This is a genomic window from Cellulomonas cellasea (assembly GCF_006538745.1).
Classification (GTDB): Bacteria; Actinomycetota; Actinomycetes; order Actinomycetales; family Cellulomonadaceae; genus Cellulomonas_A; species Cellulomonas_A cellasea.
In genome coordinates, this window is sequence record NZ_BJLR01000028.1 from 57,467 (window position 1) to 114,317 (window position 56,851).

General features: G+C 72.0%; 50 protein-coding genes and 1 tRNA gene (2 of these 51 cut by a window edge). 27 read left to right on the top strand and 24 right to left on the bottom strand.

Annotation, left to right across the window (positions count from 1 at the left end; translation table 11 throughout):
* The 3 genes in view from CCE01nite_RS14810 to uvrC are tightly spaced (at most 18 nt apart) and all read right to left on the bottom strand, a layout consistent with a single transcriptional unit that may run on beyond the window.
* Window positions 1-132, bottom strand: partial view of a gluconeogenesis factor YvcK family protein gene (locus CCE01nite_RS14810; RefSeq protein WP_052103286.1) — the start only. Its footprint begins 858 nt before the window's first position; the window shows 132 of its 990 coding nt (coding positions 1-132); the start codon lies at window positions 130-132; its stop codon lies off the left edge, out of view.
* Window positions 129-1,073 (bottom strand): RNase adapter RapZ, encoded by a 945-nt coding sequence (rapZ, locus tag CCE01nite_RS14815; RefSeq protein ID WP_034624293.1) that lies wholly within the window; start codon window positions 1,071-1,073, stop codon window positions 129-131. The genes CCE01nite_RS14810 and rapZ overlap by 4 nt, the downstream gene beginning before the upstream one ends.
* Window positions 1,074-1,091: 18 nt before the next feature.
* Window positions 1,092-3,161 (bottom strand): excinuclease ABC subunit UvrC, encoded by a 2,070-nt coding sequence (gene uvrC, locus CCE01nite_RS14820; RefSeq protein ID WP_084142385.1) that lies wholly within the window; start codon window positions 3,159-3,161, stop codon window positions 1,092-1,094.
* Between the two features lie 159 nt (window positions 3,162-3,320).
* On the opposite strand from uvrC, the gene CCE01nite_RS14825 reads away from it, so the two are divergent.
* A complete protein-coding gene (locus CCE01nite_RS14825; RefSeq protein WP_052103284.1) occupies window positions 3,321-3,854 on the top strand; it encodes an OsmC family protein in 534 nt (177 codons plus the stop codon).
* Window positions 3,855-3,937: 83 nt separating this feature from the next.
* Here the strand turns inward: CCE01nite_RS14825 and uvrA are convergent, their stop codons facing one another.
* A complete protein-coding gene (uvrA, locus tag CCE01nite_RS14830; protein ID WP_034624290.1) occupies window positions 3,938-6,799 on the bottom strand; it encodes an excinuclease ABC subunit UvrA in 2,862 nt (953 codons plus the stop codon).
* Between the two features lie 119 nt (window positions 6,800-6,918).
* Here uvrA and CCE01nite_RS14835 point away from each other — a divergent pair, with 119 nt between their 5' ends.
* The 4 genes from CCE01nite_RS14835 (at window position 6,919) to CCE01nite_RS14850 (ending at window position 11,263) form a co-directional block, all read left to right on the top strand.
* Complete coding sequence (locus CCE01nite_RS14835; protein WP_034624287.1) at window positions 6,919-8,757, top strand: glycoside hydrolase family 15 protein; 1,839 nt, start codon at window positions 6,919-6,921, stop codon at window positions 8,755-8,757.
* Window positions 8,754-9,461 carry an MBL fold metallo-hydrolase gene (locus tag CCE01nite_RS14840; protein WP_034624284.1) on the top strand — a complete coding sequence of 236 codons (708 nt, stop codon included), beginning with the start codon at window positions 8,754-8,756 and terminating at the stop codon, window positions 9,459-9,461. The genes CCE01nite_RS14835 and CCE01nite_RS14840 overlap by 4 nt, the downstream gene beginning before the upstream one ends.
* A 48-nt stretch (window positions 9,462-9,509) precedes the next feature.
* Window positions 9,510-9,806, top strand: coding sequence for a YciI family protein (locus tag CCE01nite_RS14845; RefSeq protein ID WP_034624280.1), 297 nt, complete (start codon window positions 9,510-9,512; stop codon window positions 9,804-9,806).
* Window positions 9,807-10,030: 224 nt separating this feature from the next.
* Complete coding sequence (locus CCE01nite_RS14850; protein ID WP_034624276.1) at window positions 10,031-11,263, top strand: BaiN/RdsA family NAD(P)/FAD-dependent oxidoreductase; 1,233 nt, start codon at window positions 10,031-10,033, stop codon at window positions 11,261-11,263.
* Between the two features lie 73 nt (window positions 11,264-11,336).
* Here CCE01nite_RS14850 and CCE01nite_RS14855 read toward each other — a convergent pair whose 3' ends face one another.
* The 11 genes from CCE01nite_RS14855 to CCE01nite_RS14905 form a co-directional block, all read right to left on the bottom strand.
* Entirely contained in the window at window positions 11,337-12,074 is a 738-nt protein-coding gene (locus CCE01nite_RS14855) for a Type 1 glutamine amidotransferase-like domain-containing protein (RefSeq protein ID WP_034624273.1), read from the bottom strand.
* Window positions 12,075-12,263: 189 nt separating this feature from the next.
* On the bottom strand, window positions 12,264-13,322 hold the full coding sequence (locus CCE01nite_RS14860; protein WP_034624269.1) for a TerC family protein: 1,059 nt from the start codon (window positions 13,320-13,322) through the stop codon (window positions 12,264-12,266).
* 343 nt (window positions 13,323-13,665) lie between these two features.
* Window positions 13,666-15,771, bottom strand: a complete 2,106-nt coding sequence (uvrB, locus tag CCE01nite_RS14865; protein WP_034624266.1) for an excinuclease ABC subunit UvrB — start codon at window positions 15,769-15,771, stop codon at window positions 13,666-13,668.
* A gap of 90 nt (window positions 15,772-15,861) precedes the next feature.
* A complete protein-coding gene (pcp, locus tag CCE01nite_RS14870; protein ID WP_034624262.1) occupies window positions 15,862-16,500 on the bottom strand; it encodes a pyroglutamyl-peptidase I in 639 nt (212 codons plus the stop codon).
* Window positions 16,497-17,126, bottom strand: coding sequence for a dephospho-CoA kinase (gene coaE, locus CCE01nite_RS14875; RefSeq protein ID WP_034624260.1), 630 nt, complete (start codon window positions 17,124-17,126; stop codon window positions 16,497-16,499). The genes pcp and coaE overlap by 4 nt, the downstream gene beginning before the upstream one ends.
* Window positions 17,127-17,226: 100 nt before the next feature.
* Window positions 17,227-18,705, bottom strand: a complete 1,479-nt coding sequence (rpsA, locus tag CCE01nite_RS14880) for a 30S ribosomal protein S1 (protein ID WP_034624257.1) — start codon at window positions 18,703-18,705, stop codon at window positions 17,227-17,229.
* A gap of 198 nt (window positions 18,706-18,903) precedes the next feature.
* Window positions 18,904-19,929: a 6-phosphofructokinase gene (locus CCE01nite_RS14885; protein WP_034624253.1), complete on the bottom strand. Its 1,026-nt coding sequence runs from the start codon at window positions 19,927-19,929 to the stop codon at window positions 18,904-18,906.
* A gap of 130 nt (window positions 19,930-20,059) precedes the next feature.
* Complete coding sequence (locus CCE01nite_RS14890; protein WP_034624345.1) at window positions 20,060-21,814, bottom strand: ABC transporter ATP-binding protein; 1,755 nt, start codon at window positions 21,812-21,814, stop codon at window positions 20,060-20,062.
* Between the two features lie 5 nt (window positions 21,815-21,819).
* A complete protein-coding gene (locus tag CCE01nite_RS14895) occupies window positions 21,820-22,749 on the bottom strand; it encodes an ABC transporter permease (protein WP_034624250.1) in 930 nt (309 codons plus the stop codon).
* The gene (locus CCE01nite_RS14900) at window positions 22,746-23,750 is read right to left on the bottom strand and encodes an ABC transporter permease (protein ID WP_034624247.1); all 1,005 of its coding nucleotides are present in this window, start codon (window positions 23,748-23,750) and stop codon (window positions 22,746-22,748) included. The genes CCE01nite_RS14895 and CCE01nite_RS14900 overlap by 4 nt, the downstream gene beginning before the upstream one ends.
* Before the next feature lie 15 nt (window positions 23,751-23,765).
* Entirely contained in the window at window positions 23,766-25,532 is a 1,767-nt protein-coding gene (locus CCE01nite_RS14905; RefSeq protein WP_084142384.1) for an ABC transporter substrate-binding protein, read from the bottom strand.
* A 41-nt stretch (window positions 25,533-25,573) separates the two neighbouring features.
* Here CCE01nite_RS14905 and CCE01nite_RS14910 point away from each other — a divergent pair, with 41 nt between their 5' ends.
* Window positions 25,574-26,389: a class I SAM-dependent methyltransferase gene (locus tag CCE01nite_RS14910; protein WP_034624241.1), complete on the top strand. Its 816-nt coding sequence runs from the start codon at window positions 25,574-25,576 to the stop codon at window positions 26,387-26,389.
* Window positions 26,390-26,525: 136 nt separating this feature from the next.
* On the opposite strand, the gene CCE01nite_RS14915 is transcribed toward CCE01nite_RS14910, so the two are convergent.
* The 3 genes from CCE01nite_RS14915 to polA form a co-directional block, all read right to left on the bottom strand.
* Window positions 26,526-28,184: a monocarboxylic acid transporter gene (locus CCE01nite_RS14915; RefSeq protein WP_034624237.1), complete on the bottom strand. Its 1,659-nt coding sequence runs from the start codon at window positions 28,182-28,184 to the stop codon at window positions 26,526-26,528.
* Entirely contained in the window at window positions 28,181-28,516 is a 336-nt protein-coding gene (locus CCE01nite_RS14920) for a DUF485 domain-containing protein (protein ID WP_034624234.1), read from the bottom strand. Before CCE01nite_RS14920 ends, CCE01nite_RS14915 begins: the two co-directional genes overlap by 4 nt.
* A gap of 181 nt (window positions 28,517-28,697) precedes the next feature.
* A complete protein-coding gene (gene polA, locus CCE01nite_RS14925) occupies window positions 28,698-31,454 on the bottom strand; it encodes a DNA polymerase I (protein WP_084142383.1) in 2,757 nt (918 codons plus the stop codon).
* Between polA and CCE01nite_RS14930 the strand changes: the two genes are divergently transcribed.
* Window positions 31,453-31,869 (top strand): PaaI family thioesterase, encoded by a 417-nt coding sequence (locus tag CCE01nite_RS14930; protein WP_034624229.1) that lies wholly within the window; start codon window positions 31,453-31,455, stop codon window positions 31,867-31,869. The two genes, polA and CCE01nite_RS14930, sit on opposite strands and share 2 nt — an antisense overlap.
* Here the strand turns inward: CCE01nite_RS14930 and CCE01nite_RS14935 are convergent.
* Window positions 31,782-32,498: a GNAT family N-acetyltransferase gene (locus CCE01nite_RS14935; RefSeq protein ID WP_034624226.1), complete on the bottom strand. Its 717-nt coding sequence runs from the start codon at window positions 32,496-32,498 to the stop codon at window positions 31,782-31,784. The genes CCE01nite_RS14930 and CCE01nite_RS14935 overlap by 88 nt on opposite strands.
* 331 nt (window positions 32,499-32,829) lie before the next feature.
* Here CCE01nite_RS14935 and CCE01nite_RS14940 point away from each other — a divergent pair, with 331 nt between their 5' ends.
* Genes CCE01nite_RS14940 through CCE01nite_RS14955 form a run of 4 tightly spaced genes read left to right on the top strand, consistent with a single transcriptional unit; the run spans window position 32,830 to window position 37,039 of the window.
* Entirely contained in the window at window positions 32,830-34,233 is a 1,404-nt protein-coding gene (locus CCE01nite_RS14940) for a branched-chain amino acid ABC transporter permease (protein ID WP_052103282.1), read from the top strand.
* A gap of 13 nt (window positions 34,234-34,246) precedes the next feature.
* Window positions 34,247-35,233, top strand: coding sequence for a branched-chain amino acid ABC transporter permease (locus CCE01nite_RS14945; RefSeq protein WP_034624223.1), 987 nt, complete (start codon window positions 34,247-34,249; stop codon window positions 35,231-35,233).
* On the top strand, window positions 35,223-36,182 hold the full coding sequence (locus CCE01nite_RS14950) for an ABC transporter ATP-binding protein (protein ID WP_034624221.1): 960 nt from the start codon (window positions 35,223-35,225) through the stop codon (window positions 36,180-36,182). Before CCE01nite_RS14945 ends, CCE01nite_RS14950 begins: the two co-directional genes overlap by 11 nt.
* A complete protein-coding gene (locus CCE01nite_RS14955) occupies window positions 36,179-37,039 on the top strand; it encodes an ABC transporter ATP-binding protein (RefSeq protein ID WP_052103279.1) in 861 nt (286 codons plus the stop codon). The genes CCE01nite_RS14950 and CCE01nite_RS14955 overlap by 4 nt, the downstream gene beginning before the upstream one ends.
* Window positions 37,040-37,418: 379 nt before the next feature.
* On the opposite strand, the gene CCE01nite_RS14960 is transcribed toward CCE01nite_RS14955, so the two are convergent.
* On the bottom strand, window positions 37,419-38,681 hold the full coding sequence (locus CCE01nite_RS14960) for an ABC transporter substrate-binding protein (RefSeq protein WP_034624219.1): 1,263 nt from the start codon (window positions 38,679-38,681) through the stop codon (window positions 37,419-37,421).
* Between the two features lie 196 nt (window positions 38,682-38,877).
* Window positions 38,878-39,555 (bottom strand): ANTAR domain-containing response regulator, encoded by a 678-nt coding sequence (locus CCE01nite_RS14965; RefSeq protein WP_034624330.1) that lies wholly within the window; start codon window positions 39,553-39,555, stop codon window positions 38,878-38,880.
* 111 nt (window positions 39,556-39,666) lie between these two features.
* On the opposite strand from CCE01nite_RS14965, the gene CCE01nite_RS14970 reads away from it, so the two are divergent.
* A tRNA-Leu gene (locus tag CCE01nite_RS14970) sits at window positions 39,667-39,740 on the top strand.
* An 87-nt stretch (window positions 39,741-39,827) separates the two neighbouring features.
* Window positions 39,828-40,991: a tyrosine-type recombinase/integrase gene (locus CCE01nite_RS14975; RefSeq protein ID WP_052103277.1), complete on the top strand. Its 1,164-nt coding sequence runs from the start codon at window positions 39,828-39,830 to the stop codon at window positions 40,989-40,991.
* A gap of 433 nt (window positions 40,992-41,424) precedes the next feature.
* On the opposite strand, the gene CCE01nite_RS14980 is transcribed toward CCE01nite_RS14975, so the two are convergent.
* The 3 genes from CCE01nite_RS14980 to CCE01nite_RS14990 are packed head-to-tail and all read right to left on the bottom strand — an operon-like array spanning window position 41,425 to window position 45,646.
* Window positions 41,425-44,292 carry a CHAT domain-containing protein gene (locus tag CCE01nite_RS14980; protein ID WP_034624217.1) on the bottom strand — a complete coding sequence of 956 codons (2,868 nt, stop codon included), beginning with the start codon at window positions 44,290-44,292 and terminating at the stop codon, window positions 41,425-41,427.
* Window positions 44,289-45,137, bottom strand: a complete 849-nt coding sequence (locus CCE01nite_RS14985) for a hypothetical protein (protein WP_034624216.1) — start codon at window positions 45,135-45,137, stop codon at window positions 44,289-44,291. The genes CCE01nite_RS14980 and CCE01nite_RS14985 overlap by 4 nt, the downstream gene beginning before the upstream one ends.
* Entirely contained in the window at window positions 45,134-45,646 is a 513-nt protein-coding gene (locus CCE01nite_RS14990) for a hypothetical protein (RefSeq protein WP_034624214.1), read from the bottom strand. The genes CCE01nite_RS14985 and CCE01nite_RS14990 overlap by 4 nt, the downstream gene beginning before the upstream one ends.
* A 953-nt stretch (window positions 45,647-46,599) precedes the next feature.
* Here CCE01nite_RS14990 and CCE01nite_RS14995 point away from each other — a divergent pair.
* The 14 genes from CCE01nite_RS14995 to CCE01nite_RS15060 form a co-directional block, all read left to right on the top strand.
* Complete coding sequence (locus CCE01nite_RS14995) at window positions 46,600-46,998, top strand: hypothetical protein (RefSeq protein WP_034624212.1); 399 nt, start codon at window positions 46,600-46,602, stop codon at window positions 46,996-46,998.
* A gap of 26 nt (window positions 46,999-47,024) precedes the next feature.
* On the top strand, window positions 47,025-47,432 hold the full coding sequence (locus CCE01nite_RS15000) for a hypothetical protein (protein WP_034624209.1): 408 nt from the start codon (window positions 47,025-47,027) through the stop codon (window positions 47,430-47,432).
* Between the two features lie 238 nt (window positions 47,433-47,670).
* The gene (locus tag CCE01nite_RS15005) at window positions 47,671-48,258 is read left to right on the top strand and encodes a hypothetical protein (RefSeq protein ID WP_141372634.1); all 588 of its coding nucleotides are present in this window, start codon (window positions 47,671-47,673) and stop codon (window positions 48,256-48,258) included.
* On the top strand, window positions 48,252-49,172 hold the full coding sequence (locus CCE01nite_RS15010; RefSeq protein ID WP_034624207.1) for a hypothetical protein: 921 nt from the start codon (window positions 48,252-48,254) through the stop codon (window positions 49,170-49,172). The genes CCE01nite_RS15005 and CCE01nite_RS15010 overlap by 7 nt, the downstream gene beginning before the upstream one ends.
* Window positions 49,173-49,365: 193 nt before the next feature.
* The gene (locus CCE01nite_RS15015; protein ID WP_052103270.1) at window positions 49,366-49,893 is read left to right on the top strand and encodes an SAF domain-containing protein; all 528 of its coding nucleotides are present in this window, start codon (window positions 49,366-49,368) and stop codon (window positions 49,891-49,893) included.
* Window positions 49,890-50,663 carry a CpaE/TadZ family protein gene (locus tag CCE01nite_RS15020; RefSeq protein ID WP_052103267.1) on the top strand — a complete coding sequence of 258 codons (774 nt, stop codon included), beginning with the start codon at window positions 49,890-49,892 and terminating at the stop codon, window positions 50,661-50,663. The genes CCE01nite_RS15015 and CCE01nite_RS15020 overlap by 4 nt, the downstream gene beginning before the upstream one ends.
* A gap of 113 nt (window positions 50,664-50,776) precedes the next feature.
* A complete protein-coding gene (locus CCE01nite_RS15025; protein ID WP_218026482.1) occupies window positions 50,777-52,234 on the top strand; it encodes a TadA family conjugal transfer-associated ATPase in 1,458 nt (485 codons plus the stop codon).
* Entirely contained in the window at window positions 52,231-53,100 is an 870-nt protein-coding gene (locus tag CCE01nite_RS15030) for a type II secretion system F family protein (RefSeq protein WP_034624203.1), read from the top strand. The genes CCE01nite_RS15025 and CCE01nite_RS15030 overlap by 4 nt, the downstream gene beginning before the upstream one ends.
* Window positions 53,097-54,002, top strand: a complete 906-nt coding sequence (locus CCE01nite_RS15035; RefSeq protein WP_034624200.1) for a type II secretion system F family protein — start codon at window positions 53,097-53,099, stop codon at window positions 54,000-54,002. Before CCE01nite_RS15030 ends, CCE01nite_RS15035 begins: the two co-directional genes overlap by 4 nt.
* Window positions 54,003-54,023: 21 nt before the next feature.
* On the top strand, window positions 54,024-54,227 hold the full coding sequence (locus CCE01nite_RS15040; RefSeq protein ID WP_034624197.1) for a hypothetical protein: 204 nt from the start codon (window positions 54,024-54,026) through the stop codon (window positions 54,225-54,227).
* Window positions 54,228-54,335: 108 nt separating this feature from the next.
* Window positions 54,336-54,695 (top strand): TadE/TadG family type IV pilus assembly protein, encoded by a 360-nt coding sequence (locus tag CCE01nite_RS15045; RefSeq protein WP_034624194.1) that lies wholly within the window; start codon window positions 54,336-54,338, stop codon window positions 54,693-54,695.
* Complete coding sequence (locus CCE01nite_RS15050; protein ID WP_034624191.1) at window positions 54,692-55,123, top strand: TadE/TadG family type IV pilus assembly protein; 432 nt, start codon at window positions 54,692-54,694, stop codon at window positions 55,121-55,123. The genes CCE01nite_RS15045 and CCE01nite_RS15050 overlap by 4 nt, the downstream gene beginning before the upstream one ends.
* Window positions 55,120-55,566 carry a pilus assembly protein TadG-related protein gene (locus CCE01nite_RS15055; protein ID WP_034624187.1) on the top strand — a complete coding sequence of 149 codons (447 nt, stop codon included), beginning with the start codon at window positions 55,120-55,122 and terminating at the stop codon, window positions 55,564-55,566. Before CCE01nite_RS15050 ends, CCE01nite_RS15055 begins: the two co-directional genes overlap by 4 nt.
* On the top strand, window positions 55,563-56,851 hold the start of the coding sequence (locus tag CCE01nite_RS15060; protein ID WP_034624185.1) for an AfsR/SARP family transcriptional regulator. The gene runs 1,840 nt beyond the window's last position; the window shows 1,289 of its 3,129 coding nt (coding positions 1-1,289); the start codon lies at window positions 55,563-55,565; its stop codon lies off the right edge, out of view. The genes CCE01nite_RS15055 and CCE01nite_RS15060 overlap by 4 nt, the downstream gene beginning before the upstream one ends.

Below are 56,851 nucleotides of genomic sequence, written 5' to 3' on the forward strand. Positions count from 1 at the left end.
CGTGACGACCGCGGTGAGCCGGTCCGACATGAGCCGCAGCGCCGAGAGCGTCGCCGAGAGGCCGTGCCCTCCCCCGAGGGCCACGAACGCCGGGGCCAGGTAGGCCGGGTCCGACGCGCGCGCCGCGCTCATTCCTTGCCGAGGTCGCGCGCGGTCACGGTCACGCGCTGACCCTGCTCCCGCAGGCGGCGGGCGAGCGCGTCGCTGATCGCGACCGAGCGGTGCTTGCCGCCCGTGCAGCCGACCGCGATCGTGACGTAGCGCTTCTCCTCGTGCAGGTACCCGGCGAGCGCCGGCTCGAGCGCCGAGGCGTAGCGGTCGACGAAGTCCGTCGCGCCGGGCCGCCCGAGCACGTAGTCGCGCACCGGCTCGTCGCGGCCCGTCAGGTGACGGAGCTCGGTGATCCAGTACGGGTTGGCCAGGAAGCGGACGTCGACCACGTGGTCCGCGTCGAGCGGCAGCCCGTACTTGAAGCCGAACGAGACGATGTTGACGCGCAGCACGTCCTCGTTGTCGCCCGTGACCGCTGCCCTGACCTCGCGCGCGAGGTCGTGGACGCTCAGCCCGGAGGTGTCGATCAGCACGTCGGCACGCTCGCGGATGTCCGTCAGGAGCGCGCGCTCGGCCTCGATGCCGTCGAGGATCCGCCCGTCGCCCTGCAGCGGGTGCGGGCGGCGCACCTGCTCGAAGCGGCGCACCAGGACCTCGTCGGAGGAGTCGAGGAAGAGGATGCGGTAGTCCGTGCCCGTCGCCCGCAGGCCCGCGAGCACCTCGGCGAGGTCCGCGAAGAACTCGCGCGTCCGCACGTCGACGACCGCGGCGATCCGCTGCTGGCCGCCGCCCGGGCCACCCTTCGCCACGAGGCCGACGAGGTGCACGAGCATCTGGGCCGGCAGGTTGTCCACGACGTACCAGTCCAGGTCCTCCAGCACCGCCGCCGCGCGCGTGCGCCCGGCGCCGGACATGCCGGTGATGATCAGGACCTGGGGAGCGATCAGGCGCGGCGCCTCCGCGGCCGCCTCGAGGGCGGGGATCCCGGAGGGGACGGTGATCGGCGAAGGCTCGTCGCTCATGGGCTCAGCATGCCAGCCTCACGCGCGGACCGTCGGGGACGGGGACGCGGACGCGACGGCGCTCTCGGGGCCGGCAACCACGTCACCGGCACCGCCGCCCCCGCCGAGGGCGGCGACGACCGCGGCGGCGGTGCGCTCCCCCATGCCGGGCACCGACATGATCTCCTCGACCGACGCGGCCTTGAGCCGCTTGAGCGACCCGAACTGCTTGAGAAGGGCGGCTGAGCGCGCGGGACCGAGACCGGGGACGGAGTCGAGCGCCGAGACGGTCATGCCCTTGCTGCGGCGCTTGCGGTGCGCCGTGATGGCGAAGCGGTGCGCCTCGTCGCGCAGGCGTTGGAGCAGGTAGAGGCCCTCCGAGCTGCGCTGCAGGATCACCGGGTACTCGTCGCCGGGGACCCAGACCTCCTCGAGCCGCTTCGCGAGCCCGCACAGCGCGACGTCGTCGATCCCGAGCTCCGCGAGCGCGGCTGCGGCGGCAGCGACCTGCGGCGGGCCGCCGTCGACGACCACGAGGTTCGGCGGGTACGCGAAGCGCTGCGGTCGGCCGGTCGTGGCGTCCACGGGGCCCGAGCGGCGCAGCCCCTCGTCGTCGTCCTCGTCGGGCATGCCCTGGCCGAGGTCCATGTCACCCGACTCGGCACGCTCCGCGAGGTAGCGCCGGAACCGCCGGGTGATCACCTCGTGCATCGCGGCGGTGTCGTCACGCGCGCCCTCGCCCTCGGGCCCGCGGATCGAGAACTGGCGGTACTCGCTCTTGCGCGCCATGCCGTCCTCGAAGACGACCATCGACGCGACCTGGTAGGTCCCCTGGTTGTGCGAGACGTCGTAGCACTCGATGCGCAGCGGCGCCGTCGGCAGGTCGAGCGCCTCCTGGATCTCGCGGAGGGCCTGGCTGCGCGTCGTGAGGTCGCCCGCACGGCGGGTGCGGTGCAGCGCGAGCGCGTGCTCGGCGTTGCGCCGCACGGTCTCGGCCAGCTCGCGCTTGTCGCCGCGCTGCGGGACGCGGACCTCGACCCGGCTCCCCCGCAGCCCGGTGAGCCACGCCTGCACGCCCGGGACGTCGGGGGGCAGGACGGGGACGAGCACCTCGCGGGGCACCGCGCGCGACTCGCGGACCTCGGCCGCACCCGGTCCCGGGCCGGCGAGCACCTCGTCGCCGTAGACCTGCTGGAGCAGGTGCTCGACGAGCTCGGCGTCGGTGACGTCCTCGACCTTCTCGACGACCCAGCCGCGCTGACCGCGGATCCGGCCGTCCCGGACGTGGAACACCTGCACCGCGGCCTCGAGCTCGTCGCCGACCAGCGCGAAGATGTCCGCGTCCGTGCCGTCCGCGAGCACGACCGCGTTGCGCTCGGTCGCCCGCTCGAGCGCCGCGATGTCGTCGCGCAGCCGGGCGGCCTGCTCGTAGTCGAGCTCCGCCGCCGCCTCCCGCATGCGCGCGGTCAGCCGGCGCGTGAACTTGGCGGTGTCGCCCGCCATGAAGTCGCAGAAGTCGCGCGCGAGGTCCGCGTGGTCCTCTTGCGTGATGCGCCCGACGCACGGCGCCGAGCACTTGTCGATGTAGCCGAGCAGGCACGGGCGGCCCTGCTGGTTTGCGCGCTTGAAGACCCCCGCCGAGCACGTGCGCACCGGGAACACCCGCAGCAGCAGGTCGACCGTCTCGCGGATCGCCCACGCGTGCGCGTACGGCCCGAAGTACCGGGTGCCCGCCCGCTTGGCGCCGCGCATGACCTGCACGCGGGGGAACCTGTCGGCGAGCGTGACCGCCAGGTACGGGTAGCTCTTGTCGTCGCGGTACTTGACGTTGAACCGCGGGTCGAACTCCTTGATCCACGAGTACTCGAGCGCGAGCGCCTCGACCTCGGTGCCCACGACCGTCCACTGCACCGACGCCGCGGTCGTGACCATCTGCTGCGTGCGCTGGTGCAGGCCCGCGACATCCTGGAAGTAGCTGTTGAGGCGCGAGCGCAGGCTCTTCGCCTTGCCGACGTAGATGACCCGGCCGTGCTCGTCACGGAAGCGGTAGACGCCCGGGGAGTCGGGGATCTCGCCCGGGGCAGGACGGTAGGTCGCGGGATCGGCCATGCCCCGAGCCTAAGTCGGGGCGCCCACAGCGGACGTCATGCGTTCGCCGCCGGCGGACGGGCGGCGGACGACTCGCCGGTGGCCGACGACGCCGGGGCAGCGGACGGCGGGCGGCGTCCGTCCGTGCCTCGCTGCGGACGAGGGCGCTAGCGTGGCCGGATGGGTCCCCTGCACACGTTCGCCGCCGAGGTCGTCTGGACGGGCGCCGGCACGAGCGGCACCACGAGCTACACCGGGTACAGCCGCGATCACGAGGTGCTGATCGGCGACAAGCCCCCGCTCCCCGGCTCCTCCGACCCCGCGTTCCGGGGCGACCCGGCCCGGTACAGCCCCGAGGAGCTGCTGGTCGCGTCGCTCGCGCAGTGCCACATGCTGTGGTTCCTGCACCTGGCGTCCGCCGCCGGGGTCGTCGTGACGGGCTACCGCGACCGGGCGGGCGGCACGATGCGCGTCGAGGCGGCCGGGCACGGCCAGTTCACCGAGGTCGTCCTGCGGCCGCGCGTGACCGTCGCGGCGGGCACCGCGGACGCCGGCACCGATCTCGCCGACCTGCACGCCCGCGCGCACGAGCACTGCTTCATCGCGCGGTCCGTCAACTTCCCCGTGCGGCACGCGCCGTCCCCGGTGCACGTGGGACCGCCCGCGACGTCGGACGCGCTCCTCGCCGGGGCCCGCGAGGGCGCGCCCGGCTGACGTGCCGCGCCTGCGCGCCATCGCCGGTCGACGGCCCGCGCCTCGCGTCCGCGCACCCCGCGCCGCGGGGAGCGGACGTCACGTCACGCGGACGCGAGCCGCGCCTCCGGCTCGAGCACCTCGGCGAGGAAGCGGCCCGTGTGGCTCGCCGCGACCTGCGCGACGTGCTCGGGCGTCCCCTCGGCCACGACCTTGCCGCCGCCGCTGCCGCCCTCCGGGCCCATGTCGATGACCCAGTCGGCGTTCTTGATGACGTCGAGGTTGTGCTCGATGACGATGACGCTGTTGCCCTTGTCGACGAGCGACTGCAGCATCGCGAGCAGCTTGCGGATGTCCTCGAAGTGCAGGCCGGTCGTGGGCTCGTCGAGCACGTAGACCGTGCGCCCGGTCGAGCGCCGCTGCAGCTCGGTCGCGAGCTTGACGCGCTGCGCCTCGCCGCCCGAGAGCGTCGGGGCGGGCTGGCCGAGGCGCACGTAGCCGAGGCCGACGTCCACCAGCGTGCGCAGGTGCCGGGAGATCGACGGGACCGCCGCGAAGAAGTCCGCGGCCTCCTCGATCGGCATCGCGAGCACGTCGGCGACCGTCTTGCCCTTGAAGTGCACCTCGAGCGTCTCGCGGTTGTACCGCGCGCCGTGACACACCTCGCAGGGCACGTAGACGTCGGGCAGGAAGTTCATCTCGATCTTCAGGGTGCCGTCGCCCGAGCACGCCTCGCAGCGCCCGCCCTTGACGTTGAACGAGAACCGCCCGGGCGTGTACCCGCGGACCTTCGCCTCGGTGGTCTCGGCGAACAGCTTGCGGACGTGGTCCCAGACCCCCGTGTACGTCGCAGGGTTCGAGCGCGGCGTACGCCCGATGGGCCCCTGGTCGACGTGCACGACCTTGTCGAGGTGCTCGAGGCCGGTGACCCGCTTGTGCCGGCCCGCGACCTGGCGTGCGCCGTTGAGCTCGTTGGCCATCACGGTGTACAGGATCGAGTTCACGAGCGTCGACTTGCCCGAGCCCGAGACGCCGGTCACCGCGGTGAGCGTCCCGAGCGGGAAGGACACGTCGATGCCGGTCAGGTTGTGCTCGCGCGCGCCGACGACGGTGACCTTGCGCTTCGGGTCGACCTTGCGGCGCTTCGCGGGCATCGGGATCGAGCGCCGCCCCGACAGGTACGCACCGGTGACCGACTCCGGGGACGCCAGCAGGCCCGGCAGGTCGCCCGAGTGCACGACGCGGCCGCCGTGCTCGCCCGCGCCCGGGCCGATGTCGACGATCCAGTCGGCCGTGCGGATCGTGTCCTCGTCGTGCTCGACGACGATGAGCGTGTTGCCGAGGTCGCGCAGGCGCGTGAGCGTGTCGATGAGCCGGCGGTTGTCGCGCTGGTGCAGCCCGATGCTCGGCTCGTCGAGCACGTAGAGCACCCCCACGAGCCCGGAGCCGATCTGCGTCGCGAGCCGGATGCGCTGCGCCTCGCCGCCCGAGAGCGTCGCGGCGGGCCGCATGAGCGAGAGGTAGTCGAGGCCGACGTCGAGCAGGAAGCCGAGCCGGGCCTGGATCTCCTTGAGCACCTGCACCGCGATCGCCGCCTCGCGCTCGCTGAGCTCGAGCGCGTCGAGGAAGTCGCGCGCCTCGCGGATCGGCAGCGCGCAGACCTCGGCGATCGAGTGCCCGCCGACGCGCACCGCCAGCACCTCGGGCTTGAGGCGTGCACCGTCGCACACGGGGCACGGGACCTCGCGCATGTACGCCTCGTACTTCTCCTTGCTCCACTCCGACTCGGTCTCGGAGTAGCGCCGCTCGAGGAACGTCACGACGCCCTCGAACCCGGTCGAGTACTGGCGCTCACGGCCCCAGCGGTTGCGGTACTTGACCTGCACCTCGTGGTTCTCGCCGTACAGCACGGCCTTCCTGGCCCGCTCGGGCAGCGCGCGCCACGGGGCGTCCATCGAGAAGCCGAGGTCGCTCGCGAGCGCGGTCAGCACGCGCGTGAAGTACTCGCTCGAGACCTGCGACCAGGGCGCGACCGCGCCGTCGGCGAGCGAGAGGTCCTCGTCGGGGATGACGAGGTCGGGGTCGACCTCGAGCCGCGAGCCGATGCCCGTGCACTCGGGGCACGCACCGTACGGGGCGTTGAACGAGAAGGTGCGCGGCTCGATCTCCTCGAGCGTGAGCTGGTGGTCGTTCGGGCACGCCCGGTGCTCGGAGAACCGACGCTCGCGCTCGGGGTCGTCCGCGTCGGCGTCGACCATCTCGGCGACGAGCAGGCCGCCCGCGAGACCGAGCGCGGTCTCGACCGAGTCGGTGAGCCGGCGCTGCACGCCCTCGCGCGCGACGAGGCGGTCGACGACGACCTCGATGTCGTGCTTGAGCTTCTTCTCGAGCGTCGGGGGGCTCGTGAGCTGGACGACCTCGCCGTCGACGCGCGCCCGCGCGAAGCCCTTGGCCTGGAGCTCCTTGAACAGGTCCGCGTACTCGCCCTTGCGCCCGCGCACGACCGGTGCGAGCACCTGGTAGCGCGTGCCCTCGGGGAGCTCGAGGAGGCGGTCGACGATCTGCTGGGGCGTCTGGGCGGTGACCCGCTCGCCGCACACCGGGCAGTGCTGGGTCCCGGCGCGGGCGAAGAGCAGGCGCAGGTAGTCGTAGACCTCGGTGATGGTGCCGACGGTCGACCGGGGGTTGCGGTTGGTCGACTTCTGGTCGATCGACACCGCGGGCGACAGGCCCTCGATGAAGTCGACGTCGGGCTTGTCCATCTGCCCGAGGAACTGGCGCGCGTACGCCGAGAGCGACTCGACGTAGCGCCGCTGGCCCTCGGCGAAGATCGTGTCGAACGCGAGCGACGACTTGCCCGAGCCGGAGAGCCCGGTGAAGACGATGAGGCTGTCCCGCGGGAGGTCGAGGTCGACGTTGCGGAGGTTGTGCTCGCGGGCCCCCTGGACCACCAGACGATCATTCACCCCGACATGCTACGTCGACCCTCCGACATGCCGCACAGGTGTTCGAACGAACGTGACGGGCGCCACGCCCCGTGTCCCCTCCGCGGGTGCGCCGCCGCCACCTCGCCGATGATGGACGGATGCGCCCCCACACTCCCCCGCCGATCGCCGACTACGCGGTCCTCGGCGACGGGTACACAGCCGCGCTCGTCTCCCGCCGCGGCTCGGTCGACTGGCTGTGCCTGCCCCGGTTCGACTCCCCCGCGTCCTTCGCCGCGCTGCTCGGCACGCCCGAGCACGGCCGCTGGCTGCTCACGGTGCCCGACGCGAGCGACGTGTCGCGCACCTACGTCGAGGACTCGTTCGTCCTGCGGACGACCTACACCTCCCCCACGGGCACCGCGGTCGTGACGGACGCCATGCCGGTCGGCGACGGCCGGGCCGACCTCGTCCGGCGCGTCGAGTGCACCGCCGGCACGGTGTCCGTCGAGCACGAGTGGGTCGCGCGCTTCGGGTACGGCGCGATCGTCCCCTGGGTCCACCACGTGCGCGACTCCGACGGGGAGGAGGCCATCCAGGCGGTCGCCGGGCCCGACTCGCTGCTCCTGCGCGGCGACCGTCTCCCGTCGCCGCACGGACGCGTGCACCGCGACGAGTTCGAGCTCGCCGCCGGTGAGAGCGTCGAACTCGCGGTCACCTGGACGCGCTCGTGGGACGAGGTCCCGCGGCGACTGACGATTCCCGACCGCCTCGAGACGACGCGCGGCGAGTGGGGCGAGTGGGCCAGGCGCTGCGCCTACACCGGCTCCTACCGCCCGCAGGTCGTCCGGTCGCTGCTCGTGCTGCGGCTGCTCACGCACGCCGAGACCGGCGGGATCGTCGCGGCACCGACCACGTCGCTGCCCGAGGACTTCGGGGGCGAGCGCAACTGGGACTACCGGTTCTGCTGGCTGCGGGACGCGGCGATGACCCTCGAGGCGCTGCTCGAGCACGGCTACCGCGACGAGGCGACCGCGTGGCGCGGCTGGCTCCTGCGGGCCGTCGCGGGCGACCCGGCGGACCTGCAGATCATGTACGGCGTCGACGGCCGCCGCGACCTGCCCGAGCGCACGCTCGACCACCTCCCCGGGTACGCCGGGTCGCGCCCGGTCCGCACCGGCAACGCGGCCGTCGGCCAGACGCAGAACGACGTCCTGGGCGAGGTCATGTGCGCGCTGCACGAGGCGCGCGCGGGCGGGCTCGTCGAGTCGGACGACTCGTGGGCGATGCAGCGCCACCTCGTGCGCGACCTCACGACGCGCTGGCGCACGGCCGACCGCGGCATCTGGGAGGTCCGGGGCGAGCCGCGCCACTTCACGCACTCGAAGGTCATGTCGTGGGCCGCGCTCGACCGCGCCGTCCGCGCCGTCGAGGAGCACGGCCTGCCGGGCCCGGTCGACGAGTGGCGCCGCGAGCGGGACGCCGTCCACGCCGATGTCCTCGCGCACGGCTGGGACGAGGGGCTCGGGACGTTCGTGCAGCACTACGGCGCGGACCACACCGACGCGTCGCTGCTCCAGATGCTCCAGGTCGGCTTCCTGCCGCCGGACGACCCGCGCATGGTGTCGACGGTCGCCGCGATCCGGCGCGAGCTCGAGGTCGCGCCCGGCTTCCTCCTGCGCTACCGCGCCGAGCGCACCGACGACGGGCTCGCCGGCAACGAGCACCCGTTCCTCGCGTGCTCGTTCTGGCTCGCCGACGCGCTCGCGCGCCAGGGCGACGTCGCGGGGGCGAGCACCGTGCTCGACACGCTCACCGGGCTCGGCGGCGAGCTCGGCCTGCTCGCGGAGGAGTACGACCCGGTCGAGGGGCGCATGGCCGGCAACTACCCGCAGGCGCTGTCGCACCTCGCGCTCGTGCGGGCGGTCCGCAGCCACGACCGCGCGCTCTCCGGGGCGGCGCTGCAGCCCGTCGGCACCACGCCGGACGGCGGGTCGTGACGTACACGGGCGACGTGCGCCCCGGCGACCCGGCGGACGTGCGCGAGCTCGACGAGGTCGTGCTGCGCAAGCTGGCGGTGGGGCCGGCGGCGAACAACGCCTACCTGCTCACGTGCCGGCGCAGCGGCGCGCAGCTGCTCGTCGACGCGGCCGACGAGCCGGAGCGGCTCGCCGCGCTCCTGCGCGACGCCTCCGCGGGGTCGCGGCTCGACCTCGTGGTGACGACGCACCAGCACGCGGACCACCACCGCGCGCTCGCCTCGGTCGTCGCGCTCACGGGCGCACCCGTGGCGGCCGGGGACGCCGACGCCGACGCGATCGCCGCCGCGACCGGGGTCCACGTGCAGCGCCGGCTGCACCACGGCGACACGCTGACGCTCGGGCACCTCGTGCTCGAGGTGGTCGCGCTGCGCGGCCACACCCCCGGCTCGGTCGCCCTCGTCTACCGCGAGCCCGAGCACGTGCACGCGGACGGCGCCGTCGCGGGCCGGGCACACCTGCTGACCGGCGACTCGCTGTTCCCGGGCGGTGTGGGCGCGACGGGCGGTGACGAGGCCCGGTTCACGGCGCTGTACCGCGACGTCGTCGAGCGCGTGTTCGAGCGGTTCGGCGACGACTCGTGGGTCTACCCGGGTCACGGCGCCGACACGACCCTCGGCGTCGAGCGCCCGCACCTCGCCGAGTGGCGCGCCCGCGGCTGGTGAGCGCGCAGGCCGAGGGACCGGCGCGGCGTCGTGCGGCAGGATGGCGCCATGTCGATCTTCGCCGTGCAGTACACCTATGACGAGCGCCGGGACCAGCAGGACGCGGTCCGCCCCGAGCACCGGACCTACCTGCGCGGGCTCGCGGAGCAGGGCATCCTCCTCGCCTCGGGGCCGTGGGCCGACGGCGAGCCGGGTGCGCTGCTCGTCTTCCGCACCGACGACGCCGGGACGCTCGAGCAGCTGCTCACGGCCGACCCGTTCGCGCGCGAGGGGCTGATCTCCTCCACGACCGTGCGGGGCTGGAACGTCGTCATCGGCGGCTGGCCGGAGCCCGCTCCGCTCTGACGGTGCCGTGCGTCCGTCGAGCACCGTGCGCCGGGCGCTCGCCGTCACCCTCGCCGGGCCACGCGGTCGGCGCCGCCGTCTCCGCCGGTGCGCGAGCAGCACGGAGCCCGGCGCCGGACCCGGGCCGACCCCACGGCGGACGCAGGCTCCGGCGCACCGCCCTGGCCGACGGTGGGCTAGCGTCAGCGCGTGCCCGACGTCCGCCGCCCCGCCCGGTCCGGTCGATGAGCACGGCCACCGTGATCGGCGGCGGACCCGCGGGACTGGTCGCCGCCGAGGAGCTGGCCCGCGCGGGTGTGACGGTCACGGTCTACGACCGGATGCCGTCCCCCGCCCGCAAGCTCCTGCTCGCGGGTCACGGCGGGCTGAACATCACGCACTCCGAGCCCCGTGAGCCGTTCGTCGCGCGGTACGGCGCGGCCGCCGACCGGCTCGCGCCGATGCTCGGGGTCTTCGGCCCGCAGGACCTGCGCGACTGGTGCGCGGGCCTCGGCGAGCCGACGTTCGTCGGTTCGAGCGGGCGGGTCTTCCCGCGGTCCTTCCGGGCGACGCCGCTGGTCCGCGCATGGCTCGCGCGGCTCGCGGACCTCGGCGTGCGCATCGAGCGGCGGCACCGGTGGGTCGGCTGGACCGGGCGCCCGGGCGGCCTGCGGTTCGCCGACGCCGGCGGCGCCGACGTCGAGGTCGTGAGCGACGCGGCGGTCTTCGCGCTCGGGGGCGCGTCGTGGCCGCGGCTGGGCTCGGACGGCGGGTGGATCGACCCGTTCTCGGAGCGGGGCGTCGCGGTGGCACCGATGCGACCCGCGAACGTCGGGGTGCGCGTCGGGTGGACCGGCACGTTCGCGGACCGGTTCGAGGGGACGCCGGTGAAGCACGTCACCCTGACCGTCCGCGGCGCCGGCCGGTCCGTGCGCGGCGACGCGATGGTGACCCGGAGCGGCCTCGAGGGCGGCCCGGTCTACGCGCTCGGCGCCGCGATCCGCGACGCGCTCGACGCCGAGGGGCGGAGCGTGCTCGAGGTGGACCTGCGCCCCGACGCCACGGTCGAGCAGCTCACCGCCCGGCTCGAGGACCGCCGCCGACCCAAGGACTCCGGCTCGACCTGGCTGCGCCGCGCGATCAGCCTGGACCCCGTCGGCGTGGCCCTCGTGCGCGAGTCGGCCGGCGGCGCCCTGCCGCGTGACGCCGCCGAGGCGGCCGCGCTGGTCAAGGCCGTGCCGGTGGTCGTGACGGCGACGATGCCCATCGAGCGGGCGATCTCGTCGGCGGGCGGCATCGGGTGGGCGGAGGTCGACGAGTCGCTCATGCTGCGCCGGCTGCCGGGCACGTTCGTCGCGGGCGAGATGCTCGACTGGGAGGCGCCCACGGGTGGCTACCTGCTGCAGGCGTCCTTCAGCACCGGCGTCGTCGCCGGGCGCGGTGCGGCGGCCTGGCTCGCCGGCTCGGTCCGCGACTGACCGGTCCCGGCGACCGGTACGGCGCGACGGCCCGACGCGTCGCCGCCCGCCGTCGGGGCCCTCGCCGCCGGTCTCAGCGCCGCGCAGGGAGCCGGCGTGGCTCGAGGCGCTCCTCGACGGCCCCGTCCCCCTCGCGCCGCACCACGTACGCCGCGGCCGGGCCCGGGCGCTCGGACACCGCCTCGACGAGGTCGGTCCCCTGGTAGACCAGCCCCACGCCGTCGTCGGTGCAGTGCGTCGTCGGCAGGGTCCCGTCGGCGACGAGCTCGTGCACGAGCGGGCGGCGCCGCGCCTCCGAGTCGTAGTGCACGCCGTTGCCGTAGGGCAGCAGCGCCAGACCGTTGGTGACCGGCCGCAGCTCGGGGCCGAACGAGTCGGTCGTCCCGCCGACGTACCAGCAGATCGAGCCCGCGCTCACGCCCGCGAGGACCACCCCGGCCTCCCACACCCGGCGCAGGATCGCGTCGAGCCCGTGCACGCGCCACACGGCGAGCAGGTTCGCGACCGAGCCGCCGCCGACCCACACGACGTCCTGGGCCAGCAGGTGCCCCTCGACGTCGTCGACGTTCGGCATCGAGAAGAGCGTCAGGTGCGTGAGCTCGACCCCGGCCACCTGCGCGGCGTCCTGCAGGTCCGCCCGGCCCCACGCCTGGTCGCCGCCCGCGGTGCCGAGGTGGCACACGCGCGGCCGGCCGGCGGGACCCGCGAGCTCGACGGCGTGGTGCACGAGGGGTCCGAGCTCGAGCCGGGTGCGCCGGCCGGCCACGTAGCCGCCCGAGGTCGCGACGATGGTCGGGGTGTTCGCTGTCATGCCGGAACGCTAGCGCCCCGGCTCGCCGGATCCCCGGCACCCGAGGCACCGAAGACGCTCGACGTTGCGTCCGGTCGTACCCCGGACGTCGGACCCCGGACGCCGGCGCAGACGCGGGCGCCCGCCCGGCCGCTGCTCGCAGGCCGGACGGGCGCCAGGTCGTCGCTCGCTCGAGCGCGGGTCGCGACGTCAGCTCGTGGAGCTCGACGCCCCGACCTGGTCGTCGTCGCGGCCGGTGCCGTCGCCGCCGGCCTCGACGCGGTTGGCGTCGCTGCGCGTCTTGAGCAGGCTCGCGACCGTCGCGACGGCGAGCGTCGCCAGGATGACGGACAGCGAGAGCCACGTGGGGATCTCCGGGGCCCAGTGGAACGGCTGCCCCCCGTTGACGAACGTGAGCTCGTTGGTGTGCATGGCGTGCAGCACGAGCTTCACGCCGATGAAGCCGAGGATGACCGACAGTCCCTGCGACAGGTACACGAGCCGCTCGAGCAGCCCGCCGAGCAGGAAGTAGAGCTGCCGCAGGCCGAGGAGGGCGAACGCGTTCGTCGTGAAGACGAGGTACGGCTCCTGCGTGAGGCCGTAGATCGCGGGGATCGAGTCGAGCGCGAACAGGATGTCGGTGCTGCCGATCGCCGCCATCACGAGGAGCATCGGCGTGACGAGGCGCTTGCCGTCGATCACGACGGTGAGGCGGTCGCCGTGGTACTTCTCCGTCGTCGGCAGGACCCGCTTGAGCGCGCGGACGGCGAGGCTGTCCTTCTCCTCGGCGGCCTCGTGCTCGACGTCGCCGTCGTGCTTCTCGCGCGCCAGCTTGATCGCGGTGTAGATCAGGAAGCCGCCGAACACGTAGAAGACCCAGGACCACTCCTCGATCGCCGCGGCGCCGAGGAGGATGAACACGGTCCGCAGCACGAGCGCGATCACGACGCCGACGAGCAGGACCTTCTGCTGGTACGCCCTCGGGACCGCGAACTTCGTCATGATGATGAGGAAGACGAACAGGTTGTCGACCGAGAGGCTCTTCTCGGTGACGTAGCCGGCGAAGTACTCGCCGCCGAACGTCCAGCCGGACACCACCCCGACGCCGACCCCGAACAGGATCGCGATCGCGACGTAGAAGATCGACCACGTCGCGGACTCGCGGAAGGTCGGCTCGTGCGGCTTGCGCACGTGGGCGAAGAAGTCGAACAGGATCATGCCGACGACGAGCGCGGTCGTCGCGCCCCAGACCCACAGGGGAACAGACACAGGTACACCTCCGGTACACAACTGGGTACCGGAGGTCTCTCCCTGTCCCGACGCTCGGCGTCCGGACCGACGCGACCGGGCCGACTACGGAGTCGACCGTGATGACGAGCGCGTCGTGGCGGGATACTCCCCTCCAACGTGGTCGAGCATAAGCGATGCCGGCGACCCGACGCACGGCGGGCGCCGGGGACCTGGGTCACACCTGCCGGACGTGGGCGGCCGACGACGGCGTCGCCACGGGTGGGCGAGTCCCTCCGGGCACGCGGACGACGGCCTCGTGGCGGGGGACCACGGCGGCGCCCCGAGTGGACGACGCCGTTGACGCGGGCGGCCTCTCCCCCGGTCAGGCGGTCGCGGCCTGCATCTGCCGGAGCTCGCGCTTGAGCCCCGAGATCTCGTCGCGCAACCGCCCGGCGAGCTCGAACTGCAGCTCCCCGGCGGCGGCGTGCATCTGGTCCGTGAGCTCCTGGATGAGGTCCGCGAGCTCGCTCGCCGCGGCGCCCGTGAGCTTCGTGCGCTCGGTCCGGGTGCCGCCCTTCGAGCCGAGCCCGGGGACGGGCGCCTTGCCGCGGCTCGACTGACGCCCGGCGCCACCGAGCAGCTCCGCGGTGTCCGCGTCCTCGCGCGCGAGCAGGTCGGTGATGTCGCCGATCTTCTTGCGCAGCGGGGTCGGGTCGATGCCGTGCTCGAGGTTGTACGCGACCTGCTTGGCGCGGCGGCGGGTGGTCTCGTCGATCGCGAGTGCCATGCTGTCCGTGATCCGGTCGGCATACATGTGCACCTGCCCGGAGACGTTGCGGGCCGCGCGTCCGATGGTCTGGATGAGCGACGTCCCCGAGCGCAGGAAGCCCTCCTTGTCCGCGTCGAGGATCGCCACGAGCGAGACCTCGGGCAGGTCGAGCCCCTCCCGCAGCAGGTTGATCCCGACGAGCACGTCGAACTCGCCCATCCGCAGCTCCCGGAGCAGCTCGACGCGGCGCAGCGTGTCGACCTCCGAGTGCAGGTAGCGGACCCGGACGCCCTTCTCCAGGAGGTAGTCGGTCAGGTCCTCCGACATCTTCTTGGTCAGGGTGGTCACGAGCACGCGCTCGTTGCGGTCCGCGCGCTCCCGGATCTCGTGCAGCAGGTCGTCGATCTGACCCTGGGTGGGCTTCACGACGATCTCCGGGTCGACGAGGCCGGTCGGGCGGATGATCTGCTCGACGACGCCGTCGGACATCGACAGCTCGTAGTTCCCGGGGGTCGCGGACAGGTACACCGTCTGCCCGATGCGGTCGACGAACTCCTCCCAGCGCAGCGGCCGGTTGTCCATCGCCGACGGCAGCCGGAAGCCGTGGTCGACGAGGTTCCGCTTGCGCGACATGTCGCCCTCGTACATCGCGCCGATCTGCGGCACGGTGACGTGCGACTCGTCGATGACGAGCAGGAAGTCCTCAGGGAAGTAGTCGATCAGCGTGTGCGGCGCGGTCCCGGCCTCACGGCCGTCGATGTGCCGCGAGTAGTTCTCGATGCCGGAGCACGAGCCGATCTGGCGCATCATCTCGATGTCGTAGGTCGTGCGCATGCGCAGCCGCTGGGCCTCGAGGAGCTTGTTCTGCCGCTCGAGGTCGGCGAGCCGCCACTCGAGCTCCGCCTCGATGCCGCCGATCGCCCGCTCCATGCGCTCCGGGCCGGCGACGTAGTGGGTGGCCGGGAACAGGTGCACCTGCTGCTCCTCGCGGACCACGTCGCCGGTCAGCGGGTGCAGCGTCTGGATCGCCTCGATCTCGTCGCCGAAGAACTCGATGCGGATCGCGAGCTCCTCGTACACCGGGATGATCTCGACGGTGTCGCCGCGGACGCGGAACGTGCCGCGCGTGAACGCTATGTCGTTGCGGGAGTACTGCATCGCGACGAACCGGCGCAGCATCTGGTCGCGGTCCACCTGGTCGCCGACCGAGAGCTGGACCATCCGGTCCACGTACTCCTGCGGGGTGCCGAGGCCGTAGATGCACGACACCGAGGCGACCACCACGACGTCGCGGCGCGTGAGCAGCGAGCTCGTCGCCGAGTGCCGCAGCCGCTCGACCTCGTCGTTGATCGACGAGTCCTTCTCGATGTAGGTGTCCGTCTGCGCGATGTACGCCTCGGGCTGGTAGTAGTCGTAGTACGACACGAAGTACTCGACCGCGTTGTTGGGCAGCAGCTCGCGGAACTCGGTCGCGAGCTGGGCCGCGAGCGTCTTGTTCGGCGCCATCACGAGCGTCGGGCGCTGGAGCTCCTCGATCAGCCACGCCGTGGTCGCCGACTTGCCGGTGCCCGTGGCGCCGAGCAGCGTGACGTCCTTCTCCCCCGCACGCACGCGCTTGGCGAGGTCGGCGATGGCGGTCGGCTGGTCGCCCGACGGCGTGTAGTCCGACACGACCTCGAACGGGGCGACGGTCCGCTGCAGATCGGTCACGGGGCGCATGGCTCTACGCTACGTCGCCCCACCCACACGGACCGTGCCCGGGCCCGGTCGTTCGCCGAGGGCGCGACGCGGTGTCCCCGCCCGACCCCGTCAGGCGAGCGACCCCGCCGCGACCCGCACGTCGGTCGACGTCTCCACCGCCGCCCGCAGCACCGCGAGCAGCCCGCGCGCCGCCACGTCCGCCGCGAGGGCCGGCTCCCCCGCGCCGACCTGCTCCGGCAGGCGCGGCACGTGCACGAACCCGCTGCGCACGCCCTCGCGCCCGCCGAGCAGGTGCTGCAGCGCGTAGAACGTCGCGTTGCACACGTACGTCCCGGCGGTCCCGGAGACCTCGGCCGGAGCACCGGCCTCGCGCGCGGCGGCCCAGCACGCCTTGACGGGCAGCGTCGAGAAGAACGCGGCCGGCGCCCCGGCGATCACCGGGACGTCGACCGGCGCCGAGCCGTCGGCGTCCGGGATCCGCGCGTCGATCACGTTGACCGCCACGCGCTCGACGCCGACCGCGCCGCGCCCGCCGGCCTCCCCCACGCACACCACGACGTCCGGCTCGAGCTCCGCGACCGCGGTCCGCAGCTCCTGGCGGGCCCGGCGGAACGACACGGGCAGCACCCGCACGACGAGGGTCGCGGAGACGTCCCACGCGGCCTCGACGCGCCGCACCACCTCCTGCGACGCGTTGACCGTCTGCCCGTCGAACGGCTCGAACGCCGTCAGCAGGACCGTGGTCACCGCACCTCCGCGGCCAGCTCCTCGGCCCGCTCCGCGGCGAGGCGCGCCCACAGCCCGTCGACCTGCGCCCGCAGGTCCGCGTCCGTGCCCGTGCCGTCGAGCACGACGTCGGCGACCGCCGCGCGCGTCTCGTCGGTGGTCTGTGCCGCGACCCGGCGCTCGGCCTCGTCGCGCGCGAGCCCGCGTCCCTCGACGAGTCGCTCGAGCCGCAGCTCGACGGGGGCCTGCACCACGACGAGCACGTGGAACTCGTCGCCGCGGCCCGTCTCGACGAGCAGCGGGATGTCGTGCACCACGACCGCGCCGGCGTCGGCGGTCGCCGCGGCTGCCTCGCGCTCCGCGGCGAGCCGGCGGACGATCGGGTGGATGATCCCGTTGAGCCGCTCGAGCGCGGCGGCGTCGGTGAACACCAGCGCGGCGAGCGCCGCCCGGTCGAGCGCGCCGTCCGCGTCGATCACGCCCCGACCGAAGGCCTCCGCGACCTCGTCGAGGCCGACCGAGCCGGGCTCGACGGCCTCCCGAGCGAGCTGGTCGTAGTCGATGACGACCGCTCCCAGCTCGGCGAGACGCCCCGCCGCCACCGACTTGCCTGCTGCGATCCCGCCGGTCAGTCCGATGCGTTGCATCCGACCATCCTGCCCGACGCGGAGGCGGACGCACGACGGGCCGGCCACCCGAAGGTGACCGGCCCGTCGTGGTGAGCCCGCGGGAGGCGGGCTCGGTGGATCAGTTGCCCGTGAGCTTCTCGCGCAGAGCGGCGAGCGCCTCGTCGGACGCGAGCGTGCCGCCGATCTCCTCGACCGGGGCCGACGAGTAGGTGGACGCCGTCGCGCCGCCGGTGCTGCCACCGTCGCCGTTCGCGGCCTCCGCGTCGGCCTTGCTGGCCTCGGCGACCTGCTTGCGGTGCGCCTCCCAGCGCTCGTGGGCCTGCGCGTACTGCGCCTCCCACACCTCGCGCTGTGCCTCGAAGCCCTCGAGCCACTCGTTCGTGGTCGGGTCGAAGCCCTCGGGGTACTTGTAGTTGCCCTGCTCGTCGTACTCCGCCGCCATGCCGTACAGCGCGGGGTCGAAGTCGTCGCTGCTCGGGTCGACGCCCTCGTTCGCCTGCTTGAGCGAGAGCGAGATGCGGCGACGCTCGAGGTCGATGTCGATGACCTTGACGAAGACGTCGTCGCCGACCTGGACGACCTGCTCCGGGATCTCGACGTGGCGCACGGCCAGCTCCGAGATGTGCACGAGGCCCTCGATGCCGTCCTCGACGCGCACGAACGCACCGAACGGGACGAGCTTCGTGACCTTGCCCGGGACGACCTGGCCGATGGCGTGCGTGCAGGCGAAGGCCTGCCACGGGTCCTCCTGCGTCGCCTTCAGCGACAGGGAGACACGCTCGCGGTCGAAGTCGACGTCGAGGACCTCGACGGTGACCTCCTGGCCCACCTCGACGACCTCGGAGGGGTGGTCGATGTGCTTCCACGACAGCTCGGAGACGTGCACGAGCCCGTCGACGCCGCCGAGGTCCACGAACGCACCGAAGTTGACGATCGAGGAGACGACACCGGGGCGGACCTGGCCCTTCTGCAGCGTCTGCAGGAAGGTCGAGCGCACCTCGGACTGCGTCTGCTCGAGCCAGGCACGGCGCGAGAGGACGACGTCGTTGCGGTTCTTGTCGAGCTCGATGATCTTGGCCTCGATCTCCTTGCCGACGTACGGCTGGAGGTCACGGACCCGACGCATCTCCACGAGCGAGGCGGGGAGGAACCCGCGCAGGCCGATGTCGAGGATGAGGCCACCCTTGACGACCTCGATGACGGTGCCGGTGACGACGCCGTCCTCCTCCTTGATCTTCTCGATCGTGCCCCACGCGCGCTCGTACTGCGCACGCTTCTTGGACAGGATCAGCCGGCCTTCCTTGTCCTCCTTCTGGAGGACCAGGGCCTCGACCTCGTCGCCGACCTTGACGACCTCACCGGGGTCCACGTCGTGCTTGATGGACAGCTCGCGGGAGGGGATGACGCCCTCGGTCTTGTAGCCGATGTCCAGGAGCACCTCGTCGCGGTCGACCTTGACGATGGTGCCCGAGACGATGTCGCCATCGTTGAAGTACTTGATGGTGGCGTCGATCGCGGCGAGGAAGTCCTCGGCCGAGCCGATGTCGTTGATCGCGACCTGCGGCGTGGCGGGCTTCGCGGGGGTGGAAATGCTCATGTAGGGATGGGCTCCGTTGCGGACAGGATGTAGGACGGACAGGGATGCTGCATGGTGTGCGGTGCCGACCGTCCCGAAAGGGGTTCACGGGCGGGATCCCTCGGGGACCCTCACGAGCAGACCGTCGCCAAGGCGCGCGGCACCGCCGTCTACCCTATCGGTCCGCTGTGGAGCGGGTCAAAGGCAGACGGGACGACCTCAGGCCAGCGCGCGCGCCACCTGCAGCAGCTCGGCGGGCACCTGCTTGACCTTGCCGGCGATCTCCTCGAGCGGGACGAGCACGACGTCCTCGCCGCGCAGCGCCGTCATGACCCCGGTCTCGCCGCGGCTGATCGCGTCGATCGCCGCGGTCCCGAACCGGCTGCCCAGGATGCGGTCGGTGTGCGTCGGGATGCCGCCGCGCTGGACGTGGCCGAGCACCGTGACGCGCGTGTCGAACCCGGTCCGCTCCTCGATCTCGACCTTGATCCGCTCGCTGATCGCGCCGGCGACGATCTCGCCGAACTTGCCCACCGGGGCCTCGTACGACATCGCGCTGCCCTGGAGCGGCACCGCGCCCTCGGCGACGACGACGATCGAGAAGCTCGCGTGCGCACGGTGGCGGTGCTTGAGGAACTTGACGACCTTCTCGATGTCGAACGGCTCCTCGGGCGTGAGCACGAGCTCGGCGCCCGACGCGATCGCGGACGTCACGGCGATCCAGCCCGCGTGCCGGCCCATGACCTCGACGATCATCACGCGGTTGTGGCTCTCCGCGGTGGTGTGCACGCGGTCGAGCGCCTCGGTCGCGATGCCGACGGCGGTGTCGAACCCGATCGAGCGGTCCGTGCCCCACACGTCGTTGTCGATCGTCTTGGGGATCGCGACGATCCGGACCCCGGCCTCGGCGACCTTGCTCGCGGCGTGCAGCGTCCCGTCGCCGCCGATGCAGATCAGCGCCTCGATCCGCTCGGCCTCGAGCGTCGCGAGGACGCCGTCGATGCCGCCGTCCGAGGAGTGCGGGTGGAACCGCGCGGTGCCGAGCAGCGTCCCGCCCTGCGTCAGCACGTTGCGGATGTGCTGACGGCCGAGCGGGAACACGTCGCCGTCGACCACACCGCGCCAGCCGTTGCGGAAGCCGATGATCGAGTGACCGTACTCGCCCTCGCCCTGCTTGACGACGGCGCGGATCGCCGCGTTCAGGCCGGGGACGTCGCCGCCGCCCGTGAGCAGTCCGACTCGCACTGGGAACTCCTTGATCGCTGGGGGTGGGGGTCGAGGGCGCGTCCTCGGGCTCCTCTTCGGCCAGCGTAGCCAGTGCGGGGACCCCGGACCGAGCCTTCCGTCCCAGGTCGGGCGGCGGACCGGGCGAACCTCAGCCGACGAGCCCGAGCTCGAGGTCGCGGCCCGGGATGGCCTCCAGCAGCGTGCGGGTGTACTCGGTCTGCGGGTCGTCGAACACGTCGTCCGCCGAGCCCTGCTCGACGATCCGGCCGCGCTCCATGACGCACACGTGGTCCGCGACCTGGCGCACGACCGCGAGGTCGTGGCTGATGAACAGGTAGCTCAGGCCGAGGCGCCCCTGGAGGTCCGCGAGCAGGCGCAGGATCTGCGACTGCACGATGACGTCGAGCGCGGAGACCGCCTCGTCGCACACCACGAGGTCCGGGTTGAGTGCCAGAGCCCGCGCGATCGCGACGCGCTGGCGCTGGCCGCCCGAGAGCTCGGCCGGGTAGCGCCGCAGCACGTCCGACGGCAGCGCGACGTCGTCGAGCAGCTCGCGCACGCGCTGACGCCGCTCGGTCGTCGACCCGATGCCATGTGCGCGCAGCGGCTCCTCGATGGTCCGGCCGATCGTGAACAGCGGGTCGAGCGAGGAGTACGGGTCCTGGAAGATCGGCTGGACCCGGCGGCGGAACGCGACCTCAGCCGTGCGGTCCGCGCCGCCGACGGCCTCGCCGTCGAAGCGGATCACGCCCGACGTCGGCTTCACGAGATCGAGCATCATCTTCGCGACGGTCGACTTGCCCGACCCCGACTCCCCCACGACGGCGACGGTGCGGCCGCGCGGGATCGCGAAGCTCACGTCGTCGACCGCGGTGAAGCTCTCCGAGCGGGAGAACAACCGGCGCCCGCGCAGGCCGTAGACCTTCGTGACGTGGTCGACCTCGATGATGTGGTCGGCCTTCCCGGGCGCACCCGTGGCCACCGCCGGAGCCGCGTCGTCGTCGCCGCGCGAGACCGCCAGCAGGTCGGAGGTGTCGTCGACGCCCGCCGCCTTCGCGAGCTGGATGCGCCGCGACGCGAGCGACGGCGCCGCCGCGAGCAGCCGGCGCGTGTACTCGTGCTGCGGGTCGCGCAGGAGCTGCGCCGCCGGGCCGGTCTCGACGACCTCGCCGCGGTACATCACGACGATGCGGTGCGCGCGCTCCGCGGCGAGCCCGAGGTCGTGCGTGATGAGCAGCACCGACGTCCCGAGCTGGTCGGTGAGCTGGGTCAGGCGGTCGAGGATCGTGCGCTGGACCGTGACGTCGAGCGCGGAGGTCGGCTCGTCGGCGATGAGCAGGCGCGGACGGCACGCGAGCCCCATCGCGATGAGCGCGCGCTGGCGCATGCCGCCCGAGAACTCGTGCGGGTACTGCTCGGCGCGCCGTGCGGCGTCGGGCAGGCCGGCCTCCTCGAGCAGCTCGACGGTGCGCGCGCGGGCCGCGCGGCCCTTGGCGACGCCGTTGTCCTCGAGCGCCTCGGCGATCTGCGAGCCGACGCGGCGCACCGGGTTGAGGTTCGACATCGGGTCCTGCGGGACCATGCCGATCTCGCTGCCGCGCAGCCGCGCGATCTCGCCGGGTCCCATGGCCGCGACGTCGCGCCCGTCGAACAGGATGCGGCCGCCGGTCACGGAGCCGTTCTGCGCGAGGAGGCCGATGACCGCCGCGGCGGTCGTCGACTTGCCCGAGCCGGACTCGCCGACGATCGCGACGGTCTCGCCCGCGCGCACGTCGAAGCTCACGCCGGAGACGGCCACCGAGCGGCCGGCGTCGGTCGTGAAGGTGACCTCGAGGTCCTGGATGCTGAGCAGCGGCATGTGGGGTTCGGCGCCCGCGGCGCTCGGTGTGCCCGCAGCGGTCATGGTCGTCACCTCTTCCTCGAGCGGGGGTCGAGCGCCTCGCGCAGCGCCTCGCCGAACAGCGTGAAGCCGAGCGCGGTCACCGCGATGCAGACGCCGGGCCACAGGGCCAGGCGAGGGGCGACCTCGAGCTCGTTCTGCGCGGCGGTCAGCATGCGTCCCCACTCGGCGGTCGTCGGGGCGCCGCCACCGAGGCCGAGGAACGACAGGGCCGCCGCCTCGATGACCGCGGTCGCGAGCATGAGCGTCGCCTGCACGATCACCGGCGAGACGCTGTTGGGCAGCACGTGGTTCATCGTCACGGTGCGCCGGCTCAGGCCGAGCGAGCTCGCCGCGAGCACGTAGTCCTGCCCGCGCTGCGCGAGCATCGACCCGCGCAGCAGCCGGGCGAAGATCGGCACCTGGACGACGCCGATCGCGATGATGACGCTCGTCGACGTCTGCCCGATCACCGCGGCGATCGACACCGCGAGCAGCAGGCTGGGCACCGAGAGCATGAGGTCGACCGCGCGCATCGTGAGCGCGTCGACCCAGCCGCCGAACGCGCCGGCGACGAGCCCGAGCAGCATGCCGCCGAGCAGCCCGACGAGGGTCGAGAGCACCCCGACGAGCAGCGACGCGCGCGCACCCCAGACGAGCTGCGAGAACAGGTCCGCGCCGTACCGGTCGATCCCGAGCGGGAACTCGTCGGACGGCCCGGGGATGAACGTCGGCCGGACGTCCGCGCGCCCGGGCAGCTCGCCCGCGTCGTAGTTCGCGATCAGCGGCGCGAACGCCGCGACGAGCACGAACGCGAGCACGATCACCGCCCCCGCGATGGCGCCGGGGTTGCGCCGCAGCCGCCGGAACGCGACGCGCCACAGCGACGCGCCGACGTCGTCGGACCCCGCGCGCGGGTCGCCCGCCGACGGGGCCGTGGTCAGGTCCGCCTCGGTCATCGGGTCCTCATCCTCGGGTCGATCAGGCCGTAGGAGACGTCCACGGCGAGGTTCGCGAGCGCGTACACCACCGCGATGATGAGCACGAAGCCCTGCAGCACCGCGTAGTCGAGGTTGAAGATCGCCTCGGCAAGGAAGCTGCCGATGCCCGGGTAGGCGAACACCGTCTCGGTGAGCACCGCCCCCGAGAGCAGCAGACCGACCTGCAGGCCGATCGTCGTCGACACCGGCAGCATCGCGTTGCGCAGGATCACGCGGCTGCGCAGCCGCGTGCGCCGCAGGCCCTTAGCCCGGGCGGTGCGCACGTAGTCGGCGTTCTGCACCTCGATCACCGAGGCCCGCGTGATGCGGGCGATGATCGCGAGCGGGATCGACCCGAGCGCGATCGCGGGGAGCACGAGGTGCACGATCGCGTCCCAGCTCGCGTCCCACTCACGGGTGAGCAGGCCGTCGAGCACGTAGAACCCCGTGGGGTGCGTCGCGACCATCGACGGGTCCTGCCGGCCGGCCGACGGGAACCAGCCGAGCTGGACCGCGAAGAGCCACTTGAGCAGGAACGCGAGGAAGAACACCGGGATCGTCACGCCGATCAACGACGCCACGACGGTCGCGTGGTCGGTGAGCCGGCCCTGGCGCCGCGCGGCGACGTACCCCAGCGGGATGCCGATGCCGATCGCGATCACGAGCGCCAGGACCGTGAGCTCGACGGTCGCCGGGAAGCGGTTGAGGAACTCCTCGAGCACGGGCCGGTTGGTGCGCGTCGACGTGCCGAAGTTGCCAGTCGCGAGCTGGCCGACGTACTTGAGGTACTGCTGGAGGAGCGGTTGGTCGAAGCCGTAGAGGCGGTTGATGCGCTCGACGGCCTCGGGGGTGGCGCGCTCCCCCAGGAGGGCCGTTGCCGGACCTCCCGGGAGAGCGCGGACCCACAGGAACAGCAGGACCGACAGTCCGAGCAGGGTGGGGACGAGGAGTGCGATCCTCTGCAGGACAAGTCGGATCATCGAGCCTGCACGCCCTCAGTCCTCGATGGTGATGACGTTGTAGACCTCGTCCTGGACCGGCGACGCCGGGTACCCCTGGATCTCGGGCTTGAACGCCAGCGACGGGACCGGGTGCGCGAGCGGGACGCCCGGCAGGAGGTCCATGATCTGCGCGTTGACCTCCTCGTAGGCGGTCTTCTGCTCCTCGGCGCTCGGCTGGTAACGCGCGTCGGCGAGGGCCTGGAAGAGCTCCGGGTTGTCGAAGCCCCACTCGTTCGACTTCGCGCCGAAGAAGACGCTGACGAAGTTGTACGTGTCGTTGTAGTCACCCGTCCACCCGAGCAGGTGGATCCCGTGGTCCGGGGTGCCCTGCATGCGGTCGAGGTAGTCGGGGCTCCAGGGCTCCGGGACCGGGTTCACGGTGATCCCGACGGCCTCGAGGTCGGCCGAGATCGCGGTGAAGACCTGCTCCGGCGTCGGCATGTACGGCCGCGAGACGTTCGTCGGGTAGTTGAAGTCGATGGTGAGGGTCGACTTGCCGGCCTCCGCGAGGAGCGCCTTGGCCTTCGCCGGGTCGTAGTCGTACGTCGCGACGTCCGGGTTCCAGCCCGCCACGCTCGGCGGCACGAAGTTCGTCGCGACCTCGGTGCCCTCGGGCAGCGTCTGCGCGACGAGCGCGTCCTTGTTGATCGCGTGGGCGATGGCCTGACGGACCTTGACGTCCGCGAGGTCGGGGTTCGCCTGGTTCATCGCGAGGTACAGGATGTTGAACGGGTCGCGGTTGACGATCTGGAAGCCGGCCTCCTTCAGCGCGTCCACGTCGGCCGGGCCGACGAGGTCGTAGCCGTCGATGTCGCCGGCCTGGAGGGCCTGACGACGCGCGGTGGCGTCCGAGATCACGCTGAAGACGATGCGCTTGACCTGCCCCACCTCGCCCCAGTAGTCCTCGTTCGCCGTGAGGACGACCTGCTCGCCCGGGCTCCACGAGTCGAAGACGTACGGGCCGGTGCCGGTCGGGTGCGCGGTCGCGTACTCGGGCAGCACGGGCGCGTCGCCCTCGCCGGTCACGCCGTCCGCGTCGTACTCCTCGAGCGCGGTGGGCGACTGCATCGAGAACGACGGCAGCGACAGCGCCGAGATGAGCTCGGGCAGCGGGCTCTTGAGGTTGATGACCGCGGTCGTCGCGTCGGGCGCCTCGCAGCTCTCGTACTTGCCGGTGCCGTTGAGGCTCGGGGTGTCGCTCGTCGCGAACCCGCCGTTCACCTTCTGCCAGTAGTACGACAGGCTCTCCGACTGCAGGACACCCGTGAAGTTGTTCCACCGCTCGAAGTTGAAGCAGACGGCGTCGGCGTCGAAGTCCGTGCCGTCGTGGAACTTCACGCCCTCCTTGAGCTGGAACGTGTACTGCAGGCCGTCCTCGCTCGTCTCCCAGGACTCCGCGAGCAGCGGGGCGGGGTCGGGCGTGCCCGGCTCGGTGCCCACGAGGCCCTCGAAGATCTGGCGACCGACGCGGAACGACTCGCCGTCGTTGGCGAAGGCGGGGTCGAGCGACGCGGGGTCGGCCGACGCTGCGAAGATGAAGGTGTCCCGCGCGCCGTCCGACGTCTCCTCGGCGGTGCCGCCGCCGTCGCGGTCACTCGCCGCACATCCGGTCAGGACGAGGCCTACGGCCACGCCTGACGCTGCGAACCTCAGGAAGGTCCTCACACGATCACCTCTCGTCGACGGTCCGCCCAGGCACACGCGCGCCTGGGCGGGAAGGCCCCGACCGTAGGTGCAGGTGGTCACGCGGATGTTACGCATCGGTATCCAACTAGAACCCACAGAAAGTACCTCAGCCGAGCATGAACTCCACACAGCCCGACGATCCGCTGGCCGACGCCGCGTACCGCGACGTCCCCGCCGAGGCCGGAGGGCGGGCCGGGCGCACGTGGTGGGACGCCAACGCCGGCGAGTACCTCGCGGAGCACGGGGACTTCCTCGGCACCGCCGACTTCTGCTGGTGCCCGGAGGGTCTCCGCGAGGCCGACGCCGGGCTGCTGGGCGACCTGACCGGCGCGCGCGTGCTCGAGATCGGCGCCGGCGCGGCGCAGTGCTCGCGGTGGCTCGCCGCCCGCGGGGTCGACGTCGTCGCGACCGACGTCGCGCACGGGATGCTCGCCGCCGGCGCGGGGTACGACCGGCCCGGGCACCCCCCGACGCCGCTCCTGCAGGCCGACGCGCGCGCCCTGCCGTTCGCCGACGCGAGCTTCGACGTGGTGTTCACGGCGTTCGGCGCGATCCCGTTCGTGCCCGACGCCGTCCGCGTGCACCGCGAGGCGGCCCGCGTCCTGCGGCCGGGCGGCCGGTGGGTGTTCTCGGTGACGCACCCGCTGCGCTGGGCCTTCCCCGACGACCCGGGCGAGCACGGGCTGACCGCGTCGCGCTCGTACTTCGACCGGCGCCCCTACGTCGAGACGGGCACGTCGGGGGCCGTGCTGTACGCCGAGTACCACCGCACGCTCGGGGACCACGTCGCGGAGCTCGCGGCCGCCGGGTTCGTGCTCGAGCGTCTCGTCGAGCCCGAGTGGCCCGAGGGGCACGAGCGCACGTGGGGCGGCTGGGGGCCGGTCCGCGGGCGGCTGCTGCCGGGGACGGCGATCTTCGTGACGCACCGCTGAGACGTCCCGGACGCGCCGGGCGACACGCTCAGGACAGCGATGCCCGTTGCGCCGCGGCGACCGGAGCTCCCCCGACGCGCCGGGGCCGCGGCGGGCGTCGTGCCCACCGCGGCCCCGGTACCGCGGGCGTGCCGGCTCAGTGCACCGTCGCCTTCTCGGCGCCCGCCCCCGTGAGCGAGCGGACCTCCATCTCGGCGAACTTCTCGCGGTCCGGACGCTCCTTGCTCACGAGCGTCCCGACGATCCCGAGCAGGAACCCGAGCGGGATCGAGACGATCCCCGGGTTGTCGAGCGGGAACCAGTGGAAGTCGACCGACGTGTCGCGGATCATCGACAGGCTCGCCCCGGTCGCGGGGTCCACCTTCCCGGACACCACGGGCGAGAACGCGATGAGCACGATGCAGGAGATCAGTCCCCCGTACATGCTCCAGAGCGCCCCGGTGGTGTTGAACCGCTTCCAGAACAGCGAGTAGATGATCGTCGGCAGGTTCGCGCTGGCCGCGACCGCGAACGCGAGCGCGACGAGGAACGCGACGTTCTGCCCGTTGGCGAAGATGCCGCCGACGATCGCGAGGATGCCGATCACGACGACGGTGATCCGGGCGACCTTGACCTCGCCGTCGGGGTTCACCTCGCCGTGCTTGATGACCGACGCGTAGATGTCGTGCGCGAACGACGCCGCCGCCGTGATCGTCAGGCCGGCGACGACCGCGAGGATCGTCGCGAAGGCGACCGCCGAGATGATCCCGAGCAGCACCACGCCGCCGAGCTCGAACGCGAGCATCGGCGCCGCCGAGTTCACGCCGCCCGGGGCCGCCTTGATGGCCTCCGGTCCCACGAGAGCACCCGCGCCGTACCCGAGCACGAGGGTGAACAGGTAGAAGACGCCGATGAGCCAGATCGCCCAGACGACCGAGCGACGCGCCTCCTTGGCGGTCGGGACCGTGTAGAAGCGCATGAGCACGTGCGGGAGTCCCGCGGTGCCGAGCACGAGCGCGAGCGCGAGCGAGAGGAAGTTGAGCTTGCTCATGCCGGACGCGCCGTACTGCTTGCCCGGCTCGATGAGCGCCTCGCCGCCCTCGCCCGCGGTGTCGACCGCACCCTGCAGGAGTGCCGAGAGATCGAAGCCGAACTTCGCGAGCACCCAGATCGTCATGATCCCAGCGCCCGCGATGAGCAGGATCGCCTTGATGATCTGCACCCAGGTGGTGCCCTTCATGCCGCCCACCAGTACGTACAGGATCATCAGCGCGCCGACGACGGCGATCACGAGCCCCTGGCCCGCGACGCCCTCGATGCCGAGCAGCAGCGCCACGAGCCCGCCCGCGCCGGCCATCTGGGCGAGCAGGTAGAAGAACACGACCGCGAGCGTCGCGAGGGCCGCCGCCATCCGCACCGGCCGCTGGCGGAGCCGGAACGACAGCACGTCAGCCATCGTGAACCGGCCGGTGTTGCGCAGCAGCTCCGCGACGAGCAGGAGCGCGACGAGCCACGCGACGAGGAAGCCGATCGAGTAGAGGAACCCGTCGTACCCGTTGATGGCGATCGCGCCGCAGATCCCGAGGAAGCTCGCGGCCGACAGGTAGTCGCCCGCGATCGCGGTGCCGTTCTGCGGGCCGGTGAACGACCGCCCCGCGGCGTAGTAGTCGGCGGCCGTGCTGTTGTTCTTCGACGCCCGGAAGACGATCACGAGCGTCACGACGACGAACGCCCCGAAGATCGCGATGTTGAGGACCGGGTCCCCGATCTGCTCCGACTCGGCGGCGAGCACCGCGGAGCCCAGGACCGCGCTCATACGATCTCCCCGTCCTCGATGTGGCGGCGCAGCCGCTCGGCGACCGCGTCCTGGCGCTTGTTGGCCCAGCTCGCGTAGATCATCGTGATCGCGAACGTCGAGACGAACTGGCCGAGGCCGAACAGCAGGCCGACCGTGATGTTGCCCGCGACGCGGATGCTCATGAAGTCGTGGGCGTAGGCGGCCAGGAGCACGTACAGCAGGTACCAGGCGAGGAAGAACGCCGTCATCGGGAACACGAAGTTCCGGAAGCGTCGGCGGAGCTGCTGGAACTCCTGCGAGTTCTGCACGCGTTCGTAGTCGGTCTCGGGATGCTCTACCACGTCGGCCATGCGTCCTCCGAGGGGGTCGGGGGGTGGCCTCGTCGCCACCCGGCGACCACTGTGGCGTAGTTCACACCGGATTGCCAGAGTTGTGGATACCGTTTTCGACGGCTCCGACCAGGCCAACGGCGCGCCGCTCCCCCAGGTCAGGAGGGCGGCGCGCCGCGGTGTCAGCGGTCGCGCGCCGGGCTCAGTGACCCGCCTCGTGCCAGCTCGTCCCGATGCCGACGGAGACGTCGAGCGGCACGGACAGCTCCGCCGCCGAGCCCATCTGCGCGCGCACGAGGGCCTCGACCTCCTCGCGCTCGCCGGGCGCGACCTCGAGCACGAGCTCGTCGTGCACCTGCAGCAGCAGCCGCGACCCGAGCCCGCGGGCCGTGAGCTCGCGCTCGACCCCGAGCATCGCGACCTTGATGAGGTCCGCGGCGCTGCCCTGGATCGGGGCGTTCAGCGCCATGCGCTCGGCCATCTCGCGGCGCTGGCGGTTGTCGCTCGTGAGGTCCGGCAGGTAGCGGCGCCGGCCCATGATCGTCGCGGTGTACCCCGTCGCGCGGGCCACGTCGACGACACCGGTCAGGTACTCGCGCACGCCGCCGAACCGCGAGAAGTAGTCCTCCATGAGCTTCGCGGCCTCGCCGACCTCGATGTTCAGCTGCTTCGACAGCCCGAACGAGGACAGCCCGTAGGCCAGCCCGTAGCTCATGGCCTTGATCTTCGAGCGCATCGCCGGCGTGACCTCGTCGGTCGGCACCGAGAACACGCGCGAGCCGACATAGGAGTGCAGGTCCTCGCCGGACCGGAACGCCTCGATGAGCCCTTCGTCGCCCGACAGGTGCGCCATGATGCGCATCTCGATCTGCGAGTAGTCCGCCGTGAGCAGCGTGTCGTAGCCCGGCCCGACCACGAACGCCCGCCGGATCTGGCGGCCCGCCTCGGTGCGGATCGGGATGTTCTGCAGGTTCGGGTCGGTCGACGACAGTCGGCCCGTCGCCGCGATCGTCTGCTGGAACGTCGTGTGGATGCGCCCGTCGTCCGCGACCGAACGCAGCAGCCCCTCGACCGTCTGGCGCAGGCGGATCGCGTCGCGGTGCGCGAGCAGGTGCTCGAGGAACGGGTGGTGGGTGCGCTCGAACAGGTCCTGGAGCGCCGCCGCGTCCGTCGTGTACCCGGTCTTGTTCTTCTTCGTCCTCGGCATCTGGAGCTGGTCGAAGAGCACCTCCTGGAGCTGCTTCGGGGAGCCCAGGTTCACCTCGCGGTCGATCACCGCGTAGGCCTCGGCCGCCGCGTCCTTGACCGCGGCGTCGAACTCCGCCTCCAGCCCCGACAGGTAGCCCGTGTCGGCGGCGATGCCGCGGCGCTCCATGCGCACGAGCACGTCCTCGAGGGGGAGCTCGAGCTCGGCGAGCAGCGCGGCGGCGCCTCGGTCGGCCAGCTCGCCGTGCAGCACCTCGGCGAGCTCGACGACCGCGGCCGCCTGCCCCGCCGACTTCTGGTCCTCGTCGGAGCCGTCGAGCTCGAGGTCGAACGCGCCCTGCGTCCCGGAGTCCGGCGACTCGGCGGCGGACAGCTCGCGCTTCAGGTAGCGCACGACGAGCGACGGGAGGTCGTAGGCGCGCTGGTCGGGGTGGCACAGGTACGCGGCGAGCTCGGTGTCGAAGACGACTCCGGCGAGGTCGAACCCGCGGCCGACGAGCGCGTGCCACGCGTTCTTCGCGGCGTGCACGGCCTTCTCGGCGTTCGGCTCCGCGAGCCACGCCGCGAGCGTCGCCTCGTCGGCGGGATCGAGCGACGCGAGGTCCAGTGCGACCGCGGACGTACCTGCGTCAGCGATCGCGACGCCCCACGCGTCCCCGCCCGACGGCCGCGCACTCCCCCGCACGTCCAGGCCGAGCGTCCGGCCCGCGCGCTCGGCGAGCCACGCGGCCAGGCCACCGGGCTCGAGGCGGTCGAGGGGCACCGCGTCCCCGGGCTCGACGGCCGGGGCCGCCTCGGGGAGCGAGGCGAACAGCCGCTCGCGCAGCGCCGTGAACTGCAGCGAGTCGAACACGCGGTGCATCGCCTCGCGGTCCCACGGCTGCACGGCCAGGTCCTCGGGCCGCAGCGGGAGCTCGAGGTCCGTCAGGAGGTGGTTGAGCCGGCGGTTCACGACGACCTGATCGAGGTGCGCGCGCAGGCTCTCCCCCGCCTTGCCGCCGATCTGGTCGACCGACGCGATGATCCCGTCGAGCCCGCCGTACGCCGTGATCCACTTCGCGGCCGTCTTCGGGCCGACGCCGGGGACGCCCGGGAGGTTGTCGCTGGTCTCCCCCACGAGCGCCGCGAGGTCGGAGTACCGCTCGGGCCCGACGCCGTACTTCGCGAGGACCGCCTCGGGGGTCATCCGGGTGAGCTCCGACACACCGCGGATCGGGTAGAGCACGGTGACGGAGTCGTTGACGAGCTGGAACGAGTCGCGGTCCCCCGAGCAGAGCAGGACCTCGATGCCCGCGGCGCGCGCCTGCGTCGAGAGCGTCGCGAGCACGTCGTCGGCCTCGTAGTTCTCCTTCTCGATCACGGGGACCCGCATCGTCGCGAGGATCTCCTTGATCAGCGGCACCTGGCCCTGGAACGGCTGCGGCGTCTCGTCGCGCGTGCCCTTGTACGCCGGGTACTGCTCGGTGCGGAACGTCGTGCGGCCCACGTCGAACGCGACGGCGAGGTGCGTCGGCGCCTCGTCCGCGAGGATCTTGGCGAGCATCGACGTGAAGCCGTAGACCGCGTTCGTCGTCTGGCCGCTCGTGGTCGAGAAATTCTCGGCCGGGAGGGCGAAGAAGGCGCGGAACGCCATCGAGTGCCCGTCGATGAGCAGCAGGCGCGGGGCGCCCGGGGCGGGGACGAACGGGGACGTGGAGGCGGCGAGGGCGCCGGCTGGCGATGCGTCGGTCACGGGTGCCAACCTATCGGGCATGACTGACGCCGGCCGCGAGCCGCAGGACCCCACGACCTACCCGGGCACCCTCATCGAGCGCATGGGCATCGTGATCCAGGAGGTCGGGCCGGACCGCGTCGTCGGCACGATGCCCGTCGAGGGCAACACCCAGCCGCAGGGCCTGCTGCACGGCGGGGCGTCGGCCGTGCTCGCGGAGACGCTCGGCTCGATCGCGGCGAACGCGCACGCCGGCGAGGGCCGGCTCGCGGTCGGGATCGAGCTCAGCGCGACGCACCACCGGTCCGCCCGCAGCGGGCTCGTGACGGGCACCGCGACCGCGGTGCACCGGGGCTCGAACCTCGCGACCTACGAGGTCGTGGTCGAGGACCCCGAGTCGCGGCGCGTCTGCACCGCGCGGCTGACCTGCATGCTCATCGCGGACCGCCGAGGCTGATCCGCGCTCGCCGCCGGGGGGACGAACCGCACCTCGGCGGTCTCCGACCGTGCGGCGGCCCGGACCTGCCGGCGCCGGGCGATGAGGTCCTCGAGACCCCGCGCCGCACCGCGCCGGACGACCGGTGCACCCGCGGAGTCGCCCGCGAGCCGGCGCTGCAACGAGCTCGTGCTCACGACCCGGTACGCCGCCGCGGGCGCGAAGCCGAGCCGCGCGAAGAACCGCAGCATCCCGCGCGCACCCGGGAGCGGCGCGGCGTAGACCTCGCTCGCGCCGGCCTCCGCCGCGAGCTCGAGCGCCCCGGACAGCAGCGCGTGACCCAGCCCCCGGCGCCGCGCCTCGGGGGCCACGTACAGCGCCTCGAGCGTCAGGCTCGCCTCGTCGGTGAACGGGCTCGGCCCGACGAGGCGCCCGAGCAGCAGCCCGCTCGTGCGGCCGTCGAGCGTACCCACGAGGACCTGCCCGCCCGGCGTGGCGAGGAGCGTGCCGATCTGCTGCCGCAGGCGCTCGCGGTCGTTGCTGCACAGCTGCGCGCCCACGGTCGACTCTGCGCGCGCGACGAGGCAGAGGTCCACGATCTCGGGGAGGTCGCCCGGCTCGGCGGGGCGGACCAGGGCACCAGGGCGCACGGGCGTCGGCCTCCTCACGGTGCTGGCGGGGTCGCGGGTGGGGGTTCCGGCGACCGGGCGACGATGCCCCTCGATCATGGCAAAGCCTGACCCGTCTGCCTAGTCCGGTTGGACGCCCGACCGGATGACGTCTGCGCGAACGTCCGAAAGGTCACACCGGATGGGGAAAGATGGTCGAATGACGCTCGCACCACCGCGCGTCGTGTCACATGGCGGACACAAAGCACACCTAAGGTCCTGCCCACTTGGAGGACCGCGCCACCCCGGCAACGTCGCCGGGAGAGAAGCACGACCCACCACGATGCCAGAACACCACGGATGGAGGTCCCAGGTGCGCCGAGTCGCGACCACGGGCCGTTCCCCGCACCGCGCGCGCCGCAACCTCGCGCTCGCGGTGCTCACCCTGCTCCTCACCACGTCAGCAGTGCTCACGTCGTCGGGCGCGGCCACCGCCGCCGCCGCGGCGCAGTGCGTCACCGACGCGTCGACCGCGTGCGTCGGCGGGACGATCCGCACCGCCGCGGGCGAGCCGGCGGTCGGCGTGAAGCTCACCGTCGACGGCCCCGGCGGGTCCGTCGAGGCCGAGACCGGGGCCGACGGCCGCTGGTCCGCCGCGGTGACGACCGCGGGCGACTACACCGTCACGCTCGACGAGGACACGCTCCCCGAGGGCGAGCAGCTGCGCGACCCCGCCGGCAACCCCCGCACCGTCGTCGTGCGGCTCGGCTCGTCGGCCGGGGCGCTGTTCCCGCTCGGCGGCGGCGCCGCGGGCGGCTCCGGCGCGACGCCGGACCCGGGCGCGAGCGCGGCCCCCGGCACGAACGCCCCCTCGACCGGCGCGTCGGGCGGCGTGACCGCGCAGCGCGTGCTGCAGCAGGGCGTCAGCGGGCTCGTCTTCGGGCTGCTCCTCGCGCTCGCGTCGGTCGGCCTGTCGCTGATCTACGGCACGACGGGGCTCAGCAACTTCGCACACGGCGAGCAGGTCACGCTCGGCGCGCTGCTCGCGTACTTCGGCGTGCAGGTGCTCGGGCAGCCGCTGATCGTCGCGGGGCTGCTCGCGGTGGCGGTCGGCGCGGCGTCCGGGTGGGCGCAGGACGCGGGGATCTGGCACAAGCTGCGCCAGCGCCGGCTCGGCCCGACCCAGCAGATGATCGTCACGATCGGCCTGTCGATGGTCCTGCAGTACGCGTTCCAGTACTTCGTCGGCGGAGGCCCGCTGCGCATCGTCCGCGAGAACCCGGTCCCCGTGCGGATCGGCCCGCTGCTGCTCAACCAGCAGTCCATCTTCTCGGCGCTCATCGCGCTCGTCGCGATCGCCGCCGTCGGGTACTTCCTGCTGGGCACCCGTACGGGCCGAGCCACACGCGCCGTCTCGGACAACCCCGCGCTCGCCGCAGCGTCGGGCATCTCGGTCGAGCGCATCGTGCGCATCGTCTGGACGCTCGGTGCCGGCCTGGCCGCGCTCGGCGGCGTGCTCCTCGGCCTCTACTTCAACGCGACCGCGTGGAACATGGGCGGGGCGATCCTGCTCCTCATGTTCGCCGCCGTGACGCTCGGCGGCCTGGGCACCGCGTTCGGCGCGCTCGTCGGGTCGATCGTCATCGGGCTCGTCGTCGAGCTCTCGACGCTCGTGATCCCGTCGGACATGCGCTACGCCGGGGCGCTCGTGATCCTCATCCTCGTCCTTCTCGTCCGACCCCAGGGCATCCTGGGCCGGGCTGAGCGCATCGGCTGACGGAGGCCTCCCCATGGACTGGACCAGAATCCTGACGAACGTCGCGGGCGAGATCATCGCCCCGACCACCGCCGCCTATGCGCTCGCCGCCATCGGCCTCAACGTGCACTTCGGCATGACCGGGCTGCTCAACTTCGGCCAGGCCGGCTTCATGCTCATCGGCGCCTACGGCTTCGCGATCGCCTCGATGGCCGGATGGCCCGTGTGGGCGTCCGTGCTCGTCGCGATGGCCTGTGCCGTCGTGTTCGCCCTCATCCTCGGCATCCCGACCCTCAAGCTCCGCGGCGACTACCTGTCGATCGTCACGATCGCGGCGGCCGAGATCGTCCGCCTCGTCGGCCGCTCGACCTCGCTCACGTGGCTCACGGGCGGCAACGCCGGGCTCGCGGGAGACAGCTTCAAGGGCTCGTTCCAGGAGCTCTCGCCGCTGCCCGACGGCAACTTCGGCATCGGGCCCTGGGAGTACTCCAACAACCTGTCCAACAGCTGGTGGGTCCGCATCGTCGGGTGGGCGCTCGTCGCGCTCGCGTGCCTGACGATCTGGCTGTGGATGCGCAGCCCCTGGGGCCGCGTGCTCAAGGGCATCCGCGAGGACGAGGACGCCGTGCGCTCGCTCGGCAAGAACGTCTACTCCTACAAGATGCAGGCGCTCATCCTCGGCGGAACGTTCGGGGCGGTCGCCGGCATCATCTACGCGCTGCCACGAGCCGTCCAACCGGACTCGATGGGCCGGCCCATGACGTTCTACGTCTGGACGATCCTGCTGCTCGGCGGCGCCGCGACGGTGTTCGGCCCCGTCCTCGGGTCGATCCTCCTCTGGACCACCCTCATGCTCATCAAGACGGTGCTGCGCGACGTCGTCCCCACGACCGTCATGCGCTCGGAGCAGATCGAGATGCTCGGCTGGGTCCTCGTCGGGCTCACGCTCATGCTGCTCGTGATCTTCCGACCACAAGGCATCCTCGGAGACCGCAAGGAGCTGGCGATCGATGTCCGCTGAGACCCCCGCCCCCACCGTGCCGACGGTGCCCGCCGCGAGCCGCAAGGCGCAGGTCGCGCGCGACCTCGCCGACGTCCCGCACGCCCCCGGCGCGCCGAAGCCCGACGCGATCCTCGTCGCCGAGGACGTCACGCGGACGTTCGGCGGCATGACGGCCGTCGACGTCGACCACGTCGAGGTCCAGCGCGGCGCCATCACGGCGCTGATCGGGCCCAACGGCGCCGGCAAGACGACGCTGTTCAACCTGTTGACCGGCTTCGACCGGCCCAACACCGGCACCTGGAGCTTCGAGGGCCGGTCCCTCGGGCGCGTGCCCGCGGGCAAGGTCGCGCGGGCCGGCATGGTGCGCACGTTCCAGCTCACCAAGGCGCTCTCGCGCATGACGGTGATCGAGAACATGCGCCTCGGCGCGACGCACCAGCCCGGCGAGAACCTCCTCACCGCGCTCGTGCCGCCGCTGTGGCGCAGCCGCGAGGCCGAGATCACGGCGCAGGCCGAGGAGCTGCTCGCGCGCTTCAAGCTGCTCGAGAAGAAGGACGACTTCGCCGGCTCGCTCTCAGGCGGTCAGCGCAAGCTCCTCGAGATGGCGCGCGCACTCATGACGAAGCCGACGATGGTCATGCTCGACGAGCCGATGGCCGGCGTGAACCCCGCGCTCACGCAGTCGCTGCTCGGGCACATCCAGGCGCTGCGCGACGAGGGCACCACGGTGCTGTTCGTCGAGCACGACATGCACATGGTCCGTCACATCTCCGACTGGGTCGTGGTCATGGCTGAGGGGCGCATCGTCGCCGAGGGGCCGCCCGAGACCGTCATGCAGAACCAGGCCGTCGTCGACGCGTACCTGGGAGCCCACCACGACACGGACCTCGGGGACGACAGCCTGCTCACCGACGACGTGGCCGAGCAGCTCGAGGCCGAGGCCCTCGTCGAGAAGGAGCAGCGATGACCGCCCAGCCGAGCCCGAGCGCCACGCGGGACGACCTGCACCGGGGAGCCCCGGCCGGCGAGCCGCTCCTGGCCGCCACCGACCTGATCGCCGGGTACCTGCCGGGCGTCGACATCCTCAACGGGTGCAACCTCGTGTGCCACCCCGGCGAGCTCGTCGGCATCATCGGCCCGAACGGCGCCGGGAAGTCGACGCTCCTCAAGGCCCTCTTCGGCCTCGTCACGATCCGCTCCGGCTCCGTGACGCTCCAGGGCGAGGACATCACCAACCACCGGGCCGACTCGCTCGTGCGCCGCGGCGTCGGCTTCGTGCCGCAGAACAACAACGTGTTCCCCTCGCTGTCCATCGAGGAGAACCTGCAGATGGGCGTGTTCCAGGCGCCCAAGACGTTCAACGAGCGGTTCGAGTTCATCGTCGACCTGTTCCCGACGCTCGGGGAGCGGCGCAAGCAGAGCGCCGGTTCGCTGTCCGGCGGCGAGCGGCAGATGGTCGCCATGGCGCGGGCGCTCATGATGAACCCGTCGGTCCTGCTGCTCGACGAGCCGTCCGCCGGCCTGTCCCCCGTGCGCCAGGACGAGACGTTCCTGCGCACCCGGCGCATCAACAAGGCCGGCGTCTCGGTCGTGATCGTCGAGCAGAACGCCCGGCGTGCGCTGCAGATCTGCGACCGCGCGTACGTGCTCGACCAGGGCCGCAACGCCTACTCGGGCCCGGGCCGCCAGCTCATGAACGACCCCAAGGTCATCGAGCTGTACCTCGGGACGCTCGCGACGGACGTCGAGAGCGCCGCGGGCAAGGCTGCGGACGGGCCGGCCGTCTCGACGGCCAAGCCGCTCGGCGGTGACCCGGCGCTCTGACGCCCGGGCGCGGGACGCGACGAAGGGCCGGGGTCGACGACCCCGGCCCTTCGTGCTGCCCGGTGGAGGTCGCTCTGCGCCGAGCGTGCGCTGCATGCGGGCTGCGTCTGAGCGGCGTTGCGAGCGGCCCGCGGAACCGCCGCTCCGGGTTGCACGAGCTGCTGAGGGCCGCGTGCATCGTCCCGTCACGGGTGCGCCGGGGTTCACCGCGGCGCAGCAGGGCCACTCGGCGCGAGCGGCGCAGTCGGCGCTGTGGACGTCGGATCCGTGACGTGCCCCGGACACGGCGAAGGGCCCGGTGAGTGACTCCCCCACCGGGCCCTCGTGTGCCGTGCGGACCGCCCGGTGACGCCCTCGCGGACGTCACCGGGCGTTCAGGTCAGAGCTCGCCGAACTCCGCCTTGATCCACGTGTACTTGTTGTCCTCGCCGTACTTGTAGATGCCGATGAAGGCCGAGGACGGGTCGTTGTCGTCGTTGAACGGACCGGCACCGGAGACCGCCTTGTAGGTGATCTCGTCGCCCGCCTCGAGCGCCTCGACGCCCTCCTCGAACGTCGACACCTCGGTGCCGCCGTTCGCACCGGACACGGCCGCGAGGTTCGCCTGGATGGTCTTGCCGTCCGTGCCGCCGCCCTTGACCGCGGCGAGGGCCGCCAGGATGGTCGCGTCGTAGGACTCCGCCGCGTACGAGAAGTCCTTGAGCTCCGGGTCGACCTCCTTGAGGCGGGTCTGGAACGCGTCGTCCGGGAAGGCGCCGGGCAGCGTGCCCTGCACCCCGGTCAGCGTGCCGGGCTCGAGGTCCGCGCTGTAGTCCGACAGGTTGCCGTCGACGAAGTACAGCTTCGAGGTGTCGAAGCCCTGCGCCTTGAGCTCGGGGACGATGAGCTTCGTCTGCTCGAACGCGATGATCGCGAGCGCGTCGGGCTTCGCGGCGAGCGCGTTGCTGACGATCGTCGAGTAGTTCTGCTCCGTCGGGTCGAACTCCTCGCCGGCGTTGCCGTAGACGAACGAGCCGCCCGCGTCCTCGACCGTGGCCTTGAGGACGTCACGCAGCGACGTGCCGTAGTCCTCGTTGAACACGAGGGCGCCGACGTTGGTGTGGCCGTCGCCGAGGATCAGGTTCCCGAGCGCCGCACCCTGCATCAGGTCCGAGGGCGCCGTGCGGAAGTAGAACGGGTCGCGGCCCGAGAGGTCGGTCGCCGTGTTGGCCGGCGAGATCTGCACGACCTCGGCGTTCGTGATGTCGTCCACGACGTTGCGCGTCACCGACGACGACGCGGCGCCGATGATGACCTGGACGCCCTTGCCGAGGAGGTCCGTCACGGACTGCGTGGCGACCTCGGCGTGGTCGGCGTCGGAGGAGTCCGCGTGCTCGACGGTGACGTCGTTGCCCAGGACACCGCCGGCCTCGTTGATCTCCTCGACCGCGAGGTTCACACCGGCGATCTCCGGCGGGCCGAGGAACGCGAGCGAACCGGTCTGCGGGAGGAGGGTGCCGATCACGAGTGCGTCGGTGCTCCCGGCGGCGCGCGTCTCCGACGGCTCCTCCGAGGTTCCCGAGTCGGAGGAGGAGCAGGCGGTCAGAGCAAGGGCGAGCGCGCCGGCAACAGCAAAGGCGCGGAGCCCGGTCGATCGAGTCATACGAGGTACCCCTTCGGTCACGGTCCTCTCGGCACGAGTGCCGAGGGTCGAACTGTGCGGGAAAGGTACCCATCCTTTGTGTCCACGATGTGACTTGCACCGTCTCGGCCGATCTTGTTGCCGAGTTGTAACCAAGGACACGGGCGTGGAAAAGGCCCGGAACCGGCGAACCGGTCCGGGCCCTCACCCGATCGGGTCAGTCGCTGCCGCCGCCGACCTGCTCGATCACGGCGTCGGCGACCTCGCGCATCGTCAGGCGGCGGTCCATCGACGTCTTCTGGATCCAGCGGAACGACTCCGGCTCCGTCAGGCCCATCTTCGTCATGAGCAGGCCCTTCGCCCGGTCCACGCGCTTGCGCGTCTCGAACCGCTCGGCGAGGTCGGCGACCTCGGACTCGAGCGCGGTGATCTGCGCGTACCGGGAGATCGCGATCTCGACGGCCGGGAGCAGGTCCGCGGGCGAGAACGGCTTCACGACGTACGCCATCGCGCCGGCGTCGCGCGCCCGCTCGACGAGCTCGGTCTGGGAGAACGCGGTGAGCAGGACGACCGGCGCGAGGTGCGCCTTGCCGATCCGCTCCGCCGCGGAGATGCCGTCGAGCACGGGCATCTTGACGTCCATGACGACGACGTCCGGCTTGAGCTCCGTCGCGAGCTCGACCGCACGCTCGCCGTCGCCCGCCTCTCCGACGACGTCGAAGCCCGCCTCGCGCAGCGTCTCGACGACGTCCATGCGGATCAGCGCCTCGTCCTCCGCGACGACCGCGCGGCGTGCCGGACGCGCCGGCGCCTGGTCCTGCGGCTCGGGGACCGGGTTCGGGTCGCCCGAGGCGGTCAGGTCGAGAGCGTTGGCCGACTCGTCGGTGGAAGGCATGCTCGGCTTCGCGTCCTTGGTGCTCACGGCGCACAGCCTAATGCCGGAACCGCTGCTTGGGGCACGAGGGGCGCGTCTCGGTCCTCACGGGTCGCGGTACCCTGCTGCCCGGCCCCGATAGCCCAATCGGCAGAGGCGTTCGGCTCAAACCCGATCCAGTGTGGGTTCGAATCCCACTCGGGGCACCGCGTTTGTGCAGGTCAGACCCTGTGGATAACTTGCTCGCCCCCACAGAGCGGCTTTTCTGCCCCCACGGGTGCGAGAATCGTGGTGTGGCGGCGGTCGAGACGCGCAAGCGGCGGGACGGCACGAAGGCCTACCGCGTCTTCTGGCGGGACCCCTCGGACGGGTCTCGGCGCAGCATGACGTTCGACGACGCCGGCCAGGCCGAGAGGGCCGCGGCGCTGCTGAATGCGAACGGTCAGCACCTGAGCCTGGCGCTCGATGTGGCGAAGGCCATCACCCAGGACGGGCCGACCGTCGATGACATCGTCGAGGAGCACATCGGCCTGCTTATGCGGGTCGGAGACGACACCCGCGCGGGATACCGGCTCCGCGCTCGCGATCACATCAGCCCGCACATCGGACAGCTGCGCGTTGCCGGAGTCACCTGGCAACAGGTGACCCGCTGGGTTCAGGTCCTGCGGGAGAAGCGCCTGTCCCCCAAGACGATCGCCAACGTGCACGGTCTGCTGTCCGCCGCCATGAACACGGCCGTCCGGCTCGGGTACCGCAGGGACAACCCGTGCAGCGCGGTCCGGTTACCCCGTGCACAGCGCGGTGGCGACGAGATGATCGTCCTCGAGCCGCTCGAGCTGGACCTCATCCTCGACAACCTCACGCCGCACTACCGACCGTTCATCATCACCCTGGTCGGCACAGGCATGCGGTTCGGTGAGGCGACGGCGCTCCAGGTGTCCGACCTCGCGCTCGACGCCCATCCCCCGCCGATCCGCGTCAATAAGGCGTGGAAGCAGGACGGCGAGCGCCGCCCATACGTGGGGGCGCCGAAGTCCGCCCGGTCCCGCCGGACGATCTCGCTGTCACCTGGCCTGGCGGGGATGCTGCGCACGACGACCGCGGGACGACGACCGGACGACCTAGTGTTCCCGAACGCCGCGGGGCGTCCGATCCGCAACAACACGTTCTGGGCGACGCACTGGCTGCCGGCCATCGAGAAGGCGCAAGGCTCGGGGGACGAGGCAGCCGTCCGGCTCACGAAGCGCCCCCGCATCCACGACCTCCGTCACACGCACGCCAGCTGGATGCTCGCGGCCGGGATGGACATGTTCAGCTTGTCGCGCCGGCTCGGGCACGAGACCTACGCGACGACGGACAACCGCTACAGCCACCTCATGCCCGCTCAGCAGGTGGCTGCGGCACAGGTCGCTGCGGCCGCCATGAGCGCCCTCCGACTGCGACGACCGGAGGCATGAGAGCCGACCGTCGGATGCCGCCGCGCTCTCGTGGCGCCGAGCGCTCACGCTTCAGCCGACAGACGACCACGGACTGACGAACCGCAACGGTCGCGGCAGTGGGCCAGCTCTGGAGAGAACCAACTGCGGTGCGAGAAGCCAAACGTCGGTCGAAACGGAGGCGACGTAGCGGCCCGTGCGTCCATGTGCTCCCCGGCACCTCCTCGTCCTGGTCAGGTACACCGTCAGCGCAGGTGACCAGCCCGCAAGGATGTGCGGCGACGGTGTGCTCAACTCCCCCGGAGTCGGAGCCTTCACCCGGGGCTCCACTTCGATCGTCCATCGGTCGCGCCCATGCCGCTTCAGGACACGGCGCGCAGTCATCCTCAGCGCGTTTAAGTGCTGCATAGCGATGCTCGTTCGGCCGAGCGGCGAGGACCCGACGCAGAGAGGCCTAGCAACCGACGTACGCGAACGCCGCCCAGTCCTGCGTGTCATGGAATGGGCGGACGTCGAGGCCGACATGCCTTAGCCCATCGAGGAGCGGGCCGCGGGCCACGGCGCTCACCTGTCGCTCAACGAGGCGCTCTACCTCGCGCCGGGTGGCATTCCGCAGCCAGAGCTGGGCGTCATGGAAGGCCGAGACAGGGTCGGGGTCCTCCCTTGGCCACTCGGCGTAGAGTCGGATGCTCAGGACAGCCGCGGCGACGTCCCACACCGGCCACTGAGCGGCGATCACGCCTGCAGCGCCGGCCTGGACGAGTCCGGTCGGCAAGCTGACGTACTCGTCGGGCGCCTGTTCGCCGACCACCGCGGTGTCACACGCCGACAGCACGCACAGCCGCATCCTGGACACGCGGTGGTGCAGGAGGTCGCCCAGCGTGAGCTGCTCGTCGCCGGCGAGCAGAAGGGCACTCCGGAGCGGGTCTGCGCGGTCAGTGAGCCCGTGACAGGCGAAGTGCGCGACATCGTGGAGCGAGAGCGAGCCGCGGACGGCGTCACGCGTCGCTTGCGAGCCTCGAAGCACCGTCGTGCGGCTGAAGGCCGCGCGTGCGCCATCGACCTCGGCGGCCGCAGATGCCAAAGGCTCCACCCCGGACGACTCTGGATCTCCTACGAGGACGGCGGAGCGCGCGGTGCTGCTCGCGGCGACCGCCGAGGCGCCCGCCAACGCCGCCGCACTTGGCGCGTAGCACCAGGCGAGCGCGTCCACGGCGGTTCGTTCACCAGTGGACAGTCGCGCAGCACTGACAGGGAGCAGGTTGAGCCACCCAGGGAGAAGCAGGACCGCGCGGGTGACGTGTCGCTCCGCCAGAACCGCGCAGAGGCGCGTCATGAATGCAGCTCCCATCCAGCGGGTCAGCGTGTCAAGCGCATCGGCCCAGCGCTTCTCGACGTCCGCCACGTCATCAAGCACGCCATGCTCGCCGCGCAGACTCGCCAAAGCCCCCAGGTACTCGGACGCTAGCCGCTCCACCGTCGCGTGTTTCAACTTTGGAAGGTCAAGGACGTCGACAGAGCCGTCACCGGAGACGATCAGCAGAGCGGAGCCGAAGTCGGTCACACAGCCGTACACCAGGGGCGCAGCACCGGCTGCACGCCGGATGGTTGCACCGTCGACCGGCCGAGCGAAGTCCTCGAACCCCTCCACCTCCCGGATGCTGCGAGTCAGTGCATCAAGCCGACCACGGTGTGCCCGGATTTCGGCAACAGCTCGTTCCGGCTGGGGGCCGGTGAGGCGGTGGCTTGCGGCCCGGAGCTCGCGCGCGGTCGATGCGTAGGCGCTCGCCAGCTGCAACGACCCCGAGGCGGCGAGGTCATCGACGGCGGCCACATCCAGCTTCAGCGCGTCGGCGACTGCCCTCGCTCGGCCCTGCTCGATTACCAGGACGGCATCTTCCGGGTGCCCGGTCCGGACTAACGCGAGGGCGGCAAGTTGCACCGCATGTGCACCCCGCCGGAGGAGTCGGTGACGCGATGACGAGCCGGTGGACAACACGTCAGCCTGATCGAGAGCTAGCAACGCTCGTCGCAGCGCGCCGGCGGCGAGGTCGGGGCGCCCCGTACTGAGGTGGTGCTCCCCGAGGAGCACGCCCATCGCGAGAACGAGCCCCGGATCCTGGACCTCCTCGATCTCGGAGAGCGCCGCTGCGAGCGTCGCCAACCCGGACTCCGTGGCGCGAGCGTCATGCGTGCGCCGGCCAAGTGTCAGCAGGGCGGTCCCCAGATTGGCCTTGCTCTCCACGCGCAGCGTGTGCTCCCCGAGCGACCCGGCCTCGACCACCTCCTCATGCAGCCGGATCGCGGCCCGGAGATCGGCGACATCCCCCATCGCTTCAAACCGCCGGGCCAGCACCTTGGCCAGGTTCGCGCTCTGCTTCAACGCCTCCGCGGGCCGGCCGGCGAGGAGGTCGAGCGCGGCAGTGAGCTGCTCACACGCCTCCTCCAAGCTCTCGACCCCTCCGGTCACTTCGTACTCAGCCCGCAGGGCGTTTGCGTAGTTTGCGCGCGCGAGTGCAGCGACGTTCGGCGTCAGGTCGCCGTGCGTCAGAAGCTGCTGGTAATCGGCGAGAGCCCGATGGAGGTAGCGCACCTCATCGGACCATTCGAACGCGAGGCGGCATGCGCGGCTCGAGACCAGCAGGATGTCCGCTTCAAACGTGCTCGAGGGATCGGCGCTGGGGAGCAGGTCGTCCGCCGCCCGCAGGATCCGGTCGAGCGCGGCCTGGTCACCCTGCTCGGCGCGAAGAAACAAGGGGTTGCACAGATTGAGCTGGCGCTGTGTCCACTCGGCCGAGCCCGGCGACGCTGCCTGCATCGCCCGCTCAAGGAGCGAGATGCTCGCATCGCGCGCTTCGGCGCCACCCGTCGCCTGAGCCTGCCGGAACAGAGCCGAACCCAGCGAGCTGTGGATCACCGGGCTGCGGGAACTGAAGTCACCCTCGACGCCGCGGGCGGTGACAAGGCAGTCGATCGCTTCGGCGAGATCTGACATCTGGGCGTGCCGTTCGAAGGAGCGCAGAAGCGCCGTTCCTAGGTTGACGAGGAGCGGCACCGCGCTCCACGAGCCCGTTCCGCACGAAGCGACACCCCTGCGCAGTATCACGATCGCGCGCTGAAGGTCGGCGTCGTCGTCCGCGCGCTCGTACCGGTGGGCTCGAACGAGCGCAACGTCGAGACACACGTCGGGGACTGCCACCGCGTCGACCCGCGCCAGCAGGGCTTCTCCCTCCTCGATGAGGCCCTCGAGCGGGTCGTCCGAGTCGAGCGCGTGCCGGATACGAGATCGGTAGTCGGCGGCGTCCGGATTCTGTGGGTTCATCGTCGTCGCGCCTCGATCCGGGCACGGATGATGTCGATCACCTGCGCGCCTTCCGCGGGCTGGTTCCGGCGTAGGTACCAGAGCAGCACGTCCGTGGCTCGGTCGTGGACGACACCGGGGTGCGCGTCCAGGATCGCTTCGGCCTCCATCTCGTCGGCCGACGCGAGGAGCACGATGAGGGGCTGGATCTCGTCGACCCCGCGCACCAGGAGGCGGAAGTCGTCGAGGTCCATGTTCTCGATCTCGGCGAACGCCACGTCGAGCCCTGCCTCGAGTGTGCGTGTTAGCACTCGGAGGTTCAGTTGCGCGACCTGCCCATCGTGCGTGTCGAGATCCTCGGCACGCAGCCGCAAGAGCTCGAGCGCGAGCGAGCTCGTGAGCTCCGGATGTGCGCGCACGACGATGTAGGCGTCCATCCACGCCCATGCATCGACGAAGGACTCGAGGGTCTGCTGGAGGGCGTCGACCTCGACGCCCGAGTCGTTGTCCAGCAGCACCAGCGTCCGGACTCCGCGCCGCTCGACGATGAGCTGGACCGGCTCGCCGGTCCGCGCCGCTCCGCTGCTCCGCGGAGGTGTCCGGCCAGCGTCGAAGAGTTCCCGCCTGGCAAGGTCGACGAAGGCGTCGCCGCGTGGGTCGGCCGCCCGGACGAAGGCTTCTAATGCGTCGAGCGCCGCGTCGGACTGCTCCGACTCGCGCAGCAGCGCGGCCAGGTTCCACCACGCGGCCGCCAGCAGGGGGTCCTGGGCGACGACACGGCGGTACAGCTCCGTAGCTTCAGCGCTCCGGCCTGCGTGCTGCAGCTCCATCGCGCGCTGGAACAGGTACGCCGTGGGCTGGCTCATCTCGACGCCGGCGACCCGAGGATCAACAGGACGCTCGCAGCCACGAGCAGCACACCCGACACCTGACAGGTGATGGCCGCCAGCAGCAGACGTGCGCGCACGTCGTTCCCTCGCTGTGTGTCGACCAGCTCCACCAGCCTGGACATCGTCGTCTTCCTGCGCGCGAAGTCGTCGTCGCGGCGCCAGAGCGCAGGCAGTTGGCGCGCGAGCTCCCCCGGATCGACCAGCCGCGCGCGGCTGGGAACAGACGTGCCGATCGCGAGGACGGCAGCGGCAACGAACGCGGCCGTGGCCACCGCGAGCAGGGCGCGGGGCCCGCCGGGCAGCGTGAAGCCCTCCTGCCTGGTGACCAGGGCTGAGAGCGCGAAGAAGAGCGCAACTAGGCCGCCTGATGCCGTGATGACGGAGGCACCGCGTGCTTCGAGCGACGCACGCCGCGAGTCCTCCGCGGTGACCAGGTCCGTAACATAGTCCGCGAAGACGGTCTGCTCGCCGCGTGGGTCAGCCACGGGAGTCTGTCACCCTCGGGCCGTCGTCAGCCGGCCCTGGGACGCCGTCGCTCGCGGCTGCATCGACGCGGTCGTCGCTGAAGGACGCCACGACCCGCGGCCTGCCACCTCGCCGGGTCCGCACCATGGGCAGGGGCGCCCACGGGTCGGTCGCCTCTGACGGTTCAGCGCCCGGCAGGTCCGCGTCGTCGCGTTGCATGCCCCACCCCCGGGAGCTCGCACCAGACTGCCAGCGTAGCGCCGAAGCCTCCCGCGGCTCTGCATGCATCTTCGGCGCAAAGGGGCGGTCGCAGTAGCGTCGGGTGCAAGCCGATCCGCTCGTCGCTGGGCTACGCCTCTTCACGGGTCAGATCCCGACTTGCAGGTCACTGCCACTGACGAGGACGAGTTCGCGTGGACTGGTTCGCGTCCACACGAGTGGCGCTGAGGGGACTCGAACCCCTGCCCCCCTGAATCGGAACGCCGTTCTCACGATTCCAAGAGTCTGGGGCTCATCTCGACCCATCTCGCTGTGACCTGCCCGAACGCCGGGATCGGTGTGGTGCGGATGAGAAATGCTAGACAGATCTGGCGGCTTCTAGCGCCTCTTCGCCGACAATAAGTGTCCATTAAGTGTCCAGCCTCCCGTCGCAGAGCGCCAGATCGGACGCCCGCCTCCCCCTCGGTGTGGTGCCCCCCGCGGTCATCTCGCTCATCGCCCGGGATGACGGGTCGGTGGGCCATAGCCCCGCCGATGACGGGGAACGGCCAGCTGCCGCGGATCCGATGTCGGCCGAAGCTCCTGCAACCCGTCATCCCTCGACGCGAACGCCTTGTCGGATGACGTGGTCGGCCGCGTCATCAGTGGCGCTGGCCGTCATCGTGCCCAGGACCACGGGTGCCGTCGCCATCATCGGCGCGGCTACACCTTGTGCGGATCGTCTCCCGTGTCCATACGACGCGAGGAGGCCACCATGACGACCAAGATCGAGCGACTGACGGGCGAGACGCGCGTCCCGGCCATCACGCGTGGCCGACAAGGGCTTCTCGACGCCCTCACCGCCGTCGACGCGGAAGGCTGGAACTCCCGCGTCGGCACGGCGCTGCTGCAGTACATCCGGACGCAGCTCGTGCGTCCGTTGGCGATCGACCTCGGCGTCCGCGGCGCCGCAGCGTCGCAGGCTGAGGCGACGGCGTGGGAGGCCGTCTGGGTCGCGATGACGAAGCCCTCGCTGCGCTCGGCCGGCTCGCCGTGGGGGGTGCTCTGGCAGGTCGCTCGCCGCGCCGTGCTCGGTGAGGTCGTCGCGCGCAGTTCGCGACGAACGAGCGCCGCGCACGCACGCTCGCCGCTGCAGTGCGGGAAGGAGAGCTGAGCCCGCCAATCGCTCTCGAGGTGGTCATGGCCGACGGGCACGAGCCCGCGAGCGCCGACTACGGACCCGTGGGCGAGGTCGTCTGGCGTGAGCTGCTCGCGTCCGCGGATCATGCGTTGGTCGAGGTGGGGTGGCCGCCTGATGAGGCCGCGAGGATCGTCGACGCGGTGCTGTGCATGCCGACGACACCGGACTCGCGGTGCACGATCGTGGGCTGGCGGCTGCTGGCGGTCGACCTGGAGGTGCCGCCGTGGCAGGCCCGCCGCCTCGCACTGGCTCTGCGCGGCACCGCCTCGGCACCGGGAGTCCTGCCGCTGCTGGTGACCGACGGGGAGTCCGCGCTCTGCGACGAGCGTGTGCGGAACGCGCTGCTGGCGACGCGGGACCGTTCCCGGACCTCCGACGCCGGGCGTGAGCGACGCCGAGCCGCGTAGACGAGCGTCATGCACAGCTGGGTTGCCCGTGGAGATATCCACAGATGCGGGTGTGGCGGGCGCATGTTGTCCCTCTCCTGCGCCTACCTGCTGTCATGAGGACTGCGCGAGTGCACCCAAGTGCGCCGAGGACCGGGGTTCCCGGCTCGCCCGGTTGGGTGTGGAATGGGAATCAGCCGGTCGGTATCGACGGCAAGCAGGTGGGTCACGTGCGGTCCGCAGGGGGCGGTGATCGCCGATGAGTCAGCGGTCGAGAACGGCTCGCGTCTCGCTCGCGCTCGTGTGCCTGCTGTCGGCCAGCGCGCTCGCGTCGTGCTCACCCGGAGACGCTGAAGCGGACCCCTCGCCGACGCCGACATCGGTCAAGCCGTCGAGTCCGACTGCGACGCCCACGCCGACCACTGATCCTGAAGTCGCCGCAGCTCAGGCGGCGATCCTCGACGCGTATCGCGGCTTCTGGGCGGCGCAGACGACAGCCCTCGGCGATCCCGTGGCCGAGCCGCCGGCGGAACTCGCTGTCCACGCCGTTGACAAGGCCTTCGCTGGAGTCGGCGAGGCGCTCTTCGAGTATCGGCGTCAGGGCATCGTGATGGTCGGGGCGCCTACGCTCGACCCGGTCGTCGACACGGTCGATCGTGCGACCTCCACCGCTCATGTCACGGACTGCGTCGACTCGAGCGACTGGACCCCGATCTTCCGTGACACCGGAGAATCTGCCGCGGCCGAGAACCAGTCCCCTCGGCTCGTCGTCGAGGCGTGGGCGATCGTCTATGACGGCCGTTGGGTCATCCGAGAGACGCTCATCCACAGGGATCGACCGTGCTGACGCCCGCGCGAGGTATGTCCACGGGGCTGCTGGCGGCGTTTCTGCTGTGCGCCGCTGCGACGTCTGCCGAGAGCGGGCCTGCACCCGTCTGCCCGCCCACCGTGCCGACCTGCACGGTCTCCGTGGAACGACCGGGAACACCGAGCGCCCCTGTTGCTGTCGATGCGCCCGCTCCCGGCGCACCTGGCGACCGCGTGTGCGTTGTGGATCTGACCGGTGAGACGGTGCCGTGCCGCAGCGCCTTCGGGTGGTTCAACGACTCCGACGACTGCTACTACGGGCTGCTCGATCCTCAGCCGCCGGGTGACGATCCGCTGTGGCAGGGGAACTACCCGAGCGGCGCCATGTACCAGGTCAGCTGCACCGGGCCGCTGCCCGGAACGAACGGCGGCTGGACGTGGCTGCCCACGCCGCCGCCGGGCTTCGGTGGCGTCTCGGTGACGCCCGCGGAGCTGGCGTCGCGCGCGGTGGATCGGATGCAGCTCGTTGGGCCGGCGATCGGAATCACGGTTCCGCCCGACCGGCTCGGGCTGGTCGGGGTCCCGGTCTGGCTGTGGACCGAGGTCTCGCCCACGACCTGGGGGCCCAACTCCGCGACGGCATCCGTGCCAGGGCTGTCGGTCACCGCGACGGCGCAAGTGCAGGAGATCCGGTGGGACATGGGCGACGGCAACGCGGTCGTGTGCCCGAACGCCGGGACACCCTGGTACGAGGGCGGCATCGAGTCCCCGACCTGTGACCACATCTACGAGCAGCCTTCGGTCGGTCAGCCGGACGACGCCTACACGGTCACCGCGACCTCCACCTGGGACGTCACCTGGAGTGGTGGAGGCGCATCCGGATCACTGACGCTCACGCGCTCGTCGTCGACGACGGTGCGCATCGGCGAGCTCCAAGTGCTCGTCACCGGTTGAGCCCCTCGCCCACGCGGGCACGTCATCGGAGCACCACCATGACGACAGGCACCACCCCAGCCTCCACGGCCGCTAACGGCCGGACGACCGCTCCGCTGCGGGCACCCGTCCTCATCCCGCCGAGGTCGCGGCGCCGGCCCGGGTTAATGGTGGCCGGCATCGTGCTGGCACTCGTCGGCGCGCTCGGGGCGGCGTGGCTCGTGGCGTCGGCCAGCGACCGCACGCGGTCGTCGTCCTCGCCCGCGACGTTCCCTACGGCGCGACGTTGACCGAGCAGGACCTGACCGTCGGTGACGTGGCGCTGGACCCGACGATCGAGTCAATCCCCGCCGAGCAGCTCGAGGGGCTCGTGGGGCAGGTCGCGGGCGCGACGCTCGTGGTCGGCTCCGTGCTGGCGCCCGCGCAGGTGGGACCGGCCGGTCCGCCACTCGCCGGTGAGGTGCTCGTTCCCCTCCCGCTCGAGCCGGCTCGCATGCCCGCCGGCGGGCTGACCGCCGGTGACCGGTTGCTGGTCGTGGACACCCCGGCCGCGCAGGCGGAACCGCCGAAGGAGACCCCGGTCACGCTGGAGGCGAGCGTCGCGCGGGTCGGTGCGCCGGACTTGAACGGTGTCGTCGTCGTCGACCTCGTCGCGGCGGCCGAGGACGGCCCCGCTCTGGCTGCCAGGGCGGCGACGGGCCGGTTCGCGCTCGTGGTCCTGCCTGCTGGGGAGGAACGATGACGTTGCTCGCGCTCTGCTCGGCTTCCGGGGCGCCGGGGGTGACGACCACGGCCCTGGCGTTGGGTTGGGTGTGGCCGCTGGTGCACCGCGAGCGACGGGTGCTCGTCGTGGACGGTGACCCTGCTGGGTCCGGGGTCCTTCCGGGCTACCTGCATGCGGGCGTCGTTGCGGGCGGTGGTGTGCTGGCGCTCGCCGCTGAGCGCAGCCGCCCCGGACCGGATGCGTTCCTCGATGAGGCGCTCGCACTCGACCCGGCGGGCAGTCGCATGGTGCTGCTGGGGTTCACGTCGACCGCGCAGGCGCGGACCGTGACGCCGGTGTGGGAGGCGCTGGCCGACGCGGCGCGTGCGTTGGACGCGGCCGGTGTGGACGTGGTGGTGGATGCCGGTCGCCTCGGTCACCGGTACGAGCCGACCGTCCTGTTCCAGGCTGCCGATGCTGTGGTCGCGGTGCTGGGGTCGAGCCTGCGCGCCGTGACGACGACTGCTGCCGCTCTGCGCGACCTGCGTGCGTCCCGTGGGCCGGGATCAAGAACGACGGCCGTGGTGGTCGGCGAGCGGCGGCCGTACTCGGCGCGTGAGATCAGCAGCGAGCTCGGGGTCGCGCCGCTGCCTGCTGTGGCGGTGGATCCGTGGGCCGCGGGTGCGCTGGCGGAGGCCGGGTCGACGGGCTGGAGGTTCGAGCGCTCGGCCCTGCTGCGCTCGGCTCGCGACCTCGCCCAGAACCTGCGCACCGCGGCCACGACCGTGCCGGCGGCGGTCGGGTCATGAGCCCGCAGGAACGGTGGACGCCAGATCCGCACGCGGCACGACCGGCGAACGGCACCGCTGCCGTGAACAGCCACGCTTCGGTCGCGGAGCTGTCCGACCTAACTGCGTCCCGCGTGCGACATCAGCGCAACGGCACGAAGCAGGACGCCGGCCGTGCGGCCGCGGCGATCCCGATGTCGCTGCGCGAGCCCCGCGAGTCGGTCGACGCCGGCCCTGCGGCGCCGGACCCGGCCGTTGTGCGCCAGGTGCGCCGGTCGGTCGCGGAACGTCTGGCCGCGCGTCTGCAGGTCGAGCAGGTCACCGACCACACCGCCCGACGGGAGCTGGCGCGGGCGCTGGTCGCGGACGAGCTGGCCGAGCACGCCCGGCGGCGGGTCCGTGAGGGCGCCGACCCGTGGCCGGTCGAGGCGGAGATGGCCATGGCCCGCGCCGTCATGGCCGCGCTTTTTGGGCTGGGCCGTCTGCAGCCGCTCGTCGACGACCCGGACGTGGAGAACATCGAGGTCGACGGGCACGAGTCCGTGTGGGTGTCCTACGCCGACGGCCACGACCGACGTGCCGCGCCGGTCGCTGAGTCCGACGACGAGCTCATCGAGATCGTGCAGCTCCTCGCGGCGCGCAGCGGGTCCGCCGAGCGCACCTTCTCTTCCGCCCACCCGGCCCTGCACCTGCGCCTCGACGACGGCTCCCGCCTCGCAGCGATCGCCTGGGTCACCCCACGCCCGCACCTGGTCATCCGCCGGCACCGCGTCCGCGACGTCGACCTCGACGACCTCGTCCGCCTGGGCACCCTCGACACTGCCCTGGTCGGGTTCCTGCGAGCCGCGATCGGCGCAGGTAAGAACATCGTCGTCACCGGGCTGCAGAACGCCGGAAAGACCACCCTCATCCGCGCGCTGGCCAACGAGTTCCCGCCGATGGAACGGTTCGCCACGATCGAGAAGGAGTATGAGCTCCACCTGCACGACCTCCCCCACCGCCACCTCCGCGTCGTCGCGATGGAAGGCCGCGAAGGGTCAGCAGAGAAGGACGCCCACGGGCGCCGAGCCGGCGAGATCACCCTGACCGACCTCGTCACCGATGCCCTGCGGATGAACCTGCGACGGATCATCGTCGGCGAGGTCCGCGGCCCCGAGGTCCTGCCGATGCTTGAGGCGATGTCGACCGGTGACGGGTCGCTGTGCACGCTGCACGCCCGCACCGCACAGCACGCCATCGACCGCATCGTCACCCTGTGCCTGTCCGCGGGGGTGTCCATGACGGAGGCCTTCGCCTACCGGCTCCTGGCCGGGTCCGTCGACCTGCTTGTCCACGTGACGCTGCTCGACTGGTCCACGGCCGGTGGGCCGAAGCATCGGTTCGTGTCCCAGGTCGTCGAGATCAGCGGGCTTGGCGAAGGCCTGCGACCTGCCACGACCACAGTGTTCGGCCCGGGACCGGACGGGCGCGCGGTTCCTCTGCACCGGCCTGCGTGCCTGGACGACCTCGTGCGCGCCGGGTTCGACCCGGCGTTCCTCGACCACACCGCGGGCACCTGGACCACCGACATCAAGGACCGGGGGACGCGATGAGCACCGTCTTTGCCGCGGTCGCCGGCGCGTGCGCGTTCACCGGGCTGCTGCTCGTCCTCGTCGGCGCCCGCCGCACAGCCGTCACCGTGCAACCCGTGTCGCGACGCCGCTGGCGCCACCGGCCGGCACGGGGAGCTTGGGCGGGGTGGGCACGGTGGCGGTGGCCCATCGCGAGCGCGGCCGGCGTGCTGGCGTGGGCGATCACGGGATGGCCGGTAGCCGGGGCCCTGCTGACCGCCGCCGTCGTGGGCCTGCCCGTTCTGCTAGGGACGAGCAAGCTCGCTGCACGGCGGATCGCCCGCGTGGAGGCAATCGAGGAGTGGGCACGCCGGCTCGCGGACATCCTCGTGGCCGGCGTCGGGCTCGAGCAGGCGATCACCGCGAGCCTGCGCACCTGCCCGCCGGCGCTGCAGCCGGAGGTGACCGCGCTCGTCGCCCGCCTGTCGGCGCGGTGGCCCGCGGAGCCGGCGCTGCGGGCGTTCGCCGACGATGTCGACGACGCCTCCGCCGACCTCGTCGTCGCCGCCCTGGTGCTCGCGTCCCGCCGCCACGGGCCCGGGCTGGCGCGGGTGCTCACCGCGGTGGCCGACTCCGTCGCTGAGGACGTCGCGGTCCAGCGCAAGGTGGAGGCCGAACGCGCCAAGCCCCGCACGACCGCACGCGCCATCACGCTCATCACCGTAGGGGTCCTGGCCTACGGCGCGCTGAACGGCACGTACCTCGCCCCGTACGGCGATCCCCTGGGTCAGCTCGTGCTGGCCCTGATCGCGGCGGCGTTCGTCGGCTGCCTCGCCTGGATGCGCGCCCTGACGCTCTCAGCGCCCGAGCCACGGTTCCTCACCGCCCACACGGAGGCGGCCCGATGAGCGTGTGGCCCGTCCTGCTCACCGGCGCCCTCCTCGGCGTCGGGCTCACCACCCTGGTCGCGGCCCTGGCACCGGCGCCACCGAACCTGCACGCCGCCCTCGCCAGGCTCGACCCCCCCGTCGCTGTGGCTCGGTCTGACGGCCCGGCCGTGCGTCGAGTCGGCGCACGGCTCACCGGCGAGCTCGAGCGCCGGCTCCTCCCACGCGTCGTCGAGACCCTCGGCCTGCGACGGTTCACCGCGGACCTGCGGATGCTCGACGAGACACCCGAACAGCTCGCGGCACGCAAGGCCGGCTACGCCGTCCTCGGCGTCGCCTTCCCCGTGATCCTTGCCCTCGCCGCCGCGCTGCTCGGCGTGCAACCACCAGTCGTGATCCCTGCAGCGGCGGCTCTGGCTCTCGGCGCTCTGCTCTTCGTCGTTCCCGACCTCGACCTGCGGCGCCGCGCGGCGATCGCCCGCGCGGACCTGCGCCGCGCCACCTGCGTCTACCTCGAGCTCGTCGCCCTCGAACGCGCCGCAGACGCCGGCACCACCGAGGCCCTCGACCGCGCCGCCAGCATCGCCACCACCCGCGAGTTCACCCGCATCCGCGATGCACTCCTGCGCGCCGAGCTCACCGGACAACCGTCCTGGCAGGGCCTGTCCGACCTCGCTGAGGCCACGGGCGTCCCCGAGCTCGGTGACCTCGCCGACATCATGGCGCTCGCCGGTCACGACGGCGCCGCCGTCTACGCCACGCTGCGCGCCCGAGCAGCCTCCCTGCGCATCCAGCTGCTCACGGCCGCGACCGCCAAGGCGAACGCCGCCTCCGAGCACATGGTGGTCCCGACCACTCTCCTCGGCGTCGCGTTCATGGCCCTGCTCGCTTACCCGGCGTTCGTCCGCATCCTGTTCGGCTGACCGCACCACCAGGAGGGAACCGTGCACACCTTCGCCGCCCTGATCATCCTGAACGGCTACGTCGCCGGCGCGCGGCGTCGGGTCCGTGAGCGCGTCCCCGATGCCGAGCTCGGCGCCACGACGCTCGAGCTCGTCATCATCACCCTCGGCCTCATCGCCGTCGCGACCGTCTTGGTCGTCGCGATCACGGCGGCCGTGCAGCGACGCGTCGACCAGATCACCTGACTACCCGCCCCGATGGCGACACTGTGCGCGACCGGCACCTCGGCGGCCCTGCCGTCGAGGCGACGGCAGCGCGCCTTGAGGAGTGAACCCGAGCGGGGGTCGGCGAGCGTGGAGCTCGCGCTCCTGTTCCCCGCGCTCCTGCTCGTGGTCACCTCGCTCGTCCAGTACGGGCTCTGGTTCCACGCACGCTCCCTCGCACTGGCCGCGGCCCAGCACGGTGTCAGCGTCGCCCGCTCCTACGACGCCGACCACAGCACGGCGCCCGCGGCGGCACGAGCATTCGTCGACGCGCACGGCGCCGACACCCTCGTCAACGTCGCCACCACCCCGATGAGCGCCGGTCCGGGCGAAGTCGGGGTCGAGGTCACCGGACGCGCCATCTCGATCCTCCCCGGCATCCCCGGGCCGCCGGTCCGGCAGGCCGCCGAGGCACCGATCGAGCGCTTCACGACAGCAGGTGCACCATGACGGAGCCGATCTGGGACCGCGAGCGCGGGAGCGCCACGCTCGAGCTGGCGATCATCACCCCCGCGCTCCTGCTCGTGCTGGGCCTGGTCGTCGTCGGGGGCCGCGTCCAGGTCGCCTCGGGTGCCCTCGAGCACGCGGCGGCCACCGCGGCACGCGAGGCCTCCCTCATGCGCACCCGCGCCGCTGCACAGGCCGCAGCCACCGCCGCCGCAGCGCGTGAGCTCGACGGGCAGGATCTGCGCTGCGCAGCGACCAGCACGACGGTGGACACCTCCGGGCTCGCCCGTGGCGTCAGGCAACCCGCCACGGTCGCGGTCACCCTGACGTGCACCGTGTCGTTCGCCGACTTCGCACTGCCGGGGCTGCCTGGTGCGCGGACCCTGACCGCCACGGCCACCTCGCCGGTCGACCGGTTCCGCGGACGATGACCGCCCAGCCGCGCCACGTCCGGCAGCCCGACCGGGAGGCCGGGTCCATCAGCGTGTTCGTCGCGGTCGCCTCCCTTGGGCTCCTGGTCCTCATCGGCCTTGTCGTCGACGGCGGCGTCAAGATCCGGGCCGCGCAACGCGCCGACACCGTCGCCGCCGAGGCCGCACGAGCCGCCGGCCAACAGGTCGCACTCTCCACGGTCGTCGGCACGCAGACGGTGCGGGTCGACCGACAAGCCGCCGTCAACGCAGCCAACGCCTACCTCGCCGCCGCCGGACTGCCCGGAACCGTGCAGATCAGCCCGGACGGCACCGCCGTCGAGGTCACTGTGACCACGACCGCGCCCACGGTGTTCGTCTCGCTCATCGGCATCCCGAGCGTGACCGCCACCGGCTACAGCGAGGCCCGCCTCATCCACCGCATCTCCGCGGAGCAGCCATGACCCCCACCTACACGCCCGCCCCTCCCCGACCTCGCACCATCGGGGACCTAGCCCGGGGCCTCAGCGCGGTCCTCGCGCTGGTCGGGTTCGTCGTCGGGGTCCCGCTCCTGCTCGCCGTCATCGCCCCGCTGCGCCTCCCGCAGGCCTGGCCGACTTGGGATGCGATCGGCGAAGCCCTGCTCCGACCGGATGAGGGCTCGCTGCTGCTCGGGCTCCTGGCCGTCATCGCATGGATGGGCTGGGCCGCGTTCACTGCAAGCGTCGTCATCGAGGCCGTCGCCAGCGTGCGCCACGTGTCCGCGCCGTCGCTGCCGCTCCTGATCGGGGCTCAACGCCTCGCCAGCACACTTGTGACGACCGCCGGGCTGCTGCTCACCACGGCCGCACCCGTCACTGGGTCCAGCGCCGGCACGCCACCCGTCATCGCGAGCGCGCCGACCTCGGCGGAGGACAACTCCTCAATGACGGGTACGTCGAAGGCGATGACGGGTTCCTACCGCGAAGTGACGGAGGCGGGCGCGACGATGACGGATTCGTCATCCGACGCACCGACCGCGTCGCCGCTGACAACGCCGTCCCCTGCGGTCCAGGAGGAGATCGGCGTCGGGCGGGCGCCGAACTACCCGGTCATCACCGTCGAGCGCGGTGACACCCTGTGGTCGCTCGCCGAGCGCCACCTGTCCTCCGGACACCGCTACACCGAGATCCGCGACCTCAACCTCGGCCAACCCCAGCCCGACGGCCAGACCCTCACCGACAGCCACTGGATCTACCCCGGCTGGCACCTGCGACTCCCCGCCGACGCGGTCAACCTCCCGGTCGTCTCGGCGGGGAATCAGGCGAGCGCTGGTCTCCCCGCGGCAGCGCTGACGCCCTATGAGGTCGTCCCCGGCGACACGCTGTGGGACATCGCCGCCACACACTTGGGCGACGGCGCGCAGTACCCCGCAGTCTTCGACCTCAACGCCGGCGTTCCGCAAGACGACGGCCGGGCGTTGAGCGATCCCGACCTCATCCACCCTGGCTGGAAGCTGACCCTCTCGGCACTCGACCTTACGGCCGACGGGCAGCCCCTCTCCGCCATCGAAGCACCGGTTCTGGCCGCTGCACCGCCGACACACGCTAGTGACCGACCACTACCGCTCAGAGAGCAACAGCGGGGACCGGATGGCTTGCCCTCGCCGGAGTCCGTGCCGCCGACCGAGGACGAACCATCTGTGCCGCGGGGCCACACCCGGGAACGTGACGGCAGCGAGAGCCACAGTCCGAGCGACGACGCAGAGCC

Excerpts from the sequence above, each read along its gene's own strand:
- uvrC (WP_084142385.1), bottom strand. The coding sequence starts at position 3,161 with ATGGCCGATCCCGCGACCTACCGTCCTGCCCCGGGCGAGATCCCCGAC.
- CCE01nite_RS14960 (WP_034624219.1), bottom strand. The coding sequence starts at position 38,681 with ATGACTCGATCGACCGGGCTCCGCGCCTTTGCTGTTGCCGGCGCGCTC.
- uvrB (WP_034624266.1), bottom strand. The coding sequence starts at position 15,771 with ATGCGCCCCGTGACCGATCTGCAGCGGACCGTCGCCCCGTTCGAGGTC.
- CCE01nite_RS14895 (WP_034624250.1), bottom strand. The coding sequence starts at position 22,749 with ATGACCGAGGCGGACCTGACCACGGCCCCGTCGGCGGGCGACCCGCGC.
- CCE01nite_RS14920 (WP_034624234.1), bottom strand. The coding sequence starts at position 28,516 with ATGGCCGACGTGGTAGAGCATCCCGAGACCGACTACGAACGCGTGCAG.
- CCE01nite_RS14835 (WP_034624287.1), top strand. The coding sequence starts at position 6,919 with ATGCGCCCCCACACTCCCCCGCCGATCGCCGACTACGCGGTCCTCGGC.
- coaE (WP_034624260.1), bottom strand. The coding sequence starts at position 17,126 with ATGCAACGCATCGGACTGACCGGCGGGATCGCAGCAGGCAAGTCGGTG.
- CCE01nite_RS14930 (WP_034624229.1), top strand. The coding sequence starts at position 31,453 with ATGACTGACGCCGGCCGCGAGCCGCAGGACCCCACGACCTACCCGGGC.
- CCE01nite_RS15000 (WP_034624209.1), top strand. The coding sequence starts at position 47,025 with ATGGCCGACGGGCACGAGCCCGCGAGCGCCGACTACGGACCCGTGGGC.
- CCE01nite_RS14845 (WP_034624280.1), top strand. The coding sequence starts at position 9,510 with ATGTCGATCTTCGCCGTGCAGTACACCTATGACGAGCGCCGGGACCAG.
- rpsA (WP_034624257.1), bottom strand. The coding sequence starts at position 18,705 with ATGAGCATTTCCACCCCCGCGAAGCCCGCCACGCCGCAGGTCGCGATC.
- CCE01nite_RS15030 (WP_034624203.1), top strand. The coding sequence starts at position 52,231 with ATGAGCACCGTCTTTGCCGCGGTCGCCGGCGCGTGCGCGTTCACCGGG.
- CCE01nite_RS14910 (WP_034624241.1), top strand. The coding sequence starts at position 25,574 with ATGAACTCCACACAGCCCGACGATCCGCTGGCCGACGCCGCGTACCGC.
- CCE01nite_RS14825 (WP_052103284.1), top strand. The coding sequence starts at position 3,321 with ATGGGTCCCCTGCACACGTTCGCCGCCGAGGTCGTCTGGACGGGCGCC.
- CCE01nite_RS14915 (WP_034624237.1), bottom strand. The coding sequence starts at position 28,184 with ATGAGCGCGGTCCTGGGCTCCGCGGTGCTCGCCGCCGAGTCGGAGCAG.
- CCE01nite_RS14905 (WP_084142384.1), bottom strand. The coding sequence starts at position 25,532 with ATGCGTAACATCCGCGTGACCACCTGCACCTACGGTCGGGGCCTTCCC.
- CCE01nite_RS15050 (WP_034624191.1), top strand. The coding sequence starts at position 54,692 with ATGACGGAGCCGATCTGGGACCGCGAGCGCGGGAGCGCCACGCTCGAG.
- CCE01nite_RS15020 (WP_052103267.1), top strand. The coding sequence starts at position 49,890 with ATGACGTTGCTCGCGCTCTGCTCGGCTTCCGGGGCGCCGGGGGTGACG.
- CCE01nite_RS14855 (WP_034624273.1), bottom strand. The coding sequence starts at position 12,074 with ATGACAGCGAACACCCCGACCATCGTCGCGACCTCGGGCGGCTACGTG.
- CCE01nite_RS14945 (WP_034624223.1), top strand. The coding sequence starts at position 34,247 with ATGGACTGGACCAGAATCCTGACGAACGTCGCGGGCGAGATCATCGCC.
- CCE01nite_RS14955 (WP_052103279.1), top strand. The coding sequence starts at position 36,179 with ATGACCGCCCAGCCGAGCCCGAGCGCCACGCGGGACGACCTGCACCGG.
- CCE01nite_RS14980 (WP_034624217.1), bottom strand. The coding sequence starts at position 44,292 with ATGAACCCACAGAATCCGGACGCCGCCGACTACCGATCTCGTATCCGG.
- CCE01nite_RS14900 (WP_034624247.1), bottom strand. The coding sequence starts at position 23,750 with ATGATCCGACTTGTCCTGCAGAGGATCGCACTCCTCGTCCCCACCCTG.
- CCE01nite_RS14985 (WP_034624216.1), bottom strand. The coding sequence starts at position 45,137 with ATGAGCCAGCCCACGGCGTACCTGTTCCAGCGCGCGATGGAGCTGCAG.
- CCE01nite_RS15055 (WP_034624187.1), top strand. The coding sequence starts at position 55,120 with ATGACCGCCCAGCCGCGCCACGTCCGGCAGCCCGACCGGGAGGCCGGG.
- CCE01nite_RS14995 (WP_034624212.1), top strand. The coding sequence starts at position 46,600 with ATGACGACCAAGATCGAGCGACTGACGGGCGAGACGCGCGTCCCGGCC.
- CCE01nite_RS15035 (WP_034624200.1), top strand. The coding sequence starts at position 53,097 with ATGAGCGTGTGGCCCGTCCTGCTCACCGGCGCCCTCCTCGGCGTCGGG.
- CCE01nite_RS14850 (WP_034624276.1), top strand. The coding sequence starts at position 10,031 with ATGAGCACGGCCACCGTGATCGGCGGCGGACCCGCGGGACTGGTCGCC.
- CCE01nite_RS14965 (WP_034624330.1), bottom strand. The coding sequence starts at position 39,555 with ATGCCTTCCACCGACGAGTCGGCCAACGCTCTCGACCTGACCGCCTCG.
- CCE01nite_RS14890 (WP_034624345.1), bottom strand. The coding sequence starts at position 21,814 with ATGACCGCTGCGGGCACACCGAGCGCCGCGGGCGCCGAACCCCACATG.
- polA (WP_084142383.1), bottom strand. The coding sequence starts at position 31,454 with ATGCCCGATAGGTTGGCACCCGTGACCGACGCATCGCCAGCCGGCGCC.
- rapZ (WP_034624293.1), bottom strand. The coding sequence starts at position 1,073 with ATGAGCGACGAGCCTTCGCCGATCACCGTCCCCTCCGGGATCCCCGCC.
- CCE01nite_RS14950 (WP_034624221.1), top strand. The coding sequence starts at position 35,223 with ATGTCCGCTGAGACCCCCGCCCCCACCGTGCCGACGGTGCCCGCCGCG.
- CCE01nite_RS15005 (WP_141372634.1), top strand. The coding sequence starts at position 47,671 with ATGAGTCAGCGGTCGAGAACGGCTCGCGTCTCGCTCGCGCTCGTGTGC.